Annotated in this window: 47 protein-coding genes and 1 pseudogene; 15 read left to right on the forward strand and 33 right to left on the reverse strand. The window is 71.4% G+C overall.

Annotated features, from left to right (window positions below; translation table 11 throughout):
* Positions 1-142 precede the first annotated feature (142 nt).
* The 10 genes from ACFV2J_RS04980 to ACFV2J_RS05025 form a co-directional block, all read right to left on the reverse strand.
* Entirely contained in the window at positions 143-964 is an 822-nt protein-coding gene (locus ACFV2J_RS04980) for an alpha/beta hydrolase (protein ID WP_385084476.1), read from the reverse strand.
* A 1-nt stretch (position 965) separates the two neighbouring features.
* Positions 966-1,994: an LLM class flavin-dependent oxidoreductase gene (locus ACFV2J_RS04985; RefSeq protein WP_385084474.1), complete on the reverse strand. Its 1,029-nt coding sequence runs from the start codon at positions 1,992-1,994 to the stop codon at positions 966-968.
* A 198-nt stretch (positions 1,995-2,192) separates the two neighbouring features.
* Complete coding sequence (locus tag ACFV2J_RS04990; protein WP_385084472.1) at positions 2,193-3,536, reverse strand: LLM class flavin-dependent oxidoreductase; 1,344 nt, start codon at positions 3,534-3,536, stop codon at positions 2,193-2,195.
* A 142-nt stretch (positions 3,537-3,678) separates the two neighbouring features.
* Positions 3,679-4,548, reverse strand: coding sequence for an ABC transporter ATP-binding protein (locus ACFV2J_RS04995; protein WP_385084470.1), 870 nt, complete (start codon positions 4,546-4,548; stop codon positions 3,679-3,681).
* The gene (locus tag ACFV2J_RS05000; protein WP_385084468.1) at positions 4,545-5,351 is read right to left on the reverse strand and encodes an ABC transporter ATP-binding protein; all 807 of its coding nucleotides are present in this window, start codon (positions 5,349-5,351) and stop codon (positions 4,545-4,547) included. Before ACFV2J_RS05000 ends, ACFV2J_RS04995 begins: the two co-directional genes overlap by 4 nt.
* A 179-nt stretch (positions 5,352-5,530) precedes the next feature.
* Positions 5,531-6,418 carry an ABC transporter permease gene (locus ACFV2J_RS05005; RefSeq protein WP_385084466.1) on the reverse strand — a complete coding sequence of 296 codons (888 nt, stop codon included), beginning with the start codon at positions 6,416-6,418 and terminating at the stop codon, positions 5,531-5,533.
* A 2-nt stretch (positions 6,419-6,420) separates the two neighbouring features.
* Positions 6,421-7,449, reverse strand: a complete 1,029-nt coding sequence (locus ACFV2J_RS05010; protein ID WP_385084464.1) for an ABC transporter permease — start codon at positions 7,447-7,449, stop codon at positions 6,421-6,423.
* 33 nt (positions 7,450-7,482) lie between these two features.
* Positions 7,483-9,057 carry an ABC transporter substrate-binding protein gene (locus ACFV2J_RS05015; protein WP_385084462.1) on the reverse strand — a complete coding sequence of 525 codons (1,575 nt, stop codon included), beginning with the start codon at positions 9,055-9,057 and terminating at the stop codon, positions 7,483-7,485.
* Between the two features lie 596 nt (positions 9,058-9,653).
* Positions 9,654-10,553, reverse strand: a complete 900-nt coding sequence (locus ACFV2J_RS05020) for a DsbA family protein (RefSeq protein WP_385084460.1) — start codon at positions 10,551-10,553, stop codon at positions 9,654-9,656.
* Positions 10,550-10,984, reverse strand: coding sequence for an RrF2 family transcriptional regulator (locus ACFV2J_RS05025; protein WP_385084458.1), 435 nt, complete (start codon positions 10,982-10,984; stop codon positions 10,550-10,552). Before ACFV2J_RS05025 ends, ACFV2J_RS05020 begins: the two co-directional genes overlap by 4 nt.
* 137 nt (positions 10,985-11,121) lie before the next feature.
* Between ACFV2J_RS05025 and ACFV2J_RS05030 the strand changes: the two genes are divergently transcribed.
* Positions 11,122-11,628 (forward strand): cupin domain-containing protein, encoded by a 507-nt coding sequence (locus ACFV2J_RS05030; protein ID WP_385084456.1) that lies wholly within the window; start codon positions 11,122-11,124, stop codon positions 11,626-11,628.
* An 87-nt stretch (positions 11,629-11,715) separates the two neighbouring features.
* Here the strand turns inward: ACFV2J_RS05030 and ACFV2J_RS05035 are convergent, their stop codons facing one another.
* On the reverse strand, positions 11,716-12,438 hold the full coding sequence (locus ACFV2J_RS05035; protein WP_385084454.1) for an FAD binding domain-containing protein: 723 nt from the start codon (positions 12,436-12,438) through the stop codon (positions 11,716-11,718).
* Positions 12,439-12,728: 290 nt separating this feature from the next.
* Positions 12,729-13,862, reverse strand: coding sequence for a glutathione-independent formaldehyde dehydrogenase (locus ACFV2J_RS05040; RefSeq protein WP_385084452.1), 1,134 nt, complete (start codon positions 13,860-13,862; stop codon positions 12,729-12,731).
* A gap of 177 nt (positions 13,863-14,039) precedes the next feature.
* On the opposite strand from ACFV2J_RS05040, the gene ACFV2J_RS05045 reads away from it, so the two are divergent.
* Positions 14,040-14,231 carry a hypothetical protein gene (locus ACFV2J_RS05045; RefSeq protein WP_030190387.1) on the forward strand — a complete coding sequence of 64 codons (192 nt, stop codon included), beginning with the start codon at positions 14,040-14,042 and terminating at the stop codon, positions 14,229-14,231.
* 155 nt (positions 14,232-14,386) lie between these two features.
* On the opposite strand, the gene ACFV2J_RS05050 is transcribed toward ACFV2J_RS05045, so the two are convergent.
* On the reverse strand, positions 14,387-16,615 hold the full coding sequence (locus ACFV2J_RS05050; protein ID WP_385437372.1) for an MMPL family transporter: 2,229 nt from the start codon (positions 16,613-16,615) through the stop codon (positions 14,387-14,389).
* Between the two features lie 10 nt (positions 16,616-16,625).
* A complete protein-coding gene (locus tag ACFV2J_RS05055; protein ID WP_385437374.1) occupies positions 16,626-18,239 on the reverse strand; it encodes a multicopper oxidase family protein in 1,614 nt (537 codons plus the stop codon).
* A 146-nt stretch (positions 18,240-18,385) separates the two neighbouring features.
* On the opposite strand from ACFV2J_RS05055, the gene ACFV2J_RS05060 reads away from it, so the two are divergent.
* A complete protein-coding gene (locus tag ACFV2J_RS05060) occupies positions 18,386-19,591 on the forward strand; it encodes a sensor histidine kinase (RefSeq protein ID WP_385437376.1) in 1,206 nt (401 codons plus the stop codon).
* Positions 19,588-20,268, forward strand: coding sequence for a response regulator (locus ACFV2J_RS05065; protein ID WP_385437378.1), 681 nt, complete (start codon positions 19,588-19,590; stop codon positions 20,266-20,268). The genes ACFV2J_RS05060 and ACFV2J_RS05065 overlap by 4 nt, the downstream gene beginning before the upstream one ends.
* A 150-nt stretch (positions 20,269-20,418) precedes the next feature.
* Here the strand turns inward: ACFV2J_RS05065 and ACFV2J_RS05070 are convergent, their stop codons facing one another.
* The 3 genes and pseudogenes from ACFV2J_RS05070 to ACFV2J_RS05080 form a co-directional block, all read right to left on the reverse strand.
* Complete coding sequence (locus tag ACFV2J_RS05070) at positions 20,419-22,968, reverse strand: discoidin domain-containing protein (RefSeq protein ID WP_385084434.1); 2,550 nt, start codon at positions 22,966-22,968, stop codon at positions 20,419-20,421.
* Between the two features lie 469 nt (positions 22,969-23,437).
* Positions 23,438-23,816: pseudogene (locus ACFV2J_RS05075) on the reverse strand (aldehyde oxidase); the annotation flags it as partial.
* Positions 23,817-23,967: 151 nt separating this feature from the next.
* A complete protein-coding gene (locus ACFV2J_RS05080; RefSeq protein ID WP_385437381.1) occupies positions 23,968-25,092 on the reverse strand; it encodes a hypothetical protein in 1,125 nt (374 codons plus the stop codon).
* Positions 25,093-25,379: 287 nt separating this feature from the next.
* Here ACFV2J_RS05080 and ACFV2J_RS05085 point away from each other — a divergent pair, with 287 nt between their 5' ends.
* The gene (locus ACFV2J_RS05085) at positions 25,380-25,868 is read left to right on the forward strand and encodes a hypothetical protein (protein WP_385087203.1); all 489 of its coding nucleotides are present in this window, start codon (positions 25,380-25,382) and stop codon (positions 25,866-25,868) included.
* 128 nt (positions 25,869-25,996) lie between these two features.
* Here ACFV2J_RS05085 and ACFV2J_RS05090 read toward each other — a convergent pair whose 3' ends face one another.
* Both ACFV2J_RS05090 and ACFV2J_RS05095 read right to left on the reverse strand, forming a co-directional pair.
* Complete coding sequence (locus ACFV2J_RS05090) at positions 25,997-28,345, reverse strand: FdhF/YdeP family oxidoreductase (protein ID WP_385087205.1); 2,349 nt, start codon at positions 28,343-28,345, stop codon at positions 25,997-25,999.
* Positions 28,346-28,501: 156 nt separating this feature from the next.
* Positions 28,502-29,221 (reverse strand): YoaK family protein, encoded by a 720-nt coding sequence (locus ACFV2J_RS05095; protein ID WP_385087207.1) that lies wholly within the window; start codon positions 29,219-29,221, stop codon positions 28,502-28,504.
* A gap of 556 nt (positions 29,222-29,777) precedes the next feature.
* Between ACFV2J_RS05095 and ACFV2J_RS05100 the strand changes: the two genes are divergently transcribed.
* The 3 genes from ACFV2J_RS05100 (at position 29,778) to ACFV2J_RS05110 (ending at position 34,550) form a co-directional block, all read left to right on the forward strand.
* Positions 29,778-32,012 carry a SpoIIE family protein phosphatase gene (locus ACFV2J_RS05100; protein WP_385087209.1) on the forward strand — a complete coding sequence of 745 codons (2,235 nt, stop codon included), beginning with the start codon at positions 29,778-29,780 and terminating at the stop codon, positions 32,010-32,012.
* Positions 32,013-32,154: 142 nt separating this feature from the next.
* Positions 32,155-33,549, forward strand: coding sequence for a cytochrome ubiquinol oxidase subunit I (locus ACFV2J_RS05105; RefSeq protein WP_385087228.1), 1,395 nt, complete (start codon positions 32,155-32,157; stop codon positions 33,547-33,549).
* Positions 33,546-34,550, forward strand: coding sequence for a cytochrome d ubiquinol oxidase subunit II (locus tag ACFV2J_RS05110; protein WP_385087211.1), 1,005 nt, complete (start codon positions 33,546-33,548; stop codon positions 34,548-34,550). Before ACFV2J_RS05105 ends, ACFV2J_RS05110 begins: the two co-directional genes overlap by 4 nt.
* Positions 34,551-34,661: 111 nt before the next feature.
* Here the strand turns inward: ACFV2J_RS05110 and ACFV2J_RS05115 are convergent, their stop codons facing one another.
* Positions 34,662-35,132: a DUF1348 family protein gene (locus tag ACFV2J_RS05115; RefSeq protein WP_385087212.1), complete on the reverse strand. Its 471-nt coding sequence runs from the start codon at positions 35,130-35,132 to the stop codon at positions 34,662-34,664.
* A gap of 181 nt (positions 35,133-35,313) precedes the next feature.
* Between ACFV2J_RS05115 and ACFV2J_RS05120 the strand changes: the two genes are divergently transcribed.
* Complete coding sequence (locus tag ACFV2J_RS05120; RefSeq protein ID WP_385087214.1) at positions 35,314-35,742, forward strand: MerR family transcriptional regulator; 429 nt, start codon at positions 35,314-35,316, stop codon at positions 35,740-35,742.
* 13 nt (positions 35,743-35,755) lie between these two features.
* Entirely contained in the window at positions 35,756-36,826 is a 1,071-nt protein-coding gene (locus ACFV2J_RS05125; RefSeq protein WP_385087216.1) for an NAD-dependent epimerase/dehydratase family protein, read from the forward strand.
* Between the two features lie 22 nt (positions 36,827-36,848).
* On the opposite strand, the gene ACFV2J_RS05130 is transcribed toward ACFV2J_RS05125, so the two are convergent.
* Positions 36,849-37,763 carry an AraC family transcriptional regulator gene (locus tag ACFV2J_RS05130; RefSeq protein WP_385087218.1) on the reverse strand — a complete coding sequence of 305 codons (915 nt, stop codon included), beginning with the start codon at positions 37,761-37,763 and terminating at the stop codon, positions 36,849-36,851.
* A 114-nt stretch (positions 37,764-37,877) separates the two neighbouring features.
* Here ACFV2J_RS05130 and ACFV2J_RS05135 point away from each other — a divergent pair, with 114 nt between their 5' ends.
* Entirely contained in the window at positions 37,878-38,852 is a 975-nt protein-coding gene (locus ACFV2J_RS05135; protein WP_385437386.1) for an SDR family NAD(P)-dependent oxidoreductase, read from the forward strand.
* A 45-nt stretch (positions 38,853-38,897) separates the two neighbouring features.
* Here the strand turns inward: ACFV2J_RS05135 and ACFV2J_RS05140 are convergent, their stop codons facing one another.
* From ACFV2J_RS05140 to ACFV2J_RS05160, 5 genes are read right to left on the reverse strand one after another with little or no spacing between them, the layout of a single operon-like run.
* On the reverse strand, positions 38,898-39,800 hold the full coding sequence (locus ACFV2J_RS05140) for an STM4011 family radical SAM protein (protein WP_385087222.1): 903 nt from the start codon (positions 39,798-39,800) through the stop codon (positions 38,898-38,900).
* A gap of 7 nt (positions 39,801-39,807) precedes the next feature.
* A complete protein-coding gene (locus tag ACFV2J_RS05145; protein ID WP_385087224.1) occupies positions 39,808-41,163 on the reverse strand; it encodes an STM4012 family radical SAM protein in 1,356 nt (451 codons plus the stop codon).
* A complete protein-coding gene (locus ACFV2J_RS05150) occupies positions 41,160-41,966 on the reverse strand; it encodes an STM4013/SEN3800 family hydrolase (protein ID WP_385087230.1) in 807 nt (268 codons plus the stop codon). Before ACFV2J_RS05150 ends, ACFV2J_RS05145 begins: the two co-directional genes overlap by 4 nt.
* A 55-nt stretch (positions 41,967-42,021) precedes the next feature.
* Positions 42,022-43,191: an STM4014 family protein gene (locus ACFV2J_RS05155; RefSeq protein ID WP_385437391.1), complete on the reverse strand. Its 1,170-nt coding sequence runs from the start codon at positions 43,189-43,191 to the stop codon at positions 42,022-42,024.
* 33 nt (positions 43,192-43,224) lie between these two features.
* Positions 43,225-44,193 (reverse strand): STM4015 family protein, encoded by a 969-nt coding sequence (locus ACFV2J_RS05160; RefSeq protein WP_385091193.1) that lies wholly within the window; start codon positions 44,191-44,193, stop codon positions 43,225-43,227.
* 190 nt (positions 44,194-44,383) lie between these two features.
* Here ACFV2J_RS05160 and ACFV2J_RS05165 point away from each other — a divergent pair, with 190 nt between their 5' ends.
* Both ACFV2J_RS05165 and ACFV2J_RS05170 read left to right on the forward strand, forming a co-directional pair.
* Positions 44,384-44,710, forward strand: a complete 327-nt coding sequence (locus tag ACFV2J_RS05165; protein WP_385091191.1) for a hypothetical protein — start codon at positions 44,384-44,386, stop codon at positions 44,708-44,710.
* A gap of 170 nt (positions 44,711-44,880) precedes the next feature.
* The gene (locus ACFV2J_RS05170; protein WP_385091188.1) at positions 44,881-45,915 is read left to right on the forward strand and encodes a DUF6745 domain-containing protein; all 1,035 of its coding nucleotides are present in this window, start codon (positions 44,881-44,883) and stop codon (positions 45,913-45,915) included.
* A gap of 70 nt (positions 45,916-45,985) precedes the next feature.
* Here the strand turns inward: ACFV2J_RS05170 and ACFV2J_RS05175 are convergent, their stop codons facing one another.
* The 4 genes from ACFV2J_RS05175 to ACFV2J_RS05190 form a co-directional block, all read right to left on the reverse strand.
* On the reverse strand, positions 45,986-46,945 hold the full coding sequence (locus tag ACFV2J_RS05175) for a GlxA family transcriptional regulator (protein ID WP_385091185.1): 960 nt from the start codon (positions 46,943-46,945) through the stop codon (positions 45,986-45,988).
* The gene (locus ACFV2J_RS05180) at positions 46,942-47,493 is read right to left on the reverse strand and encodes a cysteine hydrolase family protein (protein WP_385091182.1); all 552 of its coding nucleotides are present in this window, start codon (positions 47,491-47,493) and stop codon (positions 46,942-46,944) included. The genes ACFV2J_RS05175 and ACFV2J_RS05180 overlap by 4 nt, the downstream gene beginning before the upstream one ends.
* 160 nt (positions 47,494-47,653) lie before the next feature.
* Entirely contained in the window at positions 47,654-47,878 is a 225-nt protein-coding gene (locus tag ACFV2J_RS05185) for a hypothetical protein (RefSeq protein ID WP_385091179.1), read from the reverse strand.
* A complete protein-coding gene (locus tag ACFV2J_RS05190) occupies positions 47,875-48,510 on the reverse strand; it encodes an AAA family ATPase (protein WP_385091176.1) in 636 nt (211 codons plus the stop codon). Before ACFV2J_RS05190 ends, ACFV2J_RS05185 begins: the two co-directional genes overlap by 4 nt.
* Before the next feature lie 273 nt (positions 48,511-48,783).
* Between ACFV2J_RS05190 and ACFV2J_RS05195 the strand changes: the two genes are divergently transcribed.
* Entirely contained in the window at positions 48,784-49,965 is a 1,182-nt protein-coding gene (locus tag ACFV2J_RS05195) for an amidase domain-containing protein (RefSeq protein WP_385437395.1), read from the forward strand.
* 96 nt (positions 49,966-50,061) lie between these two features.
* Here ACFV2J_RS05195 and ACFV2J_RS05200 read toward each other — a convergent pair whose 3' ends face one another.
* The gene (locus tag ACFV2J_RS05200) at positions 50,062-51,012 is read right to left on the reverse strand and encodes a hypothetical protein (RefSeq protein WP_385091170.1); all 951 of its coding nucleotides are present in this window, start codon (positions 51,010-51,012) and stop codon (positions 50,062-50,064) included.
* A gap of 369 nt (positions 51,013-51,381) precedes the next feature.
* Here ACFV2J_RS05200 and ACFV2J_RS05205 point away from each other — a divergent pair, with 369 nt between their 5' ends.
* A complete protein-coding gene (locus tag ACFV2J_RS05205) occupies positions 51,382-51,840 on the forward strand; it encodes a MarR family winged helix-turn-helix transcriptional regulator (protein WP_385091167.1) in 459 nt (152 codons plus the stop codon).
* 68 nt (positions 51,841-51,908) lie between these two features.
* Here the strand turns inward: ACFV2J_RS05205 and ACFV2J_RS05210 are convergent, their stop codons facing one another.
* The gene (locus ACFV2J_RS05210) at positions 51,909-52,526 is read right to left on the reverse strand and encodes an FMN reductase (RefSeq protein WP_385091164.1); all 618 of its coding nucleotides are present in this window, start codon (positions 52,524-52,526) and stop codon (positions 51,909-51,911) included.
* Complete coding sequence (locus ACFV2J_RS05215) at positions 52,523-53,605, reverse strand: CE1758 family FMN-dependent luciferase-like monooxygenase (RefSeq protein ID WP_385091162.1); 1,083 nt, start codon at positions 53,603-53,605, stop codon at positions 52,523-52,525. The genes ACFV2J_RS05210 and ACFV2J_RS05215 overlap by 4 nt, the downstream gene beginning before the upstream one ends.
* Positions 53,606-53,806 lie beyond the last annotated feature (201 nt).

A 53,806-nucleotide genomic window follows, 5' to 3' on the forward strand; every position in this document is an offset into this window, starting at 1 on the left:
GTGCAGGGGGGGGGTCATGCGGTTTCCTGTGGGCGGGTGGGGGTGCCGGGTCCGGGCGGCGCGGCCGGCCGGGCGGCCCGCGCCCCACGGCGCGGGGTCGCGGCACCGGGCCGCCGGTGACGGTCACGGGCGGGGCGGGCGGTCACCACGCGCTCGACTCCACCGAGACGACGGGCACCAGCGAGTTGCGGACCGTTTCCAGGAACGTGACGACCTCGGCCGCCACCGAGCGGTGCTGCAGGTCGTTGAGGACGTCGTGGTGGGCGTCCCGGACCACCGCCAGACGGGAGCGCGACAGGGACTTCGCGGTGCGGGTGAGCGCGTCGAGGTCAGCGAGCGGATCGGCGTCGCCGACGAGGATCAGGCTGGGTACGCCGAGGTCGCCGCGGTGGGCCGCGTCGAGCAGCGCACCCGGCACCGCGACGGCGAGCGCGCCCCGCCGTGTCCCGGAGTCGGCGCTGAGGACTCCTCGATGGGCCGGGCAGGAGGTACGGACATCGAGTTCGTCGTCCCACGACCCCGACGCACCTCCTCCGATACCGGTGCTCCCGCTGCCGCCGGCGTCTCCCGTGCCGCCGGTGTCGGTGCCGCGTCCCGGCAGACCCGCGAGGACGACGGCCTCCGGCAGCCGGGCGAGCGGCGACCCCTCCCGGCCGAGGAGCGCGGCGAGGGCCACGGCGCCGGTGTCCGCCCCGACGAGGACGACAGGACGGACCACCCCGTCCTCGGCCCCGGCTCCTTCGACGGCCACGGCGAGCTCGGCGCCGAACCGCTCCAGCGAGCCGGTCAGGTCGTCGGCGTCGATCCGCGGGGCGTCGACGACACGGACGCGGTAGGCGTCGGCCGCGAGCCGTCTGCCGAACCGGGCGTAGGCGGCCCGGCTCTCTCCCCGGCCGGGCACCACGACGATCGTGCCGCGGGTCCGGAGGCCTTCGGGGCCGTAGTGGTCGGTGTACTGGGTCATCTCACGCTCCTGCGAGGTCGGGCACGGTCGCGGGCTTCCAGCCCAGGGCGGGCGCCACTTCGGTCGCGATGAGCTCAAGCGCCCGGATCGCGGCGTCGTGGTCGGGGACTGCGGGGTTGAACTGGGTGATCAGGTCGGTCGCGACCGGCAGCACCTTCTCCTCGCGCAGGGCTGCGGTGATCTCGTCGGGATGGCCGTAGAACGAGTGGAAGCGGCGCAGCGCCTCGTCCACGCTCAGGTCCTTGGGGAAGGCACCGCTCTCCCCGTGGCGCAGAGCCGCCCGGTGGACGTCGTCGCCGATCTGCTGAAGAGCCGTGCGTCTGTCCTTCGCCGGGAACACGAACCGGGACAGCCCGATCCGTGGCCGGCGCGGACGGTCCCAGGCGTCCAGGAACGCGTCCGCCCAGGGGCGTTGCACCTCGTCGGTGGCGGCGTCGAAGCCGTACGCCGCACGGTTGAGCAGGAGGTTCGAACCGCCGGCGGCGGCGTGCCGTGCGCCGGGCCCGCTGAAGACCCCCTGCCAGACACGGTCCGTGAAGTCGCCGGGCGTCGGCTGGATGCGGAAACCGGGTGTGCGCACCTCCTCGTGGCCCAGCGCCCGGCGCAGGACGCTCAGCTTCTCGCTGGTCAACTCGCGCTTGCGGGCGACGTCCTGGCCGAACGCGGCGTACTCCGTGTCGCTGTAGCCGCTGCCCACCCCGATCTCGACCCGGCCGCCGCTGAGCGTGTCGACGACGGCGACGTCCTCGGCGAGGCGGACCGGGTCCTCCAGCGGGAGGACGGTGATGGCGGTGCCGAGCCGGATCCGGGTGGTCCTCGCGGCGGCGTGCGCGAGGAACGTCCACGGCGAGGAGAGGCCGCCACCGCCGGCGGCCACATGGTGCTGGGCCACCCAGCCGGTGTCGAAGCCGAGTTCGTCGGCGACGACGAACAGTTCCTGCGCGTTCCGGTACGTCCGGGCCAGGTCGTCTCCGCGCCCTTGGACGTGGGTGAGGAAACCGAGTCTGAAGCGCGGTGTCGGGGAGGTCATGGTGCTCGCCTTTCAGGGATCGGACGGTGCCGTTCCCCGGTCGCGGGGGGGAGCGGAATCGATGGAGAGGTGACCGGGGCCGCGCACCGACCGACGGACCGACTGCCGGATTGACCGACCGACAGACCGACCGACAGACCGACCGGCGGACCGACCGACGGACCGGCCGGCCGTGCCCGCCGCGGCCCGTGAGGCCCCTCAGCCGTTCACGAGCTGGGGCTCGCGGGTGGTGTGACGGTTGGCGGGGACCGGCAGGCCGAGGTTGCCGCGCAGGGTGTCGGCCTCGTACTCGGTGCGGAACAGGCCCCGCTTCTGCAGGATCGGCACGACACCGTCGACGAAGAGGTCCAGGTCGTCGTTGTTGCGGAAGGCGAGGTTGATGCCGTCGAAGGTGCCCGCGGCGAACCACCGCTCGATGGTGTCGGCGACGGTCGTCGGCGCCCCGACGAACGGCGACCGGCGGAACTCGCTCACGGACTGCGCTACTTGACGAAGGGTCAAGTTCTCCGCCCTGGCACGTTCGATGAGTTTGGCCGCGCCGGTGCGGCCGCCCTTCTCGGCGAGGTGCGCGACGTCCGGGAACGGCGCGTCCAGGTCGTGCCCGCTGAAGTCGTAGGCACCGAAGGAACGGCCGAGGAGCGCGAGGTTGCGGTCGAAGTCGTTGTCCTCCTCGAAGATCTCCCGCTCGCGCCTGGTGGCCGCCTCGTCGGTGGAGGCGACGACCGGACCGCCGTGGATGAAGATCTTGATGTGCTCCGGGTCCCGGCCGTACGAGGCGGTACGCGACTTGATGTCGGCGTAGTACTCCTGGGCCTGCTGCAGGGTGCCGCCCGGCGCGTAGATGCCCTCGGCGACCCGCGCCGCGAGATCGCGCCCCTCCTCGGAGACGCCCGCCTGGAAGATCACCGGCTGGCCCTGCGGCGAGCGGGAGAGGTTGAGCGGGCCGGCGATCCTGAAGTGCTCGCCCTCGTGGTCGAGCGCGTGCAACTTGGCCGGGTCGAGGAAGACGCCGCGCTCCACGTCGGCCGGGAACGCGTCGTCCTCGTAGGAGTCCCACAGACCCCGGGCCACCTGGACGAACTCCAGCGCGCGGCCGTAGCGGGTGGTGTAGTCGAGGTGCTCGTCGAGCCCGAAGTTCCTGGACGTGCCGGTGTCGAAACTGGTGACGACGTTCCACCCGGCGCGGCCGCCGCTGATGTGGTCGAGCGAGGCGAACCGGCGGGCGAGGTTGAAGGGGGAGTTGTACGTCGAACTGGCCGTGCCCACCAGACCGATGTGCCGGGTGTGGGTGGCCACCGCCGACAGCAGGGTGAGCGGCTCCAGCCGGTTCAGATAGTGCGCCGGGTAGGTGGAGTTGATGAACTGGCTGTCGACGATGAAGAGGGCGTCGAAGAGCGCGTGTTCGGCCGCCTTGGCCTGCGCGATGTAGTAGTTGATGTCGATGCTCGCGTTCTTCGCGACGCGCGGGTCCTTCCACAGACCGTGCTGGCCGGGGCCGCCGACACCGTAAGGGTGCAGCGCGAGGTGAAGGGTGCGGGACATGGGTGTTCCTCTCCGTGCTTCTGACGTTCTGACGTTCTGACGTTCCGGGGTTCAGTGGTTCGCTTGTTCCGGAGATCGCTGGTCCGGGAGATCCCCGGTTCGGGGGATCCCCGGTTCCGTGGCTCCGGGTTCGGCGCCGCGCTCAGGCGTGCAGCAGGGCGCGCAGCGCGGCACGCTCCGCGCGGTCTGCCGAGGCCGCCCGCAGGGTGGGCGCGGAGCTGACGAGCAGGCGGGTGTAGGGGTGCCGCGGTCGGGTGATGACGTCCCGGGCGGCGCCGGCCTCGACCAGTTCGCCCTGGTAGAGCACGGCGATGCGGTCGGCGATCCCGGCGACGGACCCGAGGTCGTGCGAGATGAAGACGAGGGCCACGCCGGCGGCGCGGAGTTCCTTGAGGATCTGCAGGATCTGCACGCGGTTCGCGGAGTCCAGAGCGCTGACGGGCTCGTCGAGGATGACCAGCCGCGGCTCGGTGACCAGCGCCCGGGCCACCGCGACACGCTGCCGCTGGCCCCCGGAGAGCTCTCCGGGCAGCCGGTCGAGCAGTTCCTCGGAGAGGCGCACGCGGGCGAGGAAGGCGCGGGCCCTGCCGGCCGCCTCCTCCCGCCCGACGCCCCGCACGAGCAGCGGCTCGACGAGGGACTCCTCGACGGTGAGGTCGGGGTCGAGGCTGCGCAGCGGGTCCTGGAAGACGTACTGGACCACACCTCGGCGGCGCAGGCCGCGCCACTGGCGCGGGCCGTACGCGCTGACGTCCTCGCCGCCGATGACGATCCGGCCCGCCGAAGCGCGGACCAGACCGAGCACGGTACGGGCGAAGGTGGACTTGCCCGACCCCGTCTCGCCGATGATCCCGACGGTCTCGCCCGGCGCGACGCTCAGCGACACTCCGTGCAGGGCGCGACGACGCCGGCGGCGCAGGCCGTAGTGCACGTCCAGGCCGGTGACCTGGAGGACGGCGTCCGGGCGGGTGCCGGTGCCGGCGGACCCGTCCCGGGGGAGTGCGGCGGTCATGAGGCCTCCGTCGGCGTGAGGAACTTCTCCAGGCCGTACTGCTCGTGCTCGGCGATGAGCAACTGGGTGTATTCGTGCCGTGGCCGGCGGAGTACGGCCTCGGTCGGGCCGTGCTCCACGACCTCGCCCCGGCGCATGACGAGGACCTCGTCGCAGAGTTGGGCGACGACGGCCAGGTCGTGGGAGACGACCACCAGGGCGAGACCGGCACTTCGGCGCAGCTCGGCGAGCAGGTCGAGGATCTCGGCCTGGACCGTGACGTCGAGCGCCGTCGTGGCCTCGTCGGCGATGAGGACCCGCGGATCGGCGGCGATCGCCGCCGCGATCAGGACACGCTGGAGCATGCCTCCCGAGAGCTCGTGGGCGTACTGGCCGTAGACCAGCTCGGGGTCGCGCAACTGCACCGCCCGCAGCAGCTCGACGGCACGACGGCGCGCCTCCCGCCGCTTCAGCCCCTTCTTGACCCGGACGACCTCGGCGATCTGCGAGCCCACCCGGATCGAGGGGTTGAGGTAGGACGCCGGGTCCTGGAAGACCGCGCTGATCGTGGCACCACGCAGAACCGTCCACTGGTCGGCGGTCAGCGTCGCGATGTCGGTGCCCGCGATCTCGATCGAGCCGCTGGTCACCTCGAAGTGCGGGGGCAGGATGCCGAGCGCGGCGCGGCAGGTGAGGGTCTTTCCGCTGCCGGACTCGCCGACGATGCCGACGGCCCTGCCGGGGGTGAGGTCGAAGCTCACGCCGTGGACGATCTCGCGGCCGCCGGCCAGGTCACTGATGTGCATCCCGCGGACGGCGAGCACGGGCGCGGCCGGCGCACCCGTCGCGTCCGTGTCACCCGCCGCACCGCTCGTAGCGCCCGTGGCAGTCGTGGCAGTCGTGGCAGTCGTAGCAGTCGTAGCAGTCGTGGCGGTCGCATCCGTCGTACCGGCCGGGGCACCGTGGGTCCTCGCGCGGGCGGTGTTCTGGGACAGCGTCGTCATCACGCACCTCCGGTGGGAACGGCAGCGGACTTGTCGAGGCGGTTGGCGCGTGCCCTGCGGTTGTTGACGAACGCCCGGCCCGCCTCACCGGAGACGTCGCGGATCGCGTCGGCGAGCAGGTTGGCGGCCCAGACCGTCACCATGATCAGCAACGCGGGGGCGAGGGGCGCCCACGGCTGGTAGCTGAGGTAGCCGAGGTCCGACGCGAGCAGGCCGCCCCAGGTGGGTGCGGGAGGCTGGACCCCGATGCCCAGGAACGTCAGGCTCGACACGATGATGAAGCCGACGCCGATGGTCTGGGCGAACGCGACGGCGATCGGCGGGAGCACCTTGACCCACACATGGCGCCGTACGATCCAGCCGACCGAGGCGCCGGAGATCAGCGCGGCCTCCACGTACTGCGAGCGGGCGACGGCGAGCGTGGCGGCCCGGGCCACCCGGTAGAAGAGCGGGGAGACCAACGCGCCCGTGACGAACATGGCTTGGGTGATGCCGTTGCCGAGCAGCGCGATCACCGCCACCGCGAACAGCAGGAACGGCAGCGCGACCAGGGTGTCGGCCAGGCGCAGGGTGACCCACTCGAAGGCCCGGCCGAGGTAGACCGACAGGATGCCGGGGACCGCGCCGACCACCAGGGCCATCAGGGCGACTTCGAGCGAGCCGAGCACACTGACCCGGGAGCCGTCGAGCAGTCGGCTCAGCACGTCACGGCCGAGGTGGTCCGTGCCGAGCCAGTGGGCGCCCGACGCCGCCGCGAGTGTGTGGTCGCTGGTTGCCAGGGGATCCTGCGGGGCGATCAACGGCCCGAGGATCGCGAGCAGGGCGATCACGGTCAGGACGGCGACGGCGATCCGGCCGGACGCGAGTGAGAGGACGTGGCGCACCATGGTCATACCCCCCGCTGGGACGCCGGCGTCACACGCGCCAGCACCAGGTTGACGATCAGGTTGAACAGGACGACGAGGACGATCGACACCACGAGGACGCCCTGCACGGCCGGTACGTCGCCGGCCTGGGCGGAGTCGTTGGCGAACCTGCCGAAGCCCTGGAGTCCGAAGATCCACTCGGTGACGACGGAGGCCCCGACGAGCGCGGGGAACTTCAGACCGAGCGTCGCGAGCGCGGGCCCGATGCCGTTGCGCAGCACGTGCACGAGGAAGATGCGGCGTGTGCCGAGCCCCCGAACCACCGCACCCGTCACGTAGTTCTCCCGGTAGGCCGCGACGAGACTGCCGCGGAGCTGGCGGGCGACGTCCGCGACGACGTCGAAGCTCAGCGCGATCGCCGGGAGGGTGATGTGCGCGAGCCACGGGCCGATTCCCTGCCGGGCCGGGACGTAGCCGGCGGAGGGGAACACATGGAGCCCGACCGCGAAGACCGCGACCAGCACGATGCCGACGACGAAGGCCGGCATCACCGAGATGACGGTGACGAAGCCCGTGATCGCGCGGTCGACCCAGGTGGTGCGCCGCAGCGCCGCCACCGTCCCCAGGACGAAGCCGAGGAGTACGCCGATGACGAGCGCGAACGTCGCGACGGAGAGGCTCACTTCCAGACCCAGACCGATGAGCGTGGAGATGTCGGCCCCGTTGGTCCAGCTGGCGCCGAGCTGTCCGTGCAGGACACCGCTGAACCAGTCCCAGTACTGGACCAGGAAGGGCCGGTCGAGACCCCACTGGGACTCGACCCGGTGGATCGCCTCGGGAGTCGCCTCTTCGCCCAGCTGGATCCGCGCCGGGCTGAGTCCGCTCAGCGACCGCAGCGCGAACGTCACGAACGTCGCGACCAGGAAGACGGGCACGAAGATCGCGATCGACCGGGCGAGGGCGACCAGGACGCGGCCCAGAGTGTGCCGCACCCTGGTCACGGCGACCCCGCGACGGTGTGCGGGCGCGGCCCGTACCGCTGTCGTCGTCATGGAGTTGCCCCCTCTCTGTGTGGTGGACGGATGTCAGTTGCCGCTGGAGATGGTCACGCCGGTCCAGTCGATGTGGGCCGGGTTCTTCGGCAGGTCCGAGATCGACTTGCTCTTGGCGATCAGGTTCGGCTGCGAGTACGTGAAGACGAGGGCCTTGCTCTCCAGCCCCGCCCGGGTCGCCGCCTGTAGCACCTTGGCGTAGTCCGGCGCGTCCAGCGGGGTCTGGCGGACCTTGGCGACGGCGGCCTCGAAACCGGCGGGCTCGTAGGGCGAACTGAGGTTCAGCGGGCCGTTGGGACCGAAGTGGGCGGTGAGGGTCTGCGCCGCGGAGTCACGGCCGGTGGTCCCGTACAGCGAGAACTTCAGGTCCTTCGCGAAGAACGGGGTGGCCCAGTTCTTGTCGACCTTGATGGTGACGGTGATGCCGACCTTGGCGAGCTGCGACTGGACGATCTCGGCCTGCGGGTCGTCGGCGGGGATCACCAGGTCGAGCTTGATGTCGCCCGCCTTGTAACCCGCCTCCGCGAGCAGCTTCTTCGACTTCGCCGGATCGTAGGGGTGGTCGGCCTCGGACTTCGGGTCGTAGGCCACGTATCCCTTGGGGAAGGGCTGGTCGGTGACCTCGCCGTAGCCGAAGGTCAGCTTGTCCACGAACTCCTGACGGTTGATCGCGTGCCGCACCGCGTCGACGACCTTGTCGTTGTCGAACGGCGCCTTGTTGATGTTGAGGCTGATGTTCGAGGCGTTGAAGCCGGGCTGTACGAAGACGTCGAGGCCGGCCTTCTTCGCCGCCGACGCCTGACTCGGGGCGAGGTCGGCGAAGTTGTAGACGCCGGTCTGCAGTCCGGAGACGACCGTGGAGGCGTCCGGGGCGGAGGTCAGCTCCACGTTGTCGATGTGGATGTTCTTCGCGTCCCAGTAGTCGGGGTTCTTCCTGAGGACCGCCTTGGTCCCCGGTATCAGCTGCGTGACGGTGAACGGACCGGCGCCGACCGGGCTCTGGTCCAGCTTCGCGGGGTTCTTCGCCGCCTTCGGGCTGGCGATCTGCAGGACACGCTCACCGAGCAACTGAGGGATCTGGTAGTCGACCTGGGTCAGGTGCAGCACCGCGTCCAGTCCCTTGGCGTCCACCGACCTGATGGAGGTCAGGTCGCCGAAGAGCGCCGAGTTCTTCTGCTTCTGGGCCCGTTCGACGGCCGCCTTGACCGCGGCGGCGTCGACCGGCTGACCGTCGCTGAACTTCAGGCCGGGGCGCAGATGGAAGGTGATCTCGTCACCCTTCTTGTTGTACTCCCAGCTTCTGGCGAGGTCCGGAACGGCTTTGCCCGTCTCGTCCGTCCGGGTCAACGAGGCGTAGGTCAGAGCGAGTTCGCGGAACTGGGCACCGCTGCCCCCGACCACCGGGTCCCAGTGGGCGGGAAAGTAGGAGGACGTCCACTTCAAGGTGGCACCGCCACCCGCGGCGGCGGTGTCACCACCGCACGCGCTGAGGGCGGGCGTGAGCAGGGCGACGAAGGCGGCGGCGAGGGCGACGGTCCGCGGGACGCCGGTCCGCCGGACGGAAGGAGAAGCCGATCTGCGGCGCTGGGTGGTGAGTTGGGCAGGCATCGTTTTCTTCCTGTGGTGGGCCCCGGCCGGACCGCGGCGGAGGCCGGCGGTGCGCGACGGACGGAGCGGAAGCGGCGGGGGAGAGAGGGAGAAGGCGTCGGGCGAAGGGGCGGAGGCGGACGAACCGGGCGCGGGGCACGGCTCGCCGCCCGTACGCACCGTCGACGGGGACCCGGTGGGGCACACCGGGGGAGGCGACCGCGCACCTTCTGGGTGCGTGGCGCTCAGGGCAGGGGATGTCGGGGGCCCGTGAAGGCGGACCTGGAGACGGAGAAGGCGTGCGACGGTGCACGGATGCGCTGAGGCGGAGGCGCGGACGCAGGGGGACGGACGCGGCTCGGGCGAGTGGCGGGCGGCCGGTGCCGGGAGCGGCGGTCAGGCGCCTGCGGGCCGGGGGCGGCGGAAGGTCAGCGACAGAGTGCGCTGCTGGTGCGCCGCAGGTCCACGTAGCGGCACACCACACCGGGGTGCGTCGTGAGCATGCTGCACATCCTGGGGGCAGCCTCGACCGGCTGTCAATGGACACCAATTGGTGTCTCATTCGGCGGGACGGTCACTGATCGCAGATCAGAGGGCTGCCGTGCCGGGGGAGGTGTTCAGCGGCCGGTGGCGGGATGCGCCGCGGCCTCGTCGGGATGCAGCCACAGGGGGCCGTTGCCGGTGTCCACCCGCACGGCGTGCGCCGGCGGCCACGCGCCGTCCGTGAGCAGCAGCCGCTCGGGATCCGTCAGGCTCCGGTAGCGCTCCAGAGCGTCCGCCGGGGAGAGCGGCGCGGGGACCCGCAGCAGCCCGGGACGGAGCGCGTCGACGGCGGCGGCGTACTCCTCGAAGGGCCGCCAGCCGGGCACCGCGCGACACCCCGCGGGGGACCGGACCAGCAGGGTCGGCAACGCGTAGCGGCGCCCGCCGTCCGCGGTCTCCTTGGCCGCGCCGGGATGTGGTGACCCGCCGTCAGGCGTCAGCACCTCGGGGACCGGTCGCCGGGCCTCCGCCCGGTCGGCGCGCACCCGCTCCAGCACCGCCTCGGACGCGGCATCGGCCGTCAGCCGCCGCAGGTCGAGGCCCGGGGTACCCCGTACCGCGGACAGTGCCGGCGCGGTGGTGTCCGCCGGTTCCCCCAGGACGAAGACGGTCTCCCGCAGCCGTCGCAGCACCCGCTCGGCCACGTCACCGCCCTGCCGTTCGGCGGCCTTGGCGACCAGCGACGAGGGCCAGGAACTGGCCGCCACCCGGCTGAGCCGCACGGCGTGCGGGGCGTGGGTGTGCGCGCTGATCTCCTCGACGTAACGCGCGTACCAGGCGGTCTCCGCCGCCGGATCGGGCGGCGGGTCGTCGTCGTGGTCGAAGAGGATCGCGTACGCACGCCGCCAGCGCACCCGGCCGGCCAGCGCCGCCCGCAGCTTGCGGAAGACGGGCTCCGATCCCCAGGCCCAGGGACACAACGGGTCGGTGTACTCGACCACTTCGACCGTCGGAGGCACCGACGGGGCGGTCACGCGGCGCCCGTCCGGGCCAGCCCCTCGGCCGCGCCCTCGGGCAGCAACGACGTCAGGGTCACCCCGCCCAGGACCGCCGCGGCACGCGCTTCGACATCGCGCCACACACCCGGCAGCCCCGCCGCCGGACCGGGATAGTCGAGGCCGTCCAGCGGTGCGCCGCGCAGGGTGATCAACTCGCCGTCCACGGCCCGCGCGACGTCCAGCAGGGTGATCTCCTCCGCGGGCCTGCCGAGCCAGTAACCGCCTTCGCAGCCGCGCTGGCTGCGCACCAGACCGGCTCTGCGCAGTTCTCCCACCACGGACTTCAGGAACCGGAACGGGATCTCCTGCGAAGAGGCGATGGCCTCGCAGGTGAGCGGGCGGGCGGGTTCACGGGCGAGTTCCAGCAGCGCCCGCATGGCGTAGTCCGCCTTCGCGGAAATATGCATGCGCACATCATGCCCGAGGAGTCTGCCGCGTGAGGGGGCCGAACGGGCCACGCTCCACATTGCGGGAACGTTGCCGCAGGTGAACGCCAATGGACACCTCTTGACATCCTTTTCCGGGCCGCTCTAGCGTCCCGGCCATGAGTGAGCCGTCGACGACCCCTGGTGAGGGCTTTCACCCTCATCTCCACGACACCGCGGGCCGCCCGGCGGCACCGTTGCGCACCCGTCTGCACCACATCCGGTCCGACTCCCTGGACGGTGACACCGCCCAGAGCGGCGGCATGCGCAGGTTCGCTGCCGTCAGCGGGAAGAACGTGGGTTCCGAGAAGCTGTGGATGGGCCAGACCCACGTGGCTCCCGCCACCTCCTCGTCCGACCACCATCACGGAGAGTCCGAGACCGCCATCTACGTGGTGAGCGGACATCCCGAGTTCGTCTTCCTCGACGACTCGGGAAGCGAGCCCGAGGAGGTGCGGCTGCGGACCTCCCCGGGTGACTACATCTTCGTCCCGCCGTTCGTGCCGCACCGGGAGGAGAACCCGGACCCCGACGACGAGGCGGTGGTCGTCATCGCCCGCAGCACCCAGGAGGCGATCGTGGTCAACCTTCCCCACCTGTACGCGCTTCCGGCCGAGGAGACGTGAACACCCGTCCAGGCGGCGGCAGTCCGGGCCCAGGGCGTGTTACGAAAGTCCCGCCTGCCTCGCGACGCCTAGCAGCACGTCCTGGGATCACCGCCCGGTGACACGCGCCAGGACGGAGGTGACCTGTTCGCGGACCGACTCCGAAGCCGCGGAGTGGAGTGCGCCGATGTCCGTGTGGTCCAAGGCGTGCAGCACCTGCGCGGGGTCCGTGTCGCACGCGACGCTCTCGCACAGGACCTCGTAGCCGTCACGGACCGCGACCCGCAGACGGTGGTGTCCGTCGTCGTCGGCGTGCACGGCGGTGGCGACGACGAGGGGCGGCGGTCCGCCCGTCTCACCGGACGCCTTGTGGTAGCCGCTGACCCTCGGTTCACGCCAGTGGAGGCCGAGCAGGAGATGGCGCTTGGCGATCACCTCGGCGAGGTCCGTCTCGTAGACCCTGTCCGGTTCCAGCACCGTCGCACCGGCGTCCAGGACGAGGGCGGCCGGCAGCAGGCAACGCAGCGTGCTGCCCACGAGATTGCCTCCCACGGTGGCCGTCCGGCGGACGGCTCCGGTCCCCACCGAGCCCGCCGCCCGCCGCAGCACCTCCGGCACACGGTCGTCGATCCGGTTCAGCACCACGGCGGAACCCAGCGACCCGGGCCCGATCGCGTTGGCCTCCGGCAGGTTACGCAGCGACATGGCCCGCTCGGGGAAGCCGTCCCGCTGCCAGGAGGCCCAGACCAGTGTCGCGCCGCCTATCGGCTCCGCCCCCTCGGCCATGTACTCCTGCGCTTCGGACACGGACGTGGGCAGACGCAGCAGCATGGCAGCCGACCCTGCTTTCCTGGGGAGTTGGCGATGGTGGCACGCGGCAGCCCGGTCGTACGAGCGCCGGCATCTGCGCATTCTCCCCACGGATGCGGGGGCGCATGCAGGGCTCATCGTTTCACCTCGCGTGCTTCTCGCACACAGGCTCACGGCAGACCTGGCCGTCGTCCCGGACGGCCGGTGCGGCATGTTCGCGGGCACCACGCCCGGAGGCCGGAGCCGCGTGACCCACTGCGGCTCCGGCCTCTTTCCCTTCCCTGTGGACGGGTCCTGTCGGTGCGTCGGGACTACGGGTGCAGCACGACCTTCGTGTAGCCCTCGATCCGCTTGTCGAACTTGTCGTACGCCGACGGCGCCTGGTCCAGGGGCATCTCGTGGGAGACGACGAAGCTGGGCTTCGCCCGGCCGTCGATGATCATGTCGCGCAGGAAGCGGTTGTAGCGCTTCACGTTGCACTGCCCCGTCCCGATCCGCAGGCCCTTCTCGAAGAGCTTGCCGATCGCCACCAGGAGCATGCCGTGTTTGGCCTGCTCGTCCGGACCGCCGGGGTCGGACGGGACGTAGAGCCCGGGTACGCCGACCGCTCCGGTCGCCCGGACCGTGCCCACGAGCGAGTTGAGGACGGTCGCCGGCTCCTCGCGTTCCGTGCCGTGCGCCGTGGCCTGGTAGCCGACGGCGTCCACGCCCTTGTCGGTGCCGATGCCCTCCGTCCGGTCCTTGATCTGCTCGACCGGGTCGCCCTCGGCGAAGTTGATCGGAACCGCGCCCATCTCCTCGGCCTTCTGCAGTCGTTCGGCGATGCGGTCGACGACGAACACCTTCCTCGCACCACGGATCAGCGCCGAGTACGCGGCCATCAGTCCGACCGGTCCTCCGCCGTACACCGCGACGCTCTCGCCGGGCCGGACCTGGGCCAGTTCGCAGCCGTGGTATCCGGTGGGGAAGATGTCGGCCAGCAGGATGAAGTCGGTCTCGTGTTCCTCTCCCGGAGGCAGCTTCAGGCAGTTGAAGTCGGCGTAGGGGACGCGAAGATAATCGGCCTGACCACCCTTGTACGGTCCCATGGCGACATAGCCGTAAGCGCCGCCCGCGAAACCGGGATTGACGGTGAGACAGTATCCGGTGAATCCCTCGACGCAGTTGGTGCAGAAACCACAGGCGACGTTGAAGGGCATGACCACACGGTCGCCCTTCTTGAGCGCGGTGACGCCCTGGCCGATCTCCTCGATGATTCCCATGTTCTCGTGGCCGAAGACGATGCCGGGCTCGGCAGCGGTGCGGCCCTCGTACATATGCAGGTCCGAGCCGCATATCGCGGTGGAGGTGATGCGTACGATCGCGTCGTTCGGGTGCTGGATGCTGGGCCTTTCAACATCTTCGACCGCCACGGTGAACGGTCCCTTGTACACAACGGCCTTCATGGCTGTTTACCTCCGTCGGGAATTACGCGTCCGGTTGTCACACCCCCGCCGCCCCGCCGCTTCATCGCGTGACCCATCTCTCATGATTGTCCGGTCTGCCCGATCGGACAAGCCGGTAATGTCGGCAGGAATGGCATTCCGCTGCCGTAGCGGGAGAATGGAAAGGGAGAGCGAAAGGTGTCAGCACAGAGACTCGGGACCCTGCTTGTCCCCGTACCCGGACTGTCCGGCACCACGTACCCTCCCGGGACGACGGTGACTGTCCGCGGTCGTGGCGCCACGGTCGACGCCTTCGTCAACGGTGACTGGCTTCCCCTGTCGTGGTGGGAGTTCTCCGACGGCCTCCGCGAGGACATCGCCGACCGCTGATCCCGGCCACCGCCGGTGTCGCCGTCCGCCGACGTCCTCGCGTCGTCCGGGTGTCCCTACCCCCGTGTCACCCCCTCTCGTGTGACCCCATGCGGGGGTTCCCCGCGCGTCCTGCCGAACCCGCGCGCATCCTTGTCGCCGTCGGCCCGCCCGTCTCACCGCACCGGTGTGGACCCGCCGCGGATCTCCCCCCGCTCGTCGCCGGCCGAGGTGCCCGCCACCGCTTCGTCCGAGGTGTCGGCCCGAGGGCGCGAACCGGCGTCGTGGCCGGCGGGGACGACCGTGTCGGGTGTCAACGGCGACGGTTCGACGCGCAACAGCCTCGCGATCCCGGCGGGCAGCCACCAGTTGTACTTGCCGAACAACGACACCATCGCCGGGACCAGCAGCGCCCGCACCACGGTGGCGTCCAGCAGGATGCCCGCGCCCAGAGCGGTGGCCAGCACCTTGATGTCGGTACCGGGAGCGGCGGCCAGCGCGGCGAACGCGAAGAACAGGATCAGCGCGGCCGAGGTGACCAGCCGCCCGGTGCGGCCCAGACCGTGCTCCACCGCGTACGACGTCGAACCGGTGCGGTCGTACTCCTCCCGCATCCGGGCCAGGATGAACACCTCGTAGTCCATGGACAGCCCGAACAGGAACGCGAAGATCAGGACCGGCAGCCAGAAGGTCAGCGCGCCGGTCGCCGCGATCCCGAACACCGCCTGTGAACCGTGTCCGTCCTGCCAGAACCAGGTGACCAGCCCGAACACCGCTGCCACGCTGGCCAGATTGAGCAGTACCGCCTTGAGCGGCAGCAGCAGCGAGCGGAACGTGCGGACCAGCAGTACGAAGGTGACCAGGGCGATCAGGCCCAGGACGTACGGAAAGTCGTCGAAGACCGCCCGCTGGTAGTCGAGGACGACGGCGCCCCGGCCGGCCACGCCGACGTACCCCGGCAGATCCCTCGTCGCGTGCCGGACCGCGCTCACCACGGCCACACTGGTGGTGTCCACCGTCTCGCGCTCGGGCACCACGACCACCTCGGCGACACCGGTCCGCGCGGCCGGGGCGACGACCGCCATCCGGACGCCGTCCACCCGTTCCGCCGCCGCGGCGACCGCGGTGGCGTCCGTGCCCGACCGCACCAGCAACGCCATCGGCGTCAGCACCCCGTCACCCACCCCGCCCGTACGGAGCGCCGCCAGCGTGTCGTGGGCGACACCGTCGCGGGCCAGGGAGTCGGAACCGGACTGGCCGATCTGTAGCCCGAAGACCGGGACGACGGCCAGCGCGAGCGCGCCACAGGCGACCCCGGCCGCGGCCCAGCGGTACCGCACGACCCCCCGCGCCCAGGCCGACCAGGCCCGGGAGACGTGCCCCTCCCTCCGGATCCGCGGCCGGTCGACGCGCGGGCCCACCAGGCTCAGCAGGACCGGCAGCAGGGTGAGCACGACCAGGGTGCTGATCACCGGGATCACCATGCCGCCGAAGCCCATGCTCCTGATCAGGGGCACGTCGACCACGACCAGCGCGACCAGGCTGATCGCCACGGTGATCCCGGAGGCGAGCACCGCCCGTCCCGCCGTCGTCACCGCCGTGACCACCGCCTCGTCGTTCGACCGGCCGCGGGCCCGCTCCTCGCGCCAGCGGGAGACCACCAGCAGGGAGTAGTCGATCGCCACGCCCAGTCCGACGAGCGCGATCAGGAACTGCACCACGAAGGACACGTCGGTGAACGTGGTCAGGCCGAGGACGACCAGGAACGTCGCCAGGATCGACACGCCCGCGATCAGCAGCGGCACCAGGGCGAGGAACGACGCGAACACGAAGGCCAGCACCAGCAGCGCGCCCGACGCGCCGGCCAGCGTCTCGCCCAGCACGCTGAGCCCCTTGTCTCCGCCGGCGTCACTGCCGGCGGAGAGCTGGTTGTAGCCGGTGACGGCGGCGGTCAGACCCCGCTCCCGCGCCGCCGCCCGGACCGTTCGGTCCACCCGGTCGGCGAGCGGGTCATCGAAGCCCGTCGGCTGCGGTCCGTAGACGAGCAGGAACGTACTGTGCCCGCCCCCGGTCAGGAAGCCCGGGTCACCGGTTCCGCCGTAGTCGAGCACTTGGACGCCGCCCATCGCGCGGAGCCGCTCCGCGACGGCGGTGACGTCCGCGCGGGCGATCCTGCGGCCCGCCGGTGCGGTGAGCACCGGCAGGTACCCCAGGTCGGCCGAGACACCGTAGGTGCGGGCCAGCGCGGCCTGGGTCTCGGAACCCTCCTGGCCCGGCAGTGAGAAGTCCGACGACAGCCGGTCCGGCAGCCGCCCGGCGGCGGTGCCCCCGGCCAGCAGGACGACCAGCCAGAAACCGAGCACCCACCGGCGGTGGCGCAGCATGAAGTGCGCGAATGTCTGCACGGGGATCTCCTCAGCGGCTGGTCTGGAAGGTGGCCATCATCGCCATGTCCTCGTGTTCGAGGTTGTGGCAGTGCAGCAGGTAGCGGCCCGCGTAGTCGTCGAACCGCACGGCCACGTCGGCGTACTGCTTGGGCCGGAGGTCGATGGTGTCCTTCCACCCGTGGTCGGTCCGATCCGGCGGCCCGCCGTTGCGGGAGAGCACCTGGAAGGGCGACAGGTGGATGTGCACGGGGTGGTAGGCGTCGGTGGCCAGGCGCCAGACCTCCACCTCCCCGAGCCGGGGGGCCGCGTCCACGCGCCGAGGGTCGAAGGCACGGCCGTTGACGACCCAGCCGGCCGCGTCCGACCCCATGCCCGTCACCCGGCCCTTGCGGAACATCCACGGCCGTCTCGTCGCCGAGGCGGTCGGCAGCGGCTCGATGGTGGAGAGCCGAGCGGGTATCCGGCTGTCGTCGGCCGCCTTGCGGGCGACGACGAACCGCATGATCTCCCCGGTCCCGCCCCGTCCCGCCCGGTTGGTGAGCGTCACCTTGGTGCCGACCGGCCAGCCCGAGAAGTCGACGACCACGTCGAACCGCTCCGCCGGTGCGATCGGAAGGGTGGTGTGCCGCAGCGGCGCCGCGAGCAACCCCTGGTCCGACCCGATCTGGGTGAACGCCCCGCCGCTTCGGGGCGCGGGGTCGAGGGCCAGCTCGTAGCGACGGGCGTTGGAGGCGTTGAGGATGCGGAACCGGTAGCGGACCGCGTCGACCTCCAGCTCCGGCCAGGGCGCCCCGTTGACGAGGATGACGTCACCGGCCGCCCCGGCCATGTGGTCCGCGTCCACGCCCGCCATGCTGATCAGGCGCGGATCCATGGCGGGGTAGCGCAACGCGCCGTCCGCGTCGAACGCGCGGTCGGCGATCATCAGCGGGATGTCGCGATCCGCGCGCGGCAGCGGCAGGGCCTGCTCCTCGTCGTCGGTCACCAGCAGGAAGCCCGCCAGTCCGCGCCAGACCTGGGGACCGGTGAAGCCCATGCGATGGTCGTGGTACCAGAGCGTCGCGGCCCGTTGGTCGAGGGGATACGTGTAGTCGCGGGTGCCGGTGCTGGCCACGCCGCCGACAGCCTGCCCCGCGAACCGCGCGCCGCCGACGGCGGGCAGCACGAGATCGGTCGGGAAGCCGTCGCTCTCGGGCGGGGTGTGCCCGCCGTGCAGATGCACGACGGTCGGCACGTCGAGCTGGTTGCGGTAGTGCAGCACGGTCCTGCGTCCGCGCCGCGCCGCGATGGTCGGACCCGGGAAGATCCCGTCGTACCCCATGACGGCCGTGCGCAGGCCGGGCAGGATCTCCACGCGCGCCTCCCGCGCGGTGAGTTCGTAGTGGTCGGTGCCCGCGGTGGTGCGCGCGGGGCGCATCACCGGAGGGACCGGCAGCGGTGTGCTGAAGCGTTCGGGCAGCTCGGCGGCGGACGTCAGCGTCCGGCCGCCGAATTCGCCGCCGGTCGCGCCGGCGCCCGACTCCGACCCCGGTGACTTGCAGCCGCCGAGCGTGCCCAGCGTCCCGGCGCCGCTGAGCGCGGCCGCGGTACGGAGGAAACGTCGTCGGTCAAGTCCCGCTGACAGCCCTGGTAGTTCGGTCATGGCGCAGACGATCGGGGATGGGTGCCGTCATCGACGTCGTTCGGACGCGGTGGATCCGGCATACCGCGGACGCAGTAGCCCGGTACGTCGCTCCGTACCGCGACCGGACGACGGCGCCGCGGACGGCCCTCCGATACCGTGCGGCCATGGCTGATGACCCGTTATCCCGGATGCGTGGACGCGCCGCATCCCATCCGCAGGGCGTGGACACGGTGTTCGGCCTCGTGGTCGTCTGCGCGACCCTGTTCGCGGTGCGCTTCGGGCCCTCGGGCCGTGCGCTCGGCGCGGAGGATCTCGTCGCGGGCTCGCTGGCCTGCGTACTGATAGCCACCCGGAGGCGGTGGCCGCTGCCCGTCTTCTGCGTGGTCACGGTGGTCAGCGCGGCGTTCAACCTGCACGCGGCGCTCGTCGCCCCGCTGCTCGCCACGAGCGTGATCTGCACCTACACAATCGCCTCCAGGACCAGCCGGAGGGTCGCCCTGGTGACCGGGGCGATCACCATCGCGACGGTGTACGCCGCGGTCGTCGTCGGAGCCGGCCGCAGCTGGACCGATCCCCAGAACGCCGCGATCGTGGCCTGGGGCGGCCTCGCCGTCGCGGTCGGCGGCGCGGTACGCAGCCGCCAGGGGGACCTGACCGCCGTCGAGGAACGCGCCCGGCACGCGGAGCGCGACCGCGACGAGGAGGCCCGGCGCCGGGTCGTGGAGGAGCGGCTGCGCATCGCCCGGGACCTGCACGACGTGGTCGCGCACCACATCGCCGTCATCAACGTGCAGGTCGGCGTCGCCACCGCCCTGCTCCGGGAGGAACCCGCCGGAGCCGAGGAAGCGCTGGCCCACGTCCGGCAGGCCGCTCGCACCGTACTCGCGGATCTCTCCAGCGTGCTGGACGTGCTGCGCTCCGGGGAACCGGGGCACGCGACCGAGCCACCACCGGGCCTGAGCCGTCTGGCGTCGATGCTGGACGCGCTCGGCGCCGCCGGACTGCGGATCGAGCACCGGCAGGAGGGCGAGGCCCGCCCCCTGCCGTCCGCGGTCGACCTCGCCGCGTACCGCATCGTCCAGGAGTCCCTGACCAACGCCCACAAGCACGGCAGCGAACCGTCCGCGCGACTGCGGCTCCGCTACACCCCGGCGGGCCTCGGAATCGTCGTCGAGAACGCCGCGGCCCACCGCAGGCCGGACGCCCACGGCACCGGGCACGGCCTCATCGGCCTGCGGGAGCGCGTCAGTTCGGTCGGCGGGACGGTACGCACCGGACGAGACGACGACGGCCGCTTCACCGTCAGCGCCTTCCTTCCCGCGGCTGTCGAACCCGTCGACCGCCCCGCCCGGCAGGAGGCCCGCACATGACGATCAGAGTGCTGCTCGCCGACGACCAGACGCTCATCCGGGCCGGATTCAGGGTCCTGGTCGAGCGCGCGCCCGACCTGGAAGTGGTGGGTGAGGCGACCAACGGCCGCGAGGCGGTCGAACTCGCCGCGACCAGCCGAGCCGACGTCGTCCTCATGGACATCCGGATGCCGGAGCTGGACGGCATCGAGGCGACCCGGCTGATCACCGAGGACGAAGGCCTGGCCGGGGTACGGGTGTTGATCCTGACCACCTTCGAACTCGACGAGAACGTGCTGCGTGCCCTGCGCGCCGGCGCCAGTGGATTCCTCAGCAAGAGCGTCGAACCCGGGGACCTCCAGGAAGCCATCCGCGTCGTCGCCGGCGGCGAGGCGCTGCTGTCGCCGAAGGCCACACGCGGCCTCATCGCCCGGTTCCTCGACGAGCCGACCCCCGGGCCGCTGCCCAGTCCGGTGCGGCTCGACGGCCTCACCGAGCGGGAGCGCGAGACGATGGCCCTGGTCGCCGCCGGGCTCTCCAACGACGAGATCGGCGAGCGCCTGTACGTCTCCCCGCTGACCGCCAAGACACATGTCAACCGGGCGATGATGAAGCTCGGCGCGCGCGACCGCGCCCAACTCGTCGTCTTCGCCTATCAGAGCGGCCTGGTCCGGGCCGGCGACCTGCCCGTCCAGTGACCGCGACGAGGACCGCTCCGCGACGGTGGGCGCACGGCCGGCCCGGACCGGTTCGCGCGAACCCGGCCCCGCGCACACCCTGAGCCCGTGGCCCGCCACGAGGGCGGACCACGGGCCTGCGGTCAGGTGTTCAACGGCCCCGAGGGTCCGTCAGGGGAACTGAGTGATCTTGGACGGGACGGTGTCAGTCCCCGAGGTGGGTGCGCCCGTGTTGTTGATGACGTGGGCGTACTGACCCTTGCCGCCGAGCGAGATCACCAGGATGTCGTGCATCTTGATGCCCGTCTTGACGGGGACCTGGAAGCCGTGTTGCTGGACGATCGTCGGATCGGACGTGAAGTTGCAGTAACTGCCCAGACCCCAGGCCTCGTGGACGTTGACACTGTCCGCGACCTTGTAGGCGGCGTAGCCGACGATGCCGTCATGGGTGACGGCGGCGGCGTTCGGCACGTCGTAGGCCTTCTCGTTCTGGAAGAAGATCGTCCGGCCGCGTTCGCCGTTCCAGAGCACGTCGTACTTGTTGAAGTGCTCCACGAACAGACCGGTGGTGAGGACGTCGTCGCCGTTCACCACCAGACCGTAGTCGGCCCGGTTCGTCTCCCAGCCGACCCCGGTGCCGTGGTCGGCGCGCCAGAGCCAGGTGTGGTCGATGATGGCGTCGTCGCTGTTGACGACCACGGAGTTGGTGGCCAGGCCGGGCCCCGCACCGCCGATACGGACGAACACGTCCTGCATGGTCGTCGGGTTGGCGGCGTGGTCGGCCGAGCTGCCCGCCGGGCCGATCTGCAGCAGCGTGTCGGACCTGGTGGAGCCCGCGTCGATGAGGAACCCGGCCAGCCGGACGCCGTCGACGTCGGCGACGTGCATGGCGTCGACGCCGTTGTCGGGAACGATGGTGGCCAGTCCCAGCCCGAGCACCACCGTGTTGGCGCGGTTCACGTTGATGGTCTGGTCGAGGTGGTACACGCCCGGCGTGAAGAGCAGGTTGAGGCCCTGGGCGAGCGCCGTGTTGATGGTCGCGGCGGTCGCGCCGGGCTTGACGACGTAGAACTGGTCCAGCGGCAGCGAGGTGCCGCCGGCGTTGGCGGGCCAGGACACACCGCGGGCGTTGGTCCGCTTGCCGGGCACGAACACCTTGTAGGTGTTGCCGTCCATGTACAGGAACGGCTTCTCGCGGGAGACCGGTGTGTTGTCCAGGGTGGTGTACGGGCCGCTGTCGAAGTTGGTCGCCGGCGCGCCCTGGACACCGGAGAACGTCATGTTCCAGACGCCGTTCGTCCAGCCGCCGACCGAGCTGTCACGGGTGTACCATTGCTGCTGCGAGTAGGGGCCGACCGTGCCGTCGATCTTCGAGTCGGCGATGTAGCCGCCGGACGCCCAGCCGTAGCCGTTCGGGGCGAGGTTGAGTCCGCCCTGGACGTGGATACGGCGGAACGGCGCCGCCTGGGCGACCGCCCAGCGGTCGGTGCCGTTGACGGGCCTGATGGCGAGGTTCTCCGCCGAACGCCAGAAGTTCTGGGTGGCGTTGCCGTTGAACCAGCCGGCGTCCACGGTGATGTCGCCGTTGATCTGCGTGTCGTCGGGGTTGAGTCCGAGCCCGGAGATCGAGGTGTAGAAGCCGAGTTGCGCGTTGATGCCGTTGTAGGTGCCCGGCTTCAGCAGGAACTGGTAACGGCCGGACCCGAACTGGCTGGTCTCCTGCTGGGCGAAGACCTGGTCGAACTTGCCCTGCAGATTGGGGGTGCTGGGATCCACGACGATGACGTTGGGACCGAGGTCCCCGCCGCCCTCGACCGGCGGAGTGCCGGTGGAGCCGGTGTGGACGGCGACCTCCCAGAGCGAGTAGCCGTAGGCGGTGCCGCGGACGGTCCCGTTGACGCGGAGGTAGCGGCCCGAGCCGGTGACGTCGTACGAGGCCGTGCCGCCGGTCCCGTTGGTGACGGACTTCAGGGTCGTCCAGTCCTGGCCGTTGGCCGAGGACTGGATGGTGAACTCCTTGCCGTACGCGGCCTCCCAGTTGAGGTCGACCTTGCAGATGTCCTGGACCGAGCCCAGGTCCACCTGGAGCCACTGCGGGTCGGAGGCGGCCGAGGACCAGCGGGTGCCGGTGTTGTCGTCGAAGGCGCTGGAGGCGGGTGTGCCGGCGTTCTCCGTGGAAGACGCGGTGGCCGGCCTGCCCTTGGCGGCGTTGGCGGTGCCGCAGTTCCCGGTGGGGGGAGTGCCGGTATCGCTGGTGCCGAAGACCTGGAACTCCCAGAGCGAGTAACCGTACTGGGTCGCCCGGGTGACGCCGCTCATCCGCACGTAGCGGCCGTGGCCGGCCACGTCGAGGGTGTCGGTTCCGCCGTCGCCGCCGGTGACGGACTTGATGTCGGTCCAGGAGTTCCCGTTGTCGGACACCTGGATCTTGTAGTCCTTGCCGTAGGCCGTCTCCCAGTTGAGGACGACCTTGCTGAGACTGGCGGCTGCGCCGAGGTCGACCTGGAGCCACTGCGTGTCGGAGGCGGCCGAGGACCAGCGGGTGCCGGTGTTGCCGTCGACGGCGTTCGCGGCGGGCGTTCCGGCGTTCTCGTCGGAGGAGGAGGTGGCTGTCCTGCCTTGGGAGAGGGGGGTCTCTGCCGCGGCAGCGGGCGATGGGGAGGGGAGGGTGATGAGCGCCGCCGCTGCGGCGAGCGCGATCCCCAAGGATCTGAGTCTCATGCGTTCACTCCGTTCGAAGGAGGGGACGGACCGTGCGGGCCTCCCGAGGCCGCGCACGACCCGTGACGGGGCACGCCCGGGCGACCTCCGTGCCGAGATCCGTGCTGTGGCCGAAGAGGCCCGGAGGAGACGAAATGGCTTACGGGGCTGCTTAGTTCAGGCTTTGATTTAAGTCATGAGGCAATGCGCGGGCAACCCCCTGGACGCGTCTTCTTCACAGACTCCGACGACCCGCGGGACGCCGCGGGACCGGCCCGTACCGGGTGAGCTGCCCGGACGGGCCCGGCGTGGCCGGGCGACGGAGAGGCCCGCGATCAGAGGATGAGGGCGATGGCGGCGGGTCCGACGGTGTACGTTCCGCGGGTCGCGGGCCCCGTCGTGACAGAGGGTGCGAGAGGACGCGCCCCGTCACCCTCCCCTGGATGCAGAAGATGAACACAAGGGGGGAGGGAGGCAACCGCGCCCTCCTTCAGCTGCCTTGACGATCCGTCACTCCCGCGGCACGGAGGGCCGGCCACACCCGGTCGCGGGTGAGCGGGAGGTCCGTGAAGCGGACGCCCGTCGCGTCCCGCAGGGCGTTGGCGAGGGCGGGGGGCGACCGGGTTGAAGGGGCTCTCGCTCATCGACTTGGCGCCCAGCGGGCCGATGGCGTCCGACGTCTCCATGAAGTGCACCTCGGTGCGCGGGATGTCGGCGTACTGGGGAGTGGGCGGCCCGGCGACCTCCGCCGCACGCTCCTGGGCGAACCGCGCGAGCCCCACACCGTCGATCACCCGGTTCCCCGACCCGTCCCTGCCCACGGGCAGCCGGCCTCCGTCGGCCCAGCGGCGCACGGTCTCCGGGCTCACCCTCAACAGGCGCGCGGCCTGGCCGATGCTGTACGTCGGCACACGGGAACCCTAACGGGCGCCCGCGGGACGGCGGCGCATCGCCTGGGCCGCCGAGGGCGGGCGGACGGCGCGGCGGACGCTCCGGCGGCCGCGCGGTGGGCAGGTGACGTCAGGCCGTCTCCGCGTAGCGCGAGCCGGCGAAGTACCGTGCCGTCCGTTCCACCTCGTCGCTGTCGCGCAGCCGGCGCAACTCGACCAGGGGGTAGGTCGGGTGGCCGTCGGCGAATTCGTGGGGCAGGTCGAAGCTGTGGCCGGGTACCGGCCACAGCAGCAGCCACAGATGCTTCTCGGTCGCGCCCGGCTTGCGGGCCACGGCGACAGCCACCACCTGGTCCCAGCCGATCGCCACCTCAGGGACGCCGGTGTTCTGTACGGCCAGGCCGTCCGGTCCGATCCGCAGGCGCAGGGGCCGCGCCCAGTTGCGGAAGGACAGCACGCTCAGACCCCACCCCAGCATCGCGCCCAACGGCGCGAGCGCGGCGAGCGGTTCGGGCCCCCAAGGGAGATGGCCGGTGAACAGCGGGACCGTCGCGGCCGTCCCGGCCACCGCGAGGGCGAGCGCCAGCAGCAACCGGCCGCCGGTGTTGCGACGCCCGGTGAAGGTACGGGCGGCCGCGGCGGGGACCTCCGCGGCCCGCGGAGACCCGGCCGCGTCGGTCAGCGGCCCGAAGCCGGGGCCCGTCAGCGTCACGGGCCCGGGTGCCACCGCCCGGCGCATTCCGTGCGGGGCTCCTTCGAAGCGGGGGCCCGCCCACCGGGTCAAGGCCTCGATCAACTGGCCCAGGCCCTGGTCGAGTTCGGCGGTGTCGGCCACGTCGTAGACGCGACGGCCGCCGGTGACGGAGGCCCGCACGCCCGGCAGCTCCGCGCCCTCGGCGGGAAAGACGTGGAGATGCGGGAGCGGGGGAGCGGAGGTGCCTTCGTCACTGTCCGTGTGGACCGCCGCCCTGTAGTACAGGGACACGCCCTCGATCTGTCCCCAGCCGAGACCTCCGTCGACCAGCGTGATGCCCTGTTCGTCGACGCGCAGGCTGAACGGCTGTGCCGCGCGGCGCAGTTCCCGGATTCCGGTGAGGACGCCCAGGGCGGCCAGGGCCATGAGGAAGTAGGCCGACTCCCGGCCCTGGCCGTTCGCCAGGACCGCCCACACGATCCCCCCGGCCAGGGCGGCGAGTCCCCATCCCGTCCGGCGTCTTCCGCTCGCGCGCAGCCGTCTGCTTCTCGTGAACTCCATCGGTCCGCCCCCCTGCCGCCGTCGCGGCTTTCTCGGTGTTTCCCCGCGCGCGGATTCACCGGAATGCCGTCCGGCTTCGCGCGTTGCGCCTGCTCTGCCCGTCAGGACGCCTGCACACGCCCCGCGGAGGGCAACGCGGGATGAACAGAGGGCAACCGTCCGTCGATGCCGTCCGCCGCCGCCTCGGCGCGGGTGACGAAAGGGATATGGGTGTTGAATGGGATGGCGGGGGCTCGGAAGCTCGGAAGGGTGTCCTCTCCCTCAGCGGGCCCGGCGAAAGGTCCACCATGACGAGCCTGACACGCGGACTGATGTGCGGCGTCGCGGCCGGCGCCGCGGGCACCACGGTGCTCGACACCGTGAGCTACTGCGACATGGTGCTGCGCGGCCGTGCCGCCAGTTCCACGCCGGAGGTGACCGTGCGCAGGCTCTCGCAGAGGCTGCACGTCCCGATCCCGGGTGACGGGGAGAAGCAGGACAACCGGGTGGCCGGCCTCGGCCCGCTGACCGGCTACGCCGCGGGACTCGGCATGGGAGCGGTCCTCGGTGTCGCCCGCGGCGCAGGGTGGCGCCCGGCCCGCGCGACCCACTACGCGGTGGCCGCCGCCGGAGCCCTCGTCGGTACCAACGGCCCCATGACCGTTCTGGGGGTGACCGACCCGCGTACCTGGTCACTCACCGACTGGGTCTCCGACCTCGTCCCGCACCTCGCCTATGCCGTGGTGACCGTGGCGGTCCTGGAGCGGATGATGCCCAAGGCCGGCCGCCGGGGCTGATGAGACGGCCGGCCACTGGGGCGGACGAGAGGCGACGGCTTCGCACCGCCGGGGCGCGTCTAGCGCCGCCGCGCACGCCGGGGGCCGCCTCGGCCACCCTCCTCGGCCACCCGTCCCAGCTGTCCGGCTCAGTCGCCCCGGCTCGGCGAGATCGTCACCTTGAGGCTCTTCATCAGCGGCTGGTCACTCTGGACGCTGTAGTCGCTCGCCGACAGGAGAGCGTTCATCTCCGGCATGTAGCCGGCCGCGCAGCTCCGGGGCACGTCGTAGGGCAGGGCGTGGTACTGCCGGAGCGTGCGCCGGGTGCCGTCCTTGGCCGTCGCGGTGATGTCGACGAGACTTCCGTCCTTGATGTGCCGGGCCCGCATGTCGGCCCGGTTCATGAAGACCAGCGTGCGCAGGTTCTTGATGCCCCGGTAGCGGTCGTCGTCGGAGTAGATCGTGGTGTTCCACTGGTCGTGGGAGCGCATGGTCTGAAGGATCAGGGTGCCGTCCTCGGGGACGACGTCGGTCAGCGGAGCCGCCGAGAACTCGGCGCGTCCGGTGGGGGTGAGGAAGACGAGTTCGCGGGCGGGCTGGCGGATGCGGAACCCCAGGGGGAGTCGCACCCGGCGGTTGAAGTCCTCGAAGCCGTCCAGCACTTGGGCCATGGTGTCGCGGATGCGGTCGTAGTCCTCGATGTAGTGCTCCCACGGTGTGCTGCTGTCGGGGAGGGTGGCGCGGGCCATGCCGGCGATGATGGCGGGCTCGGACAGCAGGTCGCGTGAGGCGGGCCGCTTCATGCCCACCGAGAGGTGCACCATGCTCATCGAGTCCTCGACCGAGGTGGCCTGCACGCCATGGCGCTGGTGGTCCTTCTCGGTGCGCCCCAGGCACGGGAGGATGAGGGCCTTCTTCCCGTGGACGAGGTGGCTGCGGTTGAGCTTGGTGCTGACGTGCACGGTGAGGGCACAGCGAGCGAGGCCCTCGGCGGTGTAGGGGGTGTCCGGGGCGGCCAGGGCGAAGTTGCCTCCCATGCCGACGAACACCTTCACCTTCCCCTCGTGCATGCCCGCGACCGTGGCGACCGTGTCCAGGCCGTGCGCACGCGGAGAGTCGATCCCGCAGACGTCGTCGAGGCGCTGGAGGAACGCCGCGGTGGGCCGGTGGTCGATGCCGCACGTCCGGTTGCCCTGGACGTTGCTGTGGCCGCGCACGGGGGAGGGGCCGGCGCCTTCACGGCCCAGGTTGCCCCGCAGCAGCAGTACGTTGACGATCTCGCGGATGGTGTCGACACCGTGTTCGTGCTGGGAGACGCCCAGGCACCAGCTGATCAGGGTGCGGTCGGAGCGGGAGTAGACGTCCGCCGCCTTGAGGATCTCGGCGCGGGTCAGTCCGGACTGGACCTCCAGCTCCTCCCACGGCGTGGCCTCGCACACGGCCCGGTACGCGTCGAAGCCGTGGGTGTGGCGGTCGATGAACTCCCGGTCCAGGGCCTTGGGATCGTGCTCGGACTCCTCCAGTACGGCCTTGGCGATGCCCCGCATCAGAGCCATGTCGCCACCTGCGCGGACCTGAAGGTTGAGCGTGCTCGTCCGCGTCGACTTGAACAGGGCCATGTCGGTGATGTCGTGCGGCACGATGGTGCGGGTCGCGGCCGCCTCCACCAGCGGGTTGATGTGGACGATCTGCGCACCGCGCCGATAGGCCTCGGCCAGCGCGGTGAGCATGCGAGGGGCGTTGGAGGCGGCGTTGACACCCATGATGAACAGGGCGTCCGCGGTCTCCCAGTCCGCGAGGTCGGCGGTCCCCTTGCCGGTGCCGAGGGCGGCCTGCAGAGCGCGGCCGGAGGCTTCGTGGCACATGTTCGAGCAGTCGGGGAGGTTGTTGGTGCCGAATTCGCGTGCCATCAGCTGGTAGAGGAAGGTGGCCTCGTTGCCCAGGCGGCCTGAGGTGTAGAAGGCCGCCTCGTTCGGGCTGTCCAGGGCTCGCAGTTCGCCGCCGATCAGGTTGAAGGCCTCCTGCCAGTCGATGGGGACGTAACGGTCGACGGCGGAGTCGTAGACGAGGGGCTCGGTGAGGCGGCCCTGGTCCTCCAGGGCGAAGTCCGTCCAGGTGGAGAGCTCCGAGACCGTGTGTGCCGCGAAGAAGTCCGCGCCGACCCGCTTCGGGGTCATCTCCCAGGTGACGTGTTTGATGCCGTTCTCGCAGATGTCGAGCTTGAGACCCTTGGTGTCGTCGGGCCAGGCACAGCCCGGACAGTCGAAGCCGGTGTTCTCGTGGTTCATCCTGAAGATCGCGCGCGGCCCGTCGACCAGGGCTCTTTCCTTCACGAGGACGTGGGTGACGCTCTTGGCGGCGCCCCATCCGGCCGCGGGGTGGTGGTAGTGCACCTGCGACGGCTTCTTGTCCGTGCTCGGTCCCATGCCGCCGTCGGGCGTCCGGGGCGGTTCCTCGTGTTCGGCAGGCGCCGACTCGTTCACATCCGAGGCAGTCATGTCCATCACCCTGCAGTAGGCGGAAAGGCGCGGGCGGGGCGGCCAGCGCGGGCTCCACAGGCCAGATATTTCATGCTATGGGCGTATGTCCTGATTGTCCTGCGTGGCGAGACGTGACGGTGCTTCCCGACCGCCACACGGGCCGGAGCCACGGGATCAACGGGATCCCGCGTCGGGGAGCGGGTCCCCGCCGGACGCCGACCGTCGCCGTACCACGGTCACCGACAGCGCGGCCGTCACCAGAACGGCAGGAATCGCCGGGGCGAGGAGTGGGGCCCAGCGCACCGCCGCACCACCCACCGCGGCACCGACCGGCAGCAGCAGGATGACCAGCGCGTTGTGCCGCTGCAGCTTTCCCTCGACCGTCGCCTGTGCCACGAGCCCCGTCAGGGCGCCGGTGATGTACGCGGTCGTCACACTGCTGCCCGCCACCACGCGGACGCTGCCGCTCTGGCAGCCCATCGACAGGGCGCCCAAGGCGAGCAGGACCGCGCGGGGCGTCGTCCCCGGCGCACCGTCCAGCACGAGCCAGGAGACGAACAGCGCCCACAGCAGCGCACTCTCCACCAGCAGGGCTCCGGCCACTCCGGTGAGCGGCGCGGGGCCCGTCGCGGCCGTGATCCAGCTCCCCGCGGCGGCCCCCACCAGGTACGCCGCGATGGCGAGGGCCGCGAGATTGGCCAGCGAGAGGTGCCCGTTGCCCAGTGCCAGCCCCAGCAGCGCGGAATTGGCCGTCATGACGCTCGTGAACACGCCGCCCAGCGCGAGGAAGCCGACGGCGTTGACGGCGCCGCTCGCCAGCGTCAGCAGGAACTGTGCCGCCCGCGGGTGTCCCGGCCACCCCTGGCCGCCGTGCGCGCCGGATCTCACCGGCATGACGGCGAGAGGCGGAGGCCGGTCGGAAGCGGACGGAGCCATGGCGGAGACGGGCGCGACAGTGCCGCACAGTCCGTTTCCATGCGTCTCACCCGTTCTCGTCGGACGGTGCCGCGCCACAGCCTGGACGCGATCAATCTAAGGGCTGTCCCGTCCTCCCCGGTGGATCAGCGCGCGGCGTCGGACGCGGTGCGTCGTGAAGGGGAGGGGTGTCCTCGTACCGGTGGCGTCGTGGCCTACCGCCGGTTTCCGGGCGACCCGGCAGCGCGGCGAAGACCCGAGCGGGGCCGTCGCGCGGCGGGCCGCGGGCCCCACGCCGGTCCGGACCTCCGCGGACGCGGGATCCGCGCCCTCGGAGGCGGCCTGTCCCAGGGGCGGACGGCCGCTGACTGAGTTGCCGGTGCGGTCCCCCGGCGGCATTGTGGAAGGTAATCATCCTGCGGCCCTCAAGGAGTCGCGTGGGCAAGGGAATGGAGGGGCCGGCCCTCTTCTCGGCCACGCGGTCGAAGCCGTTCCGCAACGGACTGTCTGCCCTGGGGAGCTGGAGGAGGCGGGCATGCAGGCGCACGAGACGTGGTTCACGCTCACCGAGGACGGCGGCGTCACCGACTGGACCCGGGCGGCCGCCGAAGCGACGGGAATGACGGCGGACGACGCAGAAGGCATCTCGGCGGGACAACTCCTCGGCAGGCTGCTCGGACCCGACTCGGACAACGTCTTCAACCTCGAGGTGGGACGCGACACGGAGGACGGCGACATCCACGTGTGGGCCGTCCGGTACCGGGCCGAGGACACGATCAACTCCGTCTTCGAGCGGTCCGCAGCGGGCCTCGAGATGTACGACCTGAGCCTCCGTGTGCTGAAGTCCAACCCCGCCGCCCTGGCGATGCGGGGTCTGCCCGCCGATCAGGTCCTCCACCGGCGCGTGGGGGAGCTGGGCCCCGCTCTCCCCCTCACCCCCCTGCTCGACCAGGTCGTCAGCGGCTGTCTGCCCGCGGTCAGCCGGGAGATCCGAGGACGTGACGGCGGAGGCGGCTCGCACGCGTACCACGTGACCGCCTACCTCCTCCACGGCGTCGGCCACGAACCCGTCGGCATCGCCACCGTCATCCACGACATCACCGACCGGGCCCGGACGCAGGCGGCGGCGGAACTTCTCGCCCTGGCCCGCGGGAAGATCGGGACCACCCTCGACGCCACCCGAACCGCGCAGGAGCTCGCCGCGGTCGCCGTCAGGGACTTCGCGGACATAGCCTCCGTCGACCTGCTCGACTCCGTGCTGCGGGGGGACGAGCCTCCCGAGCCACCCGTCGACGCCGATGTGCCGCTGCGCCGGGCGGCGTTCGAGGGAGCGGCCCAGATGAGGGGCGTGTACGCGGTCGGCGAGCCCAGCCGGTTCGTGTACCCCACCCCGTACACGCAGGTGCTCGCCGATCTCGCGCCGCGCCTGGTCGACCCGCACGCGACACCGTCCGACTGGCTGATGCACGACGGCGCGCGGGCCGGCGAGCTGCGACGCGCGGGCATCCACTCGATGATCATCACGCCGCTGTCCGTCCACGGCCGGGTGCTGGGACTCGCCTGCTTCTACCGCGGACCCCGGCATCCGGAACCCTTCACGACCGACGACGTCCCGCTCGCCGCCGAGTTGGGCAACAACGCGGCCATCCACATCGAGAACGCCCGCCGCTACGTCCGCGAGCACACCGTCGCCATCAGCCTTCAGCGCAGCCTGCTGCCCAGGGTGCTTCCGACGGTCTCCGCGGTCAGCACGTGCCACTTCCACCTTCCGGGAACCGGCCAGGCCCTCTGGTTCGACGTCATCGAACTGTCCAGCGCGCGCATCGGTCTCGTGATCGGCCGGATCCCCGATCAGGGGCTGGCCGCGGCGGCCACCGTGGGGAGGTTCCGTACGGCCATGTCGACACTCGCCGTGCTGGACCTGCCCCCCGACGAACTGCTGGCCCACCTGGACGACGCCGCCCAGCGCATCGCCCGCGAAGGGACCTCGCCCGAGTCGGGCGGGGCGGCCCACGCGTGCTGCCAGTACGCCGTCTACGACCCCGTCGAAGGACACCTCACCATGGCCAGCGCCGGCTGGCCGCCGCCGTTGATCACTCTGGCGGACGGGACGGTCCCGGAAGGCCTGGAGCAGATCGTCGGACCACCGCTGGGCAACCACGCCAGCTACGAACGGGTCCACATCCCCCTGGCGCCGGAGAGCATGCTCACCTTCTACTCCCCCTCGCTGCTGGGCACCGGACCCCAGGCCGACCAGCGGCTCTCCCGGCTGCGTGAGATCACCTCCCGTCCGACCACCGACCCCAAGGCCACCTGCGACGCCATCGTGTACAGCCTGTTGGGCGAGCCGCCGGCGGACGGGGTCGCCGTGCTCTCGGTCCGCACCCACCGCCTCGCCCGCGACCAGGTCGCCTCATGGCGGTTCCCCCCGGAGGCGTCGGCCGTGGCCGACTGCCGGCACCGGGTCCGCGGGCAACTGGAGCGCTGGGGACTGGACTCGCACGCGTTCACGGCGGAGATGGTCGCCAGCGAACTCGTCACCAATGTCATCCGGCACGCCACCGGCTCGCCCACGGTGCGCCTGATCCGGGACCGGTCGCTGACCCTGGAGGTCTCCGACGAGGCCACCACCGCCCCCCATCTCCGGCACGCCCGCATCCAGGACGAGGAAGGGCGCGGTCTGCTCATCGTCGCCGCGCTCACCGACCGTTGGGGCACCCGCTACACCGAGGACGGCAAGACGGTGTGGACCGAGGAGCCCCTGCCCTGACCGCCGCGCCGCGGTGCGGCCGCACGGCGGGCGACGGATCGCCCGTCCGGGTGGCGCGCCGCGCCGCGCCGCACCCCGCACACCCCGGACGGGCCGTCACCAGGCGAGCATGGACCGGGTGTTGCATCCAGTGAACAAGGCCATGGCGTCCGCGGGCGACCCGTCGCAGTTGCTGCCGGCCCGGGAGCAGATGGCGTTCACCCTCGGCTTCCACATCATCCTGGTCCCTTTCGGTGTCGCCCTGACCGCGCTCATGCTCATCGCCCACTACCGCGGTCTGCGCCACGGCGACGGCGACGCCCTGCGGCTGGCCAGGCGCTGGTCGAAGGTGGCCGCCGTGCTCTTCGCGGTGGGGGCGATCACCGGCACGGTCCTGTCGTTCGAACTCGGCATCCTGTGGCCCGGCCTGATGGGCGACTACGGAGCCGCCTTCGGGATGCCGTTCGCGGTGGAGGGCCTCTTCTTCTTCCTCGAGGCCATCTTCGTCTCGATCTACCTCTACGGCTGGAACCGCCTTCCGCCCTGGGCCCACTTCTGGACGGGAGTTCCGGTCGTGCTGGCCAGCCTCGGCGGTGCGGCGGCCGTCATCGCGGCCAACAGCTGGATGAACCAACCCGGCGGGATCACCCTGCACGACGGACACGTCACCGCCGTACGGCCGCTGCGCGTCTTCTTCAACGGAGCTTTCTGGTACGAGACCGTGCACATGCTCCTCGCCGCCTACATCGTGGCCGGGTTCACCGTCGCCGGCGTGTACGCCGCAGGCATGCTCAAGGGACGCCGGGACCGCCACCACCGGCTCGGATTCCTCATCGGATTCCTCGTCGCGGCGGCGGCCATCCCGGTGCAGATCTTCGTCGGCGACACGGTGGCACGCGAGGTGTTCAAGGACGAGCCCGCCAAATTCGCGGCGATCGAACTCCTGCCCGCGACCGGCGACCATGTGCCGGAGAACCTCGGCGGGTTCCTGGTCGACGGCAAGGTCAGGTACGGCCTTCCCATCCCGGACATGGCGTCGATCCTCGCCGGTTTCACCCCCTCGACGGAGATCAAGGGCCTGGAGGAGATCCCGCCGGCGGTACGGCCCACCGACCGCACGGTCACCATCGTGCACCTGGCCTTCGACGTGATGGTCGGCACCACCTTCCTCATGCTCGGCCTCGTCCTCTGGTTCGCCTGGCTGTGGTGGCGGGAACGGACGGTGCCCACCAACCGCTGGTTCCTGCGGGGCGCCGCACTCAGCGGACTGGTCGCCGTCGTCTGCCTGGAGAGCGGCTGGGTCGTCACCGAGGTGGGCCGTCAGCCCTGGACCGTGGTCGGGCTGCTGCTGACGAGACAGGCCGTGACGACACAGGGCAACCTGTGGCCGCTGTTCGGAGCGACCGTCGCGCTGTACGCGGCGGTCGGCGTCGGCGCCGTCCTGGTGCTGCGCGCCATGGCCCGGCGCTGGCGGACCACGGGCGACGAGACCGTCTACGTCCCCTACGGACCCGAACAGCCCTACGCCACGTCCGGCACGGCGGGAGAAGACCGATGAACCTCAGTGACGTGGTCGCCCTGGTCCTCTTCGTCGGTGTCGTCGCCTACGCGCTGTTCGGCGGGGCGGACTTCGGCGCCGGCTTCTGGGACCTGACGGCCGGGGGAGCGGAACGGGGCAGGAACCCCCGCCATCTGGTCGACCTGTCGATCGGCCCGGTCTGGGAGGCCAACCACACCTGGCTCATCTACTGCCTGGTCATGCTGTGGAGCGGTTTCCCCGCAGCGTTCGCCGCGATCACCACGACCCTGTACCTGCCGCTGATCCTCGCGGCCCTGGGAATCGTCCTGCGCGGCGCGGGCTTCGCCTTCCGCAAGGTTTCCGTGCGCACGCCCCAACAGCGCCTCAACGGCTCCCTGTTCGCGGCCTCCTCGGTACTGACCCCCTACTGTTTCGGCAGCATCGCGGGCGGCATCGCCTCGGGCCGTGTGCCCACCGGCGGCAACGGCGACGCCGTCACCAGCTGGCTCAACCCCACCTCCGTCCTCGGCGGCATCCTGGCCGTCGTCAGCTGCGCCTACCTCGCCGCCTTCTACCTCGCCTCGGCGGCTCACCGGCTCCACGACGAGGACCTGGAGCGGTACTTCCGCCACCGCGCCCTGCTGGCCGGAGCCGTGGCGGGGATCGTCAGCGTCGCGGGGATCTTCGTGCTCAGGGCCGACGCACCCCGGCTGTTCCACCAGCTCAGCCACCGAGGGCTGCCGCTCATGGTGCTCGCGGCGCTCTGCGGCGTCGTCGGCATGGCGGGGGCGCACCTGGGCCGGCACACCGGGCGGCGCGAGATCGCCGCGCTGGCCATCGCCGCCGTGGTCGTCGGCTGGGGAGTGGCCCAGTACCCCTTCCTGCTCGGCACGCATCTGCGCATCCACGAGGCGGCGGCGCCGGACTCCACGCTGGCGGTCCTTCTCGGCGTCGCCTGCGTCGCCGCGCTGGTCATCCTGCCGTCCCTGATCCTGCTCTTCCGCCTCTCCGGCCAGGGCAGACTCCGCGCCCGCATCTGACCGCTCCGCCGACGCCCCCGATCCCGACCTCGGTCCCGGTCCCGATCCCGATCCGGGGGACCTGTTCCGCGGCCCCCCGAGCCGCGGGCCCTCGGTCCGGGGCTCCCGGGCTCAGAAGCCGAAGTCGCTGAGACTGGGGTAGTCGGGCGGGCGCGGCCCCGAACGGTCCCAGTCGAAGGCGCGTTCCGAGGCCGTGATGGGCACGTCGTTGATGCTCGCGTGGCGCACGCTCATGAGCCCGTCGTCGCTGAACTCCCAGTTCTCGTTGCCGTAGGCGCGGAACCAGTCCCCGGTGACCGTGTGGTACTCGTAGGCGAAGCGGACGGCGATCCGGCTCCCGCCGAACGCCCACAACTCCTTGATCAGCCGGTATTCGAGCTCGTTCTCCCACTTCCGGGTGAGGAAGTCGACGATCTCCTCGCGCCCGTTGATGAAGAGGGAGCGATTACGCCAGCGGCTGTCCTCGGTGTAGGCCAGCGACACCTCCTCGGGGTCGCGGGTGTTCCAGGCGTCCTCGCCCGCTCTGACCTTCTGCACGGCACTCTCGGCATCGAACGGCGGATAGGGCGGCTTCCCGGCCATCGTCAGCTCCTCCGACTCGTACGCGGTAGGGGTGGATGCGGTAGGCCAAGTGTCCCCAGGTGTGACGTCCCGCGCATCCGCGCGTCCCGTGTCCGCCCGGAAGGCGAGGTCCAGGACATTTGACTTGAAGCGCTTGAAGTGTCGGAGGCTCCTTCATGACGGACACGACGGAGGACGAACGGTGAGTCTGACCATTCAGGAGATGGCGCGGCGCTCGGGCTTCAGCGAGCCCACGCTCCGCTACTACGAGAAGGTCGGCCTGCTGGGAGTGGTGGGCCGCGACGAGTCCAGCGGGCATCGCCGGTACGAAGCGGCGACAGCCGACCGGGTGGTGGCTCTGGCCTGTCTGCGCTCGGCGGGAATGACGGTCGCCGGCATGCGTCGCTACGTGGACCTGCTCCCGCTGGGCGACGCCGCGGCGGCGGAGCAGCGAGACCTGTTCGCCGACCAGGCGGAGAGGCTCGCCGACGACATCGAACGACTGAAGTCACGCCTGGCCTACCTCCGGGGGAAGACCCTGCTGTGGGATGCCCGTCTGCGCGGCGACGCCGTCGCCGAACGCCGAGCGATCGAGGCGGTCACGCTGATCCTCGAACAATTCGAACACTGAAGGACTGAGTGCAATGGCTGCGGAAACACTCGACCCCGGCGCTTCCGGCGCGGGAACGGTACTGGTGACCGGCGCTACCGGATACGTCGGCGGTCACCTGGTCGCCCGTCTGCTGGGCGAGGGACACCGGACCCGGGTGACGGTCCGGGAGCCCGGCCGTGAGGCCGAGGTCCTGGCACTCGTGCGGCGGGCAGGGGTGGACCGGGAGGACCTCCTCGAGTTCGCGGTGGCGGACCTGTCCGCCGACGCGGGCTGGGCGGCCGCGGCGGACGGCGTGAGCCAGGTGCTGCACGTGGCGTCCCCCTTTCCCGCCACGCCCCCGGAGAACGAGGACGAACTCGTCCGGCCGGCACGCGACGGCGCGCTGCGTGTCCTCTCCGCGGCCCGGACCGCGGGCGTCCGCCGCGTCGTGATGACGTCGTCCTTCGCGGCGGTCGGCTACACCGTCAAGCCCGACGCCCGGTACACGGAGGAGGACTGGACCGACCCAGGCACCGAGGGCCTCCCCGCCTACCCGAAATCCAAGGTCCTCGCCGAGCGCGCGGCGTGGGACTTCGTGGAGACCAACGGGGGGATCGAGCTCGCGGTCGTCAACCCCGTGGGCATCTTCGGCCCCGTGCTGGGACCGCGGCTGGCCGCGTCGGTGGAGATCGTCAGGTCCATGTTGAGCGGCGGGATGCCGGTGGTTCCGCTCATATACTTCGGAGTCGTCGACGTCCGCGACGTGGTGGACCTGCACCTGCGCGCCATGCACCACCCCAAGGCGGCGGGAGAACGCTTCCTCGCGGTGGGCGGACCGTCGATCAGCTTCCTCGGCCTGGCCCGGACCCTGCGAGCGCATCTGCCCGCGGCGGCCGACGCGCTGCCGTCCTCGGAACTCACCCTCGAGGAGATGCGGGAAGCGGCGAGGACGGAGCCGGCGCTACGGGACGCGGTGGGACTGGGAGGCCGGATTCCCGTCATCAGCAATGCCAAGGCGCGCGCCGTGCTCGACTGGCGACCCCGTGACGTCACCCGGACGCTCCTCGACACCGCCGACAGTCTCATCGAGCTCGGACTCGTGCCCCCGGGCGGCACGCCCTAAGCCGGGCAGCCGTCGCCGGGACTCAGGACGCCCGCGTCGTCTTGCGGTAGTCCCGGGGTGAGACGCCGTTGACCCGCTTGAACGCCGTGCTCAGGGCGCTCTCGGACCCGTAGCCGACCGTGCGGGCGATGACGGACACGGTGTCGGTGCCCCGCCGCAGGTGGCGGGAGGCGAGTTCCACCCGCCACCGGGTGAGGTAGTCGAGCGGCCCACGGCCGACCGTGCCCTTGAAGCGTGCGGCGAGCGTCGACCGCGACACGGCACAGGCCCCCGCGAGCTCGGCGACCGTCCACGGGTGCTCCGGCCGGCCGTGCAGGAAGGCCAGGGCCGACGCCACCACCGGATCCCCGAGGCCCGCGAGCCAGCCGGAGACGGCCCCGGGCTCGCGCGTGAGATGCAGACGCAGGACGTGGACGAGCATGACGACCGCCAGGTGCTCGGCGACCAGGTTCGAGCCCAGGGGACCGTCCCGCAGCTCACGGTCGATCTGGGCGAGCGCCCATTGCAGGGTCTCGGCCTGAGGCGTTCCGGCGGGTACGTGAATCACCGGGGGCAGGCCTTCGAGCAGCAGCGTGCGCGCCCGGTCGCCGAACGAGAAACGACCGCCCACGAGGAGGACGTCGTCCCCGTCGCCCGCGCGCGCGACCCCGCCCACGGACGACGCGAAGACGCGGCCGGCGTCGACGGCCACCGCTTCCGGGTCGCTGCGCAGGGTGAAACGCCGCGGCTGGGTCAGCAGATAGCAGTCCCCCTCCTCCAGTGCGAGCGGGTCGTCCACACCCTCCAGTTCGAGCAGGCAGTGACCGCGCCGGACGGCGTTGAACTTCACACCGGACGGCGCGTCGAACCGGATGGCCCAGCGGCCTCCCGCGACCAGGCTCGAGGAGAGGTGACCCCTTGTGTCGAGCAGGGTGAGTACATCCTCCAGCGGATCCATCCGGGACTCCTTCTGGACGGTCGAGCAAGTTTCTCGGACTCTCTCTTATAGATCGTCCACGGCCACGGCCGTAGCGTCAAGGAACACCAACGGTTCCCCACGAAGAGGCTCCACATGTACGACGATCACGACCGCCTGACCACCCCCTTCCACTCGCACGCCACCGCCGCGGAGGTCATCCACGGCGTGGACCTCACCGGACGCCGGGCCGTCGTGACCGGCGGAGCCTCCGGGATCGGCGTCGAGACGGTCCGCGCCCTGGCCGGCGCCGGAGCGGAGGTCACCATCGCCACGCGCCGTCCCGCCTCCGCCGCGCGGCTCGTCGGCGAGCTCACGGCCGCGCACGGTTCCGGATCGGTCCGGGCCGCGGCGCTCGATCTGGCGGACCTCCGTTCGGTCGACGCCTTCGCACGCACCTGGCAGGGCCCGCTCGACATCCTCGTCGCCAACGCGGGGATCATGGCCGTCCCGGAGCGCACGGTCAACGCCCAGGGCTGGGAGCTGCAGCTCGCGACCAACCATCTCGGGCACTTCGCCCTGGCCACCGCACTGCACGGCAGCCTGCGCGAGGCCGGCTCGGCCCGTGTCGTCGTCGTCAGCTCCGGGGCCCATCGGACCGCCGCGTTCGACTTCGAGGACCCCCAGTTCGAGCGGCGGCCCTACGACCGCTGGACGGCGTACGGCCAGTCGAAGACGGCGGACGTCCTGCTCGCGGTGGGGGCCCGCCGGTGGGCCACGGACGGGATCACCGCCAACGCGCTCAACCCGGGGTGGATCAGCACCAACCTCCAGCGACACGTCGACGACGCCACCATGCGGGCCCTGGGCGCCATCGACGAGGAGGGGAACATCATCCCGCAGCCCTACTACAAGGAGCCCGCCCAGGGCGCGTCGACGTCCGTGCTGCTCGCCGCGTCCCCGCTGGTGAGCGGTGTCACCGGACGTTACTTCGAGGACAACCAGGAGGCCCGCACGGTGCGGGGCACCGAGGAGCGGCCCGGCGGGGTCGCCGCCCACGCGCTCGACCCCGGGGCCGCGGACCGCCTCTGGGACCACGCCGCCGCCACGGTCACCGCGGCCCTGCGCTGAACCCCACCGGACGCGGGCCCGCGAGCCGCAACCCGGCGGGCGGACTCACCCCGTGGCCATCGGGAGGAGCGGACGGGTCGGGAGCGACTCCGGGTGCGGGACGCGTTCGAGGACTCCGCCCGCAAAGACGTCGTACAACGGCAGGGTCTCCAGATGTACGTACCCGATGTGGCAGTCGCACACCGTGAGCGGGCACGGTCTCGGGCGCAGCGCGGAGCGGTACGACCCGTCGTAGAGATTGCCGAGTTCCGTCCGGACGAAGTGACAGCGCCGGACGGTGCCCTCCCCGTCGACCGAGACGACGCTCCGGCCGGTCCGGCAGGGCAGCCCCGCCGAGCGGTGGGGATGGCGGCTGTAGGGGAAGAGCGGGTCCAGCGTGGTCCACTCGGCGGCCTGCTCGTCGGTGTAGGTGTGGCCCTCGGCGGCGTTGATCCACAGGTAGACATGCTCGGGCAGGTCCGCGCGCAGCCGCCGTGCGTGGTCCAGGTGGCCGGGGAGGCCCACCACGCCGACGCTGAACCGGATGCCTAGGCCGGACAGGCGGTGCGTCTTGTCGAGGAACCGTTCATAGGGTGTCTGCCCCGGATGATAGGTGCACCAGAGGGCGACCGTGTCGGCGGCCGCGTCCGCGAGCCAGTCGGTGCGGCAGCTGAGGTTGGTCTGGATGGCGACGCGCCCGATGTGCGGCTGGTGGGACAGGTCCACCAGAGCCCGGCGGTACCAGGAGCGGGTCAGTCCCTCGCCCCACGGTGTGAACAGCACGGACAACCGGTGCGGGAGCGGGCCGCGCGCCCAGGCCACGAACCGGTCCAACGCGGCCCGGTCGGCGCGCAGTTGCGCGGTGCTGTCGCGGCGCTTGGCGAACGGGCAGTACGGGCAGTCGTAGTCGCAGGAGGCGAGCGGTCCTCGGTAGAGGACGGTCAGGTCCGTCGATTCCGTCAGGTCCACGGGGCCGTCACCTCGACTCGTAGGCGTTCATGGCGTCCCTGACGGCGGGGGAGAAGAAATCGGGTCCGATGGCGTCCGAGTGGGCGAGGCCCTCCGGAGAGAGCCTGAGCCGCCGCGTCCCCGCGTCCTGGAGCCAGCCGCGCCGGGCGAGGACGTCCAGCTCCGCGGCGAAGTCGTCGGCGGGATCGGTGCCGAAACGCCGCCGGTAGTCACCGGTGGCCAGTCCCTCGGCCTGGAGCAGTGACTGCAGCAGATGCCGCCGTCGCGCTTCGTCCTCGTCCACCGGCCGGCCGTGCAGGGCGCGCGAGAAGTCCTCGGTGGCGCTGTAGTCGTCGATGATGGCACGCACCTCCCGCATCGACACGGCGTAGTCGAAGGAGTAGTGCAGGGTCGAGGTGTACGACCGTGCCCCGCAGCCCAGTCCGATCATGCCGTCGGTCTGGCACGCGTAGTCGTCCGGCCCCTGCGGGGGCGCGTCGGCGCGGCGGAACATGCGCATCGACACCTGCTCGTAGCCCTCGGACAGCAGATGGTCGCGGCCCTCGCGGTAGCGGCGCAGCCGCTGCTCGTCCCAGTCGCGGTCGGCGGTCCGCGCGTCCGCGTGGCGGCCCAGGCCGGTCAGCGGACGGATGTAGAGCGGGTAGAGGTAGATCTCCTCCGGCCGCCAGGCGAGGGCGGCGTCGAGTGAGTACCGCCAACTGGCCGCGGTCTGGCCGTCGATGCCGTAGATCAGGTCGATGTTGAGGACCGGGACGGCCGACTCCCGTATCCGGGTGAGCGCGGCCTCGACGTCGGAGCGCCGCTGCGGGCGTACGGCGGCACGGGCCTCCTCCTCGACGAAGCTCTGCACCCCGAGGCTGAGACGGGTGGCGCCGCGCCGGACCAGGACGGCGAGCCGGTCGGCGCTCGCCGTCGCGGGCGACGCCTCCACGGACAGGGGGACGGACCGCAGGTCCGCGCCCATGTCCCGCTCCGCGATGTCGCAGAGGCGCTCCAGCTCCGCGGCCTCCAGGAAGGTGGGCGTGCCGCCGCCGAAGGCCGCGTTGACGAACCGCGGCGACGGTTCGTCCCCGAGCGCCTCGCGTACGGCGACGGCCTGCCGGCTCAGGGCGTCGAGGTAACGGCCGGTCAGACCGTCGGGGGCACCGACACGGGTGAACAGGTTGCAGAAGCCGCAGCGCACCTCGCAGAACGGTATGTGCAGGTACAGCGAGAGCGCCTGCCGTGATTCGCCCGCCCACAACCGGTCGAGCGCGGGCCGCGGGTCGAGCGGCCGGTAGGCGGTCTTGTGCGGATAGGCGTACACATAGCTCTGGTAGGGGCGGGGCACGGTGTGCGCCGCGGCCACGGGGGCGACGGTCATGCGGAGGGCTCCAGGAAGAAGTGACTGTAGGGGACGGTCCACACGGCCTCGTGGCCCAGCCGGTGGCCGGTGTAGCCGTCGTCCCCGTACGCGGTGCCGTGGTCGGAGCAGACGATGGCGAAGCAGCGGCGGCGTGCGGACATCGCGGCGAACAGCCGTCCGACATGGCGGTCGACGTACTCCAGCGCGGCGGCGTGGGTGAGGCGGCTGTCACCGGCCTCCCGGGTGGCGCCCTCCAGATGGAACCAGTTCGGCTGGTGCAGCGCGGAGACGTTGAGGAAGAGGAACAGCCGCTGTCGCGCGGGCAGTTCGGACACGACCTTCTCGGCCCGGGCCACCTGGGCCTCGAAGGACGTCGGCGAGGCCACGGAGAACTCCGGTTCCCAGTGGCTCTCCTGGAAGAGACCGGGCAGGACCTCCCCCAGGGCTCCCTGCTTGTTGAAGAAGCCGACACCGCCGATGCACACGGTGCGGTAGTCACGGGCGGCCAGCGCCGACACGAAGTCCGGGGTGTCGAAGACGAAGGTACGGTCCTCGGTCGTCTCGCTGCCGGCGAACCGCGCCGCGAACAGCCGCGGATGAGGCCCCTGGGAGGCCGGGGTGGGCAGGAACCCCGCGAACATCGCCTGGTGGGACGCGTAGGTGAAGCTGCCCGGAGCATGCCGCTTCTCCCAGACACCCCCCGGCAGGTACGCCGCCAGATTCGGCAGCCTGCCCGCCGCCGCGAGTTCGACGGCGACGTCGTGGCGCAGCGTGTCGAGGGTGAGCAGCAGAAGGTCGTCCCGGCCCACCACCTCGTTCATGTCGGGCGTCGGGAGCGTGCCGGCCGGCGCCGCCGTACGGGCGCCGGTGGGCGGTTCAGAGTGAGGCATGGAGTGTCCTTGAACGGTGGTGCGGTGAGGGCGCGGGCCGTGGCACGAACCGGGCGGGCCACCCCGGACCGAGGGCCGCGATCTGGGTGGCGTAGGTGTCCAGCCCCTCGGCGGGGCCGCCCGGCAGACCGGTGAGCCGGGGCAGCAGGTCACCGAACGCGTTGACCTCCCCGACGGCGAACCGGCGCCAGCCGACGGCGGGCAGGAGGTCGACGCCCACGCACAGGGTCGCCGGGAAGCAGGCGGCGGCCTGTTCGCAGATGCCGAGCGCCTGGGCCCACCGGTCTCCGGCCAGGGCCCGGACGGCGGACAGGTCACCGCGGGTGCCACCGAGATGGAGATTGGTGAGGGGGAAGCGGCTGGTGCGGACGACGGCGTGGGTGGCCCGGCCCGCCACCACGAGGACCCGCAGGTCCGCCGACCGGTTGCCCAGCGACGCCTTCGGCAGCCAGCGTTCGATGTGCAGTCCGTCCGGTGCGAGCCGGTCCACGATCGCGGCGACCTCGGACTCGTCGGAGTAGTGGCGTACCCGCAGCGAGTTGTGCAGCCGGCCGTCCGCGACCTCCACGGAGGTCGTCGCCCGGACGCGTCCCGCCGTCGTCGTCTCCACCGCCAGCACGCCGGATGCGGACGAGCCGTGCGCGAGCTTCACGAACGCCCGCCGCAGGCCCGCCTCCGCCATCCGGGACCGCACCTGCGACCAGTCCCCGGCGGGAGCGGCGCCGCCCGAGGTCGGGGAGACCGGCACCGGTACGCCCGCACCTTGCAGGCGGGCGTGGCAGAGCCGCTTGTCGAACAGGACGGCCAGATCCTCCGGCGCGTCGAGCCGGCGCCCGCCGCGCAGCGAGGCGACGCCGTCGAGGAAGCGTGCGTACCAGCGCGCGGAGCCCTCCACCCGGGTGGGATCGTCCACGCCGCGCAGCAGGCGGTCCACCTCCGCGTTCTCCCCCGGCGAGTCCAGGCGGACGATCTCGTCGTCGGCGAACGCGTGTCCGCCCTCACGCAGCACGTCACGCCACTCGACCACGCGAGGCGATCCGTGGCCGGCGGCCTCGGCCGCCGCGCTGAACAGGGCGACCCTCCGGTTCTCGCCGTTGGCGACGACCGCCCACCGGGTCGGCCCGCCGCGCGCGTCCGCGCCGTCCGCTCCTGACACCCTTCCGTCCTCCGTCCGCCCGGTACCGACGTGTTACTCGCCCACCGCCACGAAGCGCCAGACGGTCCCGTCCTCCTCCTCGTCGGCATCGGCGTCGTCTTGATCGGCGCGGACCTCCACCCCGTGCGGCTCCAGCGTCTCCAGCAGACGCGAACGGACGCCCGCACTGAGGTAGTTGTGGTGCAGGTCGAGCGATTTCAGGTGCGTCAGCGGCTGCCCCGACAGCAGGGCCGTCGCGCCGTCGTCGGTGAGGACGCCCATGGACACGTCGAGGGCGTCGAGACGGGCCACCACGGGTGCCGACGCCAGCGCCGAACAGATGGCGTCCTGGATCTCGCTGTTGCGCAGGGCCAGGTGCTTCAGTGCGGGCAGGCGGGTCCCGGCGAAGAAGGGCTCCAGGTCGCCGAGCTCGCTGTCGCCGCCGTACTCGGAGGTGCCCAGCCACAGGTCGAGATGGACGAGCGCCGGCAGATCGCTCCCGGCGACTCCCCGTACGGCCTCGACGGGCATACCGCCGGTCTCCACCGTCAGCCTGCGCAGCCCCTCGTGTCGGACGACGGGGAAGACCAGCTGGTTGCCCCCGCGGACGCCGAACTCCTCCAGCCGGGGAAAGGCCTCCAGCACGGGAGAGACGTCGCCCTGGACGATCCAGGAGATCTCGCACTCCTCCATCACGATGTCCGCGAGGAATATCGCGCGCAGCTCGGGCAGCCGGTCGCGGGCCGCCACGAGAGCCTCGATCACCTCCGTCGGAGGGTTGTCGTAGGCATCGCTCCAGGCGCCCGCGATCAGGGCCCGCACACGCGTGGTGTCAACTGCGTCGAGGAACCGGGCGAAGGCCTCGGGCCATGACTCCCGGCTCTCGTAGGAGTCCACGGCCACCCGCCAGGCGACGGTCTCAGGAGACGGAAGAGCGGAGGCCCGCAGGGGTTTGTCTGCCGCGTCCGGGAAGGTGAACGCCGGCAGTCCGTGAAACTCCTGCAGGTGGCTTCCGATGGTCATGCGCGCCCGCTCCTTCGTGCATCTGGTCGGTGGTACGACGGTCGTGATGGTGCCTGGTGCGCGCGGACCGCATTCCCAGGTACCGGAGTTCTACCAAGTCCCACTGACAACCTCGCGCGGCGGGGGAGTGTCAGTGCCCGCCTCTACGGTTCTCCCATGGCACGCGTGGTGCCTCGACGGAGGGAGACGCATGTACCGGCAAGGGGATGTCCTCATGGTGTCGTTGGCACCGGACGCGGTACCCGCGGGAGCGGTCGACGCGCCGTCCGAGCCGCGGGACGGCCGCGGCAGGCTCGTCCTCGCGCTGGGTGAGGTCACCGGTCACGCACATGCGGTGGTGGGCCCCGGGCGGCTGATCAGAGAGGCCGGCGTGTTCGGGCCCATGCTGCTGCACGTGCCGGACGGAGCACGTGTCGTCCACGAGGAACACGCGGCGATATCCCTCCCGAAGGGCTGGTACCGGGTCGTCAGGCAGCGGGAGTACGTGCCGGGCTCGGTGCGGATCGTCGCCGACTGAACCCGTGGGGGCGTGAGCACGCTCGCGGGGTGGTGACCCGCATCCGCGGGTGCTCGCCTCCGTGCCACCTCCCGGTGGTGCGAGGCGACGAGCGCGGCGACAAGGACGGGCCGGGCGGCCGGAGCGGGACGTGACCGGGCCGCGCCGAAGGACGTGGGAAGAGAACGAACATGACGGACATGGGTAGTTGGCGTGCGGTGGCGGCGGCCACGGGAGCCGCGGACCGAGCCGCGGCCGAGGAGGGGGTCCGGCTCGCCTACCGGCGCGCGGGTCTGACGGGACCCGATCGCGTGGTGTGGGTGCGCTCTCCGCGTGAGGCGGTTCGGGTGCTCATGGGCGCGGCGGGTCCGGACGGGGTGGCGCTGACGCCGGACGAGCCCGGCGCGAGCGTGCGCCACGCGGTGTTGAGCGTGCCGTGGGCAGCCGAACGGGAGCGGCTCCACCGGCGGTTGGGACCGCAGGGATGGAGTGGGCACTGGCATGCCACGGGGGCCGGCCTGTGGGAGTCGACCCGCATCCTGGTGGACCGGATCCGTGCGGGAGTCGTCGAGCAGGCGGCCACCGGCAGGGAGGAGGAGACCCGGGTCCGGCTCCTGCTGCTCGACGCCGCTCTCGGCCAGCACGACGCGGCCTGGCTGTCCGCGTTCGACACGGACGGCTCGGGCCCGCTGGGCGGCGCGGCCATGGTGGCCCGCGCGGCCGGCTGGTGGTGGCCCTACGAGCGGGTGGCGGTCCTCTGCGAGCGGCCCACCGAGCTCCACCGCGACGAGGCGGCCCGTCTCGACCGAGGCGACGGACCGGCGCTCCGGTACGAGGACGGCTTCGAGCTGTACGCCTGGCGGGGCATGCCCGTCCCGGGGGAGTTCCTCGACGAACTGGCCTCGCTCGACCCGAAGCGCATCCGTGACGAGGAGAACGCCGAACTCCGCCGTGTGATGCTGGAGTTCTACGGCTACGACCGGTATCTCGCGGAGTCGGAGGCGGTCCCCGTGCACCGGGACGAGACCGGCGTCCTGTGGCGGCTCGAACTCCTCGGGGACGAGGACGTGGTGATGGTGGAGGTCGTCAACTCCACTCCTGAACCTGACGGTACGAGCCGCACGTACTGGCTGCGCGTCCCGCCGACGACACGCACGGCCCGCGAGGGGGTGGCCTGGACGTTCGGCGTCGCGGCCGAGGCCTACCAGCCGCTCCGGCAGACCTGAGCCGACCCGCCTGCCGCCGTTCCCGAGCGTGTGGCCGACCCGTCGGGACCGGTGGGCCGGCCCCCGTCGGTCAGTCGTCGGGGCGCGCACGACGTCGGAACGGCTCGTGGGCTGCCGCGTGCGGCGTCCGGGTGCGGAGGCGGCGCAGCATCCGGGCGTCCTCGAAGCCCACCTGCCGGGCCGCCGATTCCACCGTGGCGCCATGGCCGATCAGATGCTCGGCGCGTTCGACCCGCAGTGTCTGCTGGTAGCGCAGCGGGGTCAGACCGCCGGTGGCGCGGTGGAAGAGCCGGGTCAGGGTGCGCTCGCTGACGCCCGCGCCCGCGGCCAGGCCGGCGAGCGGCAGCGGTTCGGCGAATCGCACGTCGATGAGGTCCTGGACGCGGTGGACGGCCTCGTCCAGGTGGGACCGGTGCCGCAGCATGGCGCTGGACTGGGGCTCGTCGCCGTTGCGGCGCGCGTACACGACCATGTCCCGTGCCACCTGGGCGGCGAGCGCGGGACCGTGACGGACGGCCAGCAGGTGCAGTGCCAGGTCGATGCCGCTGGCGATGCCCGCCGAGGTCACCACCCGGTCGTCGGTCGTGAACAGCACGTCCCGTACGACGAGGGCGCGGGGGTGACGGGCGGCCAGTTCGTCCTGGTGGTCGTGGTGCGTGGTGCACCTGCGTCCGTCGAGCAGTCCGGCCCGCCCCAGCGCCTCCGCCCCGGCGCACACGCTGGCGACGGTGCCCCCGGCTGCATGGTGGTCGCGCAGCCGTTGCGAGGCGGCGGGGCTCAGCGCCGGGCCGCCGCCCAGCGTCCGCGTCCGCCAGCCCGGCACCACCATCAGGTCGTCGTCGGTCAGCTCCGGCCACCGGGTCCGTGCGACCAGGGGCAGACCCTGGGCGCTGAGCACCTGCTCGCGCTCGGCCACGTACTCGATGCGGTAGGGCTGCCCGAAGTCCGCCGCGGTGCTGAAGGCCTGCGCCGGTCCGGCCAGGTCGAGAAGGTGGACACCGGGCAGCAGGACGAAGACGACGAGGCTCACGTCTGTGAGGGTGCCGGCTCCGACTCCAGTTCGGCCACCGTGGCGATCCGCGCGAAGCGGTCGCGCAGGACCGCCTCGGTGCGTTCGATGATCGCCTCGGCGCTGAGGTCACCGATGGGATTGGTCGTGGTGGCGTCGGTGACGAAGACCATCCGGTATCCGAGGTCGCTGCCGACCCGGGTCGTGGTCTCCACGCACTGCTCGGTGCGGATTCCGCAGACCACCAGTTCGCGCACCCCCGCCTCGGTCAGCAGCTGCTGCAGGTTGGTGGTGGTGAAGGCGTTGTGGGAGGTCTTGTACAGGACCGGCTCGCCCGGCTCCGGACGATCCAGTTCCTCCAGCAGACGGACGTGCCCCTGGGCGGGGTCGAACACGTCGCCGCTGCCCGGTTCCGAGTGCAGGACCCAGACGACGAGGTCGCCGCCCGTGCGGGCGAGGGCGACCAGCCGGTTGACCGGTTCGGCGATCCCCGGATGGGCGATCTGCTTCCACAGCGGGCGAGCCCGGAAGGACTCCTGGACATCGATGACGATCAGCGCTCTGCTCATGTCACCGATGGTGACCTGGAACGACGCCCGGACCATAGACCTGATCCGGGCCGGTACCGGAACGATCCGGTCACGCCTGCCGGACCGCGCGCCGCGTGCTCCGTATCCGGCCCGGACGGGAGGCGGCGGGCGGAGGCGGCAGGGGGACGCGGTCCGCGGCTCAGGGGTTGTTTCTCAGCGGGCGCAGTACGGCGGCGCCGACACGCATGAGCGCGGACACGGGCGGCCCCACCCATCGGTTGAACTCGCGCGGCACGGCGGGGTCGACCTCGATGGTCAACCGGATGTACCGGGCGTCCAGATGGGTGACCCTGAGCGGACGGGGGGAGGCGGCGCCGGGTTCACGCTGGAGCGCCGCCCGGTAGGTGTCTTTGCGCTGGTTCACGGCTTGTCCTGACGTTTGATGAGTTCGTCCGCGAGGTCCATGTAGGCCGAGCCCTTGACGTCGACCGCGCTGCCGAAGGACTGGGAGTACAGGTCCAGCCGTGGAATGTGGGTGGCCAGCACGTCGAAGCCCCGTTCGGTGAGAGCTTCGCGGGCGTCGGCGTCCGGACCGGTGCGCGTGGCGTCGGGGCGGTTGGTGCGGTTCAGCAGGACGGCGGCGCGGGCCGGGTGCGAGCGCAGGGACTGTACGTCCCTCATCTCACCGCCGATGGGCGCCATGCGGTCCAGCTCGATGGGCGCCGGGGTGAGCGGCACGATCCAGTCGCTCGCGTACCTCATGATGCTGCGGGCGATGTGCGCGTGGTCCTCCAGCTGGGGGGCGTCGAAGACCACGGCCTGCCGGCTGCCGAGGAAGTCGTTCACGCGCCGGTGGACGTCACCCACCGGAAAGGCGATCACCGGGAACGGGAAGCCCCCCGCGAGTTCGCTCCAGCGCAGGGCGGAGGAGGCGGGGTCACTGTCCACCAGCAGCGGGGAGACGCCCAGCTCGTGCAGTGCGTGGGCCAACCAGACCGCGCTGGTCGTCTTTCCCACTCCGGGTTTGAGATTCACGAAGGCGTAGCTCAGCGTCACAGGACGCAACGCTAGTGGCCGCGAACGGCGGGCTGCCGTCGGCGCGGCACATGTCGGCTTCTTTCACCCTGTGACGGCATGAATCATTCGTAGGGGCTAACGCCGACCCTGGGTCACGAAGGGCTCTTTGTCCGACCTCCGTGAGGGCGCCGGCTTCGCGGCGGGCGACCGTCACGGCCCGGTGTCCCTTCGGTAACCCCCTTCACATGACGCACATATGGCGTGCGAGGATGCGGATTCCGGTAGAGCGTACCGGCGTAGAGGGGAACATCATTGAAAACAAGGAAACTGAGCCGTAAGCGGAGACGCGCGACCATAGTCACGGCGGCGGCTGCCTCGGTCGTCGCCGGCGCGGCTCTGCTGCCCAACTGGAGCGCGGGCGCGGCGGGTGTCGCCGACGATCCCGCGGTCGACGCGTCGACCAAGGCCACCTTCCAGCGGCTGGCGGACGCGGTCTTCACCGACCGTACGGACGCCCTGGTCGACAACGGGAAGAGCAAGCAGGGCACCTCGAAGGCGTCCCGGTTCTCCGGCGACGTGCGGCTGTCCTCCACGCAGTCGCGTGACGAGAACTCCGCGCTGTCGCAGCTGCGGGGCCGGAAGTCCCGTCTGGCGTCGCTCGGCGAGAAGTACAGCTCGGCCGACACGAGCGTCTCGCTGGACCGCACGCGCGTGAAGGGCCGCCACGCCACGGTCGCCGTCACCGAGACCACGACCCTGACGTACAAGAAGGTCCGCGGCAACGAGCCGAAGACCACCGGCTTCCAGGCTCATCACGAGCTGACGTTCAAGGCCGACCACAACGGCGACTGGCAGCTCACCAACGTCCGTGACACCGATGACGGCGTCGCGGTCAACCAGGTCGCCAGCCCGCAGGTCGCCAAGCCGGCCACCGCCGCCGACGACAGTCCGCCGGAGGCGACCCGTTCGGCCATCACGTTGCCGGCACCGGCCAAGGCGAAGAAGCTCACCGGCACCGGTTACGACTACAAGGCCATGGCGGCGTACGCGGCGAAGTACTGGAACAAGTACAACTCCGCCTACCCGGACTTCAACGGTCACGGTGCCGGCGGTGACTGCACCAACTTCGTCAGCCAGACCCTGAAGGCCGGCGGCTGGAAGCACGTTCCCGGCTACACGAACGACTTCCACAAGTGGTTCGGCAACGCCGACATCCAGTCGGACTCGTTCGTCGGGGTCAACGAGTTCTCGTGGTTCGCCCTGTCGTCCAAGCGCGTCACCAGCCTCGCCAACGTCTACCAGCTGGACGTGGGCGACGTGCTGCAGATGGACTTCAACAAGGACGGCGAGAAGGACCACAGCATGATCGTCACCTACCGCAGCCCGCAGGGCGTGCCGTACGTGACGTACCACTCCACCAACACCTACAACAGGTCGGTGGCGAGCATCATCGCGTCGTACCCGAACGCTGCGTACTACGCGTACCGCACCTGAGCGGTCTGATCCCGGAGCGGGAGCCGGCCCTCAGGGTCCGGCTCCTCGCTCTGTCGGCGGCGGACCGCGACGGTCGGCTTCGCGTGTGTCCCGGGGTCAGTTCCGGCCGGGCCGTGCGCCCGTCGGCGGGAACGCGAGACCGGTCGGGGTGTTGAGGTCCCTGGACGGCAGCGTGACCTGTCCGCCGCCCGTCTCCCGGACCCGTACCACCCGGTTGTTGAAACCGTCGGCCACGTAGAGGCCGCCGTGGCAGTCGAGCGCGAGCCCCAGCGGGTCGTTCAGACCGGTCACGGGAACCGTGCTCTGCCCGCCACCGCGCGCGGACACCCTCACCACCCGGTTGTTGCCGCTGTCGGAGATGTAGAGGTCCCCCGCCGCGTTGAGCGCGAGACCGGTCGGCTGGGAGAGGCCGACGGTGGGCACGGTGGTCTGGCCGCTCCCGTCCGCGGGCACCCTGACGACCCGGTCGTTGACGAAGTCGGAGACGTACAGGTCTCCGTCGGGGGCCAGTGCCAGACCCCAGGGGTGCAGCAGTCCCGTGGTGGGGACGGTCGTCTGACCGCCGCCGTCGGCGGGTACCTTCACCACGCGGTCGTTGAAGCTGTCCGCGATGTAGAGGTCGCCGACCGCGTCGGTGGCGAGCCCCAGCGGGCGTGACAGGCCGGTGGTGGGCACGGTGGACCGGACGCCCCTCGCGGACAGCTTCACCACCTGGTTGGCGCCCGTGTCGGAGACGTAGAGACTGCCGGCGTCGTCCCAGGTCAGACCGGTCGGACGGACCAGGCCTTCGAGCGGTACGGTCGTCTGACCACTTCGGTCCGCGGGCAGTCGCACCACCCGGTCGTTGCCGTAGTCGGACACGTACAGGGGCGGACGGGACCGTGGGCGTCCGCTGTCGTCCGACGCCGCGTCCGCCGGTCCGACCGGCAGCGCACAGAGCATCAGAAGGCCCGTCGCGGCGGCCAGTCGTCGCGTCCACCTCCGTTTCGCGCGGCCGGCGGAGGTCCAGGGCTCGCGCGTCCGGGATCCTGCCGAGGTGCGTTCCACGGCTCACTCACCTGTTCTGGCCGGCCGGCCCGTCGCCGTACCGGCCCGCGGAAACGGTCGGCGCCGAGCCAGGTCGTGGAGCGGCGCCGCTGGTACGACGGGCGGACCGGCACGGTCGGCACGGCCGTCCGACCCCTGCTCCGTCCGTCAACCGCCGACCCTAGGAAGGGCGGTGCCGGGGGGTACGGGAGCCACGCCACCGGCCGGCGCCGCGGCCACTCCAATGCCGGTCGACCCGGGCGCCGCAGGATCACGGCGGGGCGAGTGCGGCCTTGCCCGGTACCGGCCCGCCGAGTTCACGACGGGCTGCGCGGACGTGGTGTCTCGGCGGAGCGCGGGCGGGATTTTCGGCGCAATTACACTGTGTCCATGACTGACGCGACGCCGCCCGAGCCTCTCCATCCCGACGAGGAGGCGTTCATCCGGGCTCTGGGGCGGGTGATGGCCTACCTGCCTCGGGTCGTCGACGCGGACATGCTCGCGGAACAGCAGATCACCACATCCGAGTACATGGTGATGGTGCACCTCTCCGAGGCACCGGACAGCCAGTTGCGGATGAGTGAACTGGCCAACGAGTGCGGGCTCTCGCTGAGCGGCATGACCAGAATCGTGAACCGCCTGGAAGCCCAGTCGCTCGTCCTGCGGGTGAAGTCCCCCGAGGACGGCCGGGCGTGGCTCGCCGTCCTCACCGGATCGGGATGGACGCGGCTGAAGCAGACCTGGCCCACGAACCTCGCGAGTGTGCGGCGACACGTCTTCTCCCGGCTGGAGGGGTGCGACGTGGTCGCGGCCACCCGGGTGCTGGACCGCATCACGTCGGATCTCTGAGGATCCGCCGCCTGACCCGGTGTACGCGGCCCCCGCACCAGCCGAGGACGCCCCCGCCCGCCCCGGGCTCAGCCCTCGGCCAGCAGGTCCTCGAACGGGGTCGGCGACAGATACGGATCCTCGACGACAGGGGTGTCCCGGCGATGCACCTCACGGGCCAGCTCACCGGCGGCCCGTTCCGTCCGCTCCGCGAGCGACACCGCCGACGCGTGGCCGCTGCTCCAGTCCTCCGGCGCGGCGAAGACCCCGGTGGTCACCACGGCCGCGCGCAGAAAGGAGAAGAGCGGCCGCATCTCGTGGTCGAGCATGAGCGAATGCCGCGCCGTGCCTCCGGTGGCCGCCATCAGGACGGGCTTGTCCGCCAGCACGCCTTCGTCCAGCACGTCGGCGAACATCTTGAACAGGCCGCTGTACGAGGCGCCGAAGGTCGGCGTCACCGCGATCAGCCCGTCCGCCCGGGCGACCGTGTCCAGTACCGGACGCAGTTCCTCGGAGGGGTATCCGGTGATCATGTTGTTCAGCAGGTGATGACCGTAGGCGCGCAATTCGACGCTCTCCACGTCGACCTCGGCACCGAGCCGCTCCAGCTCGCGACGCGTCGCGGCGGCGAGGCGGTCGGCCAGCAGGAGAGTGGAGGACGGCTGCCTCAGTCCCGCCGAGACGACCGCGATGAGCCGCCGCCTCACGGCCGGGCCTCCCGGGCCGCCTTCAGCGAGGCGTGGGTCGGGGCCTCCGGCACGTGCGCGGGACGGCCCACCGCGAACTCCTTCCGCAGCACCTGTACGACCTCGCCCAGCATCTCGATCTGCTGGAGCACGGTCTCGCGGGGCAGTCCCAGGGCGTCGACGGCGAACAGCTGACGCTGGTAGTCACCGTCCGCGTGCTCACGGAACTCCAGGGTGCGCTCGACGACCTGCTGCGGACTGCCCACCAGCAGGGCGGTCCGGGCCGTGGTCTCCTCGAGCGAGGGACCGTTTCCCCACGCGGGGGAGTTGTCGAAGTACGGCCGGAACTCGCGGATCGCGTCCTGCGAGTTCCTCCGCATGAACACCTGCGCTCCCAGCCCGACGATCGCCTGGTCCGCCGGCCCGTGTCCGTGGTGCTCGTACCGTCTGCGGTAGAGCCCGACCATGCGTCGCACGTGCTCCTTCGGCCACAGCACGTTGTTCTGGAAGAAGCCGTCCCCGTAGTACGCGGCCTGCTCGGCGATCTCCGGGCTGCGGATGGAGCCGTGCCACACGAAGGGCGGTATGCCTTCCAGGGGCCGCGGGGTCGAGGTGAAGGACTGCAACGGGGTGCGGAACCGGCCCTCCCAGTCGACGGCCTCCTCACGCCACAACCGCCGCAGCAACGCGTAGTTCTCGACGGCCAGGGCGATTCCGTCGCGGATGTCCTTGCCGAACCAGGGGTAGACCGGCCCGGTGTTCCCGCGGCCCATCATCAGGTCGACCCGGCCGTCCGCGACGTGCTGAAGCATCGCGTAGTCCTCGGCGATCTTCACCGGGTCGTTGGTGGTGATCAGGGTCGTCGAGGTGGACAGCACGATTCTGTCCGTCCGGGCCGCCACATGTCCGAGCAGGGTCGTCGGGGACGACGGCATGAAGGGCGGGTTGTGGTGCTCGCCGATCGCGAAGACGTCCAGTCCCACCTGCTCGGCCAGTTCGGCGTATTCCAGGACCGCCTTGATCCGGTCGTACTCGGTGTCCTGTCGGCCGGTCGTGGGGTCGACGGCGACGTCTCCCACTCCGAAGATCCCGAACTGCATTTCGGTCCTGCTTCCGCCTTGAAATTGCTTAGGTGCGTCACGAAATTCGTCAGAGGCAATGAGTCCCGCCGAGAACTAACCGCCTGTTGACGCTGTATCGCTGTTTCGCCGTATTCATTTGCCGGATACGGCTTGGCCGCTGTACCGCGCTGCCACGGCCGCCTCGGACCCCTCTGCCGCGGGCGGTGGACGGCCGCGATC

Source organism: Streptomyces sp. NPDC059668 (genome assembly GCF_042734135.1).
In the GTDB taxonomy this organism is placed as follows: Bacteria; Actinomycetota; Actinomycetes; order Streptomycetales; family Streptomycetaceae; genus Streptomyces.

Bases quoted from the DNA above. Each gene is read 5' to 3' on its own strand.
- ACFV2J_RS05065 (WP_385437378.1), top strand. From the start codon at position 19,588: ATGACGATCAGAGTGCTGCTCGCCGACGACCAGACGCTCATCCGGGCC.
- ACFV2J_RS05010 (WP_385084464.1), bottom strand. From the start codon at position 7,449: ATGACGACGACAGCGGTACGGGCCGCGCCCGCACACCGTCGCGGGGTC.
- ACFV2J_RS05030 (WP_385084456.1), top strand. From the start codon at position 11,122: ATGAGTGAGCCGTCGACGACCCCTGGTGAGGGCTTTCACCCTCATCTC.
- ACFV2J_RS05165 (WP_385091191.1), top strand. From the start codon at position 44,384: ATGTACCGGCAAGGGGATGTCCTCATGGTGTCGTTGGCACCGGACGCG.
- ACFV2J_RS04990 (WP_385084472.1), bottom strand. From the start codon at position 3,536: ATGTCCCGCACCCTTCACCTCGCGCTGCACCCTTACGGTGTCGGCGGC.
- ACFV2J_RS05135 (WP_385437386.1), top strand. From the start codon at position 37,878: ATGTACGACGATCACGACCGCCTGACCACCCCCTTCCACTCGCACGCC.
- ACFV2J_RS05110 (WP_385087211.1), top strand. From the start codon at position 33,546: ATGAACCTCAGTGACGTGGTCGCCCTGGTCCTCTTCGTCGGTGTCGTC.
- ACFV2J_RS05180 (WP_385091182.1), bottom strand. From the start codon at position 47,493: ATGAGCAGAGCGCTGATCGTCATCGATGTCCAGGAGTCCTTCCGGGCT.
- ACFV2J_RS05060 (WP_385437376.1), top strand. From the start codon at position 18,386: ATGGCTGATGACCCGTTATCCCGGATGCGTGGACGCGCCGCATCCCAT.
- ACFV2J_RS05160 (WP_385091193.1), bottom strand. From the start codon at position 44,193: ATGACCATCGGAAGCCACCTGCAGGAGTTTCACGGACTGCCGGCGTTC.
- ACFV2J_RS04980 (WP_385084476.1), bottom strand. From the start codon at position 964: ATGACCCAGTACACCGACCACTACGGCCCCGAAGGCCTCCGGACCCGC.
- ACFV2J_RS05130 (WP_385087218.1), bottom strand. From the start codon at position 37,763: ATGGATCCGCTGGAGGATGTACTCACCCTGCTCGACACAAGGGGTCAC.
- ACFV2J_RS05095 (WP_385087207.1), bottom strand. From the start codon at position 29,221: ATGCCGGTGAGATCCGGCGCGCACGGCGGCCAGGGGTGGCCGGGACAC.
- ACFV2J_RS05100 (WP_385087209.1), top strand. From the start codon at position 29,778: ATGCAGGCGCACGAGACGTGGTTCACGCTCACCGAGGACGGCGGCGTC.
- ACFV2J_RS05005 (WP_385084466.1), bottom strand. From the start codon at position 6,418: ATGGTGCGCCACGTCCTCTCACTCGCGTCCGGCCGGATCGCCGTCGCC.
- ACFV2J_RS05145 (WP_385087224.1), bottom strand. From the start codon at position 41,163: ATGACCGTCGCCCCCGTGGCCGCGGCGCACACCGTGCCCCGCCCCTAC.
- ACFV2J_RS05090 (WP_385087205.1), bottom strand. From the start codon at position 28,345: ATGACTGCCTCGGATGTGAACGAGTCGGCGCCTGCCGAACACGAGGAA.
- ACFV2J_RS05025 (WP_385084458.1), bottom strand. From the start codon at position 10,984: ATGCATATTTCCGCGAAGGCGGACTACGCCATGCGGGCGCTGCTGGAA.
- ACFV2J_RS05085 (WP_385087203.1), top strand. From the start codon at position 25,380: ATGACGAGCCTGACACGCGGACTGATGTGCGGCGTCGCGGCCGGCGCC.
- ACFV2J_RS05055 (WP_385437374.1), bottom strand. From the start codon at position 18,239: ATGACCGAACTACCAGGGCTGTCAGCGGGACTTGACCGACGACGTTTC.
- ACFV2J_RS05115 (WP_385087212.1), bottom strand. From the start codon at position 35,132: ATGGCCGGGAAGCCGCCCTATCCGCCGTTCGATGCCGAGAGTGCCGTG.
- ACFV2J_RS04985 (WP_385084474.1), bottom strand. From the start codon at position 1,994: ATGACCTCCCCGACACCGCGCTTCAGACTCGGTTTCCTCACCCACGTC.
- ACFV2J_RS05040 (WP_385084452.1), bottom strand. From the start codon at position 13,862: ATGAAGGCCGTTGTGTACAAGGGACCGTTCACCGTGGCGGTCGAAGAT.
- ACFV2J_RS05070 (WP_385084434.1), bottom strand. From the start codon at position 22,968: ATGAGACTCAGATCCTTGGGGATCGCGCTCGCCGCAGCGGCGGCGCTC.
- ACFV2J_RS05125 (WP_385087216.1), top strand. From the start codon at position 35,756: ATGGCTGCGGAAACACTCGACCCCGGCGCTTCCGGCGCGGGAACGGTA.
- ACFV2J_RS05205 (WP_385091167.1), top strand. From the start codon at position 51,382: ATGACTGACGCGACGCCGCCCGAGCCTCTCCATCCCGACGAGGAGGCG.
- ACFV2J_RS05105 (WP_385087228.1), top strand. From the start codon at position 32,155: ATGGCGTCCGCGGGCGACCCGTCGCAGTTGCTGCCGGCCCGGGAGCAG.
- ACFV2J_RS05170 (WP_385091188.1), top strand. From the start codon at position 44,881: ATGACGGACATGGGTAGTTGGCGTGCGGTGGCGGCGGCCACGGGAGCC.
- ACFV2J_RS05215 (WP_385091162.1), bottom strand. From the start codon at position 53,605: ATGCAGTTCGGGATCTTCGGAGTGGGAGACGTCGCCGTCGACCCCACG.
- ACFV2J_RS05080 (WP_385437381.1), bottom strand. From the start codon at position 25,092: ATGGAGTTCACGAGAAGCAGACGGCTGCGCGCGAGCGGAAGACGCCGG.
- ACFV2J_RS05015 (WP_385084462.1), bottom strand. From the start codon at position 9,057: ATGCCTGCCCAACTCACCACCCAGCGCCGCAGATCGGCTTCTCCTTCC.
- ACFV2J_RS05035 (WP_385084454.1), bottom strand. From the start codon at position 12,438: ATGCTGCTGCGTCTGCCCACGTCCGTGTCCGAAGCGCAGGAGTACATG.
- ACFV2J_RS05150 (WP_385087230.1), bottom strand. From the start codon at position 41,966: ATGAACGAGGTGGTGGGCCGGGACGACCTTCTGCTGCTCACCCTCGAC.
- ACFV2J_RS04995 (WP_385084470.1), bottom strand. From the start codon at position 4,548: ATGACCGCCGCACTCCCCCGGGACGGGTCCGCCGGCACCGGCACCCGC.